Here is a 57671-nt window from a genome sequence, read left to right as displayed (position 1 = left end):
GCATAAGCCAGTTTCTCCAGTCAGACAGGTAAGCTTTCAGTCCATGGAACAGTCTCTTCATATATCCACCTCACTAAATCCATAATCAACCATATATATCAATTTTTGATATATTGAAATGTGATATATTTCCATATATATAGTTTAGCACCCCAATCCTTAAATTCATTAAATACGTAGGTAAAATAGAATCTTCAAGAAAATTATGAAAAGATAGTTCTAAATGAAAATCAGTTCTAAAAATTCTTAAAAAAGTTTTATTAATTAGACATGGTGTTTTTATGCTTGATAAATATCCTGAAGAAAATTACTGGGAAATCATAGATAGACAGAAGGGCATACTCAATAAAAAAGAACAGTTGAAACTTAAAAAGTCAAAAATAACAGTAATAGGGTGTGGAGGCCTAGGCGGCTCTGTGATTGAGATGCTGGCAAGAATGGGGGCTGGAAAACTCCGGATCATTGACAAGGATGTTTTTGATCTTTCAAACATCAACCGCCAGCTCATGAGCAGCATGGAAAGCATAGGCAAACCAAAAGCTGAAGTAACTCAAAAAACCATCAACTCAATAAACCCCTTCGTTGAAGTGGAAGCCTTCAACCAGGAACTCAACCAGGAAAACGTTCAAAGTATAGTTGAAGGCAGTGACATCGTTGTTGATGCTCTTGACAACCTAATGGCCAGAATATTAACCACCAGAAAAGCTGTAGAACTTGGAATACCCTTTGTACACGGTGCAATCCACGGTACCATGGGCCAGGTAACAACCTTCACCCCAGAAGGTCAATCCTATGAGGATACGTTTAAACTACCATCTGCAGGTAGGGAACTGACCGAAGATGTGGTAGCATCTGTTGGAAAGATCAACAAGGATGTTCCACCAGTAATAGGTCCCGTTCCTAATATTGTAGGTTGTTTACAGGCCTTTGAAGCAGTTAAAAATATTACTGGTAAAGGTAACATCATAACTGCACCCAACGTGCTAATATTCGACCTAATGAAGAAAGAACCGTTCACAATGGTTGAATTTTAATTATGAATCCTTCAATAAAATTTTAAGATATTAAAAACTATTTACTTTCTTTTTTTAATATTTAAGGTTATTAAATAATTTATTATTTAAAAATAGTGGCAGATAAAATTTAAATTCTTTTTAAATCTTCTAAAAAACTCCCTCCAGGCTTTTCAAAAGGTTTATATATCAGTAAAAGGAAACTTATTTCCGGTATACTGATCATGGAGGTATTAATCTATGCAAGATAAGATAGGACAGGTTATTGAAAACATAGAAAGGTGCGGCACAAAGTTTGTAAGGCTGCAGTTTGTGGATATCCACGGAACCCCCAAGAACATGGCGGTCCCCCTGGCAAAACCAGAGGATATTGAAGATATATTAAAAGACGGACTGTTATTTGACGGTTCATCAGTCGAAGGATTCGTTGACATCAACGAAAGTGATCTGGTAATAAAACCAGACCCAGACACATTCTCAACCCTCCCATGGAGGCCAGAAGAGAAGGGAGTTTGCAGGTTCATATGTGACATACACTGGCCTGACATGACCCCATTCGAGGGAGACCCAAGGTACATACTCAAAAAAGCCCTTGCAAAGGCAGAAAAAATGGGATACGAGTACAACGTCGGTCCAGAGCCAGAGTTCTTCATAATAGGTGAAGACGCAGAGGGAAACATCGTTCCAGGAGATGAAGGTGTTTACTTCGATGTGGAACCAGTTGACCAGGGAACAGACATCAGAAGGGAACTCGTACTTGGACTTGAAGAATTACACTTCGATGTGGAAGTAAGCCACCACGAAGTTGGATTCGGCCAGCATGAGATCGATTTTAAATTTGATAAAGCACTCAAAACAGCAGATGCTGTTATAACATTCAAACAGGCAATAAAAGCAATAGCTGACAACATGGGCTGCATGGCAACCTTCATGCCTAAACCATTCTTCGGTGTAAACGGTAGCGGAATGCACGTCAACCAGAGCCTATTCAAAAACGGAGAAAACATTTTCTACGACCCTGACGGCGAGAACGGACTCTCCCAGGAAGCAATGTACTTCACAGGTGGATTATTAAACCACTCCAAGGCACTTGCAGCAATCGTTGCACCAACAGTCAACTCCTACAAGAGGCTTGTACCAGGATACGAAGCACCATGCTACATAGCATACGGACTTAGAAACAGATCCACACTTGTCAGGATCCCTGCAAGCAGAGGAAAAGGTACAAGGCTTGAATTCAGATGCCCAGACCCATCATGTAACCCATACCTGGCATTTGCAGCAATATTAGAAGCTGGAATGGACGGTCTAAAGAACAAGATGGATCCAGGTGATGCAACTGAGATCAACGCATTCGGACTCGACGAAGCAGGCCGTGAAAAACTCGGAATAGACACATTACCATCCAGTCTCTGGGAAGCTTACCACGCACTTCAGGAAGACGAAGTTGTTAAGGCATCCCTGGGTGAACACACCTACAACCAGTTCATGGCACTCAAACGTGCAGAATGGGACGACTACAGGGTTCAGGTATTCCAGTACGAACACGAGAGGTATTTGGAGATTTAATACTCCAAAAACCCTTTCTTTTTTTATCGAAGTTGCGTATTACCTATTTATTAAAAATTAACAGTTTATTAAAAAAGTATTTAAAATAATCAGTAGATACTTAAAGGCATAATCAAAGAAAACTGAAGATCCGACCTCGATCAATCAAATAAATGAAATGGTGAAGAAATGCCACAAGAGACAGACCGTAAGATGATGGAAATCCTGAGAATTCTGGCAGACAGGGAAGAAGTTCTAGGTGCCAAGACCATAGCTGAAGAACTCAAAAAAAAGGGATACAACCTTGGAGAACGTGCAGTAAGATACCACATGAGGATACTGGACGAAAAAGGGTTCACAGAGCGTATTGGATATGCTGGAAGACAAATAACAGAAACTGGATTGAAAGAACTTGAAAAAGGTCTTATCTACGATCAGGTTGATTTCGTCTTCTCCAAGTTCGAGGACATGATCTACCAGACAACCCTTGACCCCCTGAAGGGGAAAGGCAGTGTCGTGGTTAACACATCAAGCTTCACTTACACAGACGATGTGATGAACATCCTGAAAGAGGTATTTGGAAAGGGAATTGCTGTAAGTCCCTATATAAACACGTCTTTTATTGAAGCTGAAAATAAGATGAAGGTTGAAACTGTCTGCGGAACTACCATAGATGGAATGCTCCTCCGGAGTGGAATACCAGTAATTCCCCAGTATGGAGGAGTTGTCGAAGTTGAGGGTAACGTGCCAACAAGGTTCACAGAACTCATATCCTACAAGAAAACCTCCATGACCCCCCTTGAAGCATTCACCGACGAGGATATGACATCAGTACTTCAAGTCATACGTGAAGGAAACGGACTCATCCCTGCAAACTTCAGAACCATCCCATCAAGCGCACGTACAAAAGCCTTGAAACTATTTGAAGATCTGGAAAAAATAGGAGTATCAGGACTTTTGAAGATGGGTAAAAGTGGAGAATCAGTTTTAGGAGTTCCGGTTGAGGAGGACATGGTGGGAATAGCAGTTATAGGTGGAATATCACCACTCTGCGCTGCAAAAGAAGCAGGTTTTGAGGTCAACATAAAACTTGCAGAAAACACCGTCAAATTAGAGGACATGAGCAGTATAATCAAACCTAAGCCTTTACTCCAAACAACAGGACCCGAACCCCATGAAAAGGTCAAATTTTTACTATCAAAGGCATGGAACCTCATATACAAGGTTGATCTTGACCTTGAAACCCTCAAGGGCAACGTCATTACAAATATCTCCTACGTGAAGAACGATGACCTTGAGGATGCACTGGCTGCCTTCGACAGTGTAATGGGCTCAAGGCCAGATTACTCAACAAGCAGGTTCTTCAAGATAATAAAAGGTCAAGAACCAGGTAAAACAGGTATTGCAACTGTCTGCAGCCTTACCATAGATGGTATACTCACCAAGAACGGTATATCCACATCACCCCAGTACGGAGGAATATTAGAAACAGAGGGTAAAAGTCCCAGGTTCATAGAACTTACAGCATACAGCGGATCATCCCTGGATCCCCATGAGATATACATTTCAAAGAATATGACCTCAGTTGGAGAATCCTTGAAGGGCAGGGGAAGAATACTTGCAAGTTTAAGGGAGATACCTTACATATCACGTCCACAGGCCGTTGAAATTCTGGAGGATATTAAGGAGGCAGGTTTCTCCATACTCGAAATTGGAAAACCAAGCGAACTCATATACAACGCCAAGGTTGAACGGTACCATGCCGGAATCGTTGCTCCAGGTGGTTTGAATCCAATTGCAATAATAAGGGAACGTGGTATACACGTGGAACCTAAGGCAGTTGAAACCCTCATGAAACTGCAGGATATGGAGGAGTTTTAATCCAAAATCGGATGTTCTATGGTTAATCTTTATTTAAGAATTTTTTTTTACTGGTAAATACGTCCTATGAATTTTATTTTATAATAATTTATTTTATAATAAATTTTAGATAGCATAAGCATAAATAGGATAATTCTTATAGTTATAGGCCAACTAACAACTGATCCTATAATCAATCTAATTACTGATAAGAAGGTGAAGATCATGAAAAAGGAAGAAAAATGTGCTAGTTGCGAAGAAATATGCCAATACATAGAAGATGAAGTTAAACCCGGTGATACTGTGCGATTATCACTTGGACGTTGTTACATTCCAGGAAAGGTAGTTACAAACAACGATGGAGTACTGCAGATTAACGTGGACAGCAGCGTTATAAAAGGATTGACCTGTATCGACGTGAAAGGATTGAAAGAATTCATAGTGGAACTTGAACATGAGTGTAAAGATGGTGTGTGTACAATTGAAGCCACAGACGACTGAATTCTTTCAAAATAAAGAAAATTAAGAACTTTTTTTATAATTAAACTTTTTATAATCCATGAATTATTATTAAATTATTTTTTTTACCATAAATTTTAAAAACAATCGTTGAATCCAATTTTTACTGAAGTTTCTAAGGAATATTTTGTGACACATGACCACCAACACCTAATTTTCTTATTAAAAAGTTGTCCAATGTTATTTCCATTGGAAAATTTTAGACAAACACAAAACGATACGTTTATATAAACACTTCGCATATTAATTAATAACAATTTGAAATATTAGTTAATATCAATTTGAAAAGGTGATTCAATGTCAGTGATCATAGACGAAGCAAAATGTGGAAAGATAGAAAACTGCCCTGGTGAAGGACTATGTATAAAACTCTGTGAAAAGGGAGCCTTAGAAGAAGGAGACGGCCAAGTAATCATAATCGATGAAAAATGTGATGACTGCGAGATTTGCATTCAAAACTGTCCAAATCAAGCTATATCCAAAAAATAGGTCGGATAACAATGGTTTCCGTAGAAAGGGAAGGGAAGGAAAATCGGTCCCTAACCCACAGAAATGAAAAATGTGTTGGGTGCGGGATATGCACAGACATCTGCCCAACAGAATCCCTGAAACTTGGTCCAGTTCTCCCCATAGCAAGGGGCCTTTTAAAAATGGATTACATCAACATCAACAAGGACACTTGTGTTTTGTGTGGACTCTGTGCATCTGCATGCCCATTCGATGCTTTAGAATTCAGCATAGAGGGCGAAAATGCGAAAAAATTGGATGCTTACCCTAAATGGAGTCATGAAGCAAGTATTGATGATGAAACCTGTGTATACTGTGGTAGCTGTGAAAAAGCCTGTCCAAGAAATGCCATATACTTGGAGAGGACACTTCCAAATGTAGAAGAACTTGTTCGTGGTGAAACAGAGATAGACAAGGATAAATGTATCTACTGCGGAATGTGTGAGGAGATCTGTCCTGCAGAAGCAATAAGCATTGACAGAAATGATATAAATTCCAGCAGCAAAGCCATTGCAAATGACATAACCGTTGACAAATCCAAATGTATCTACTGCGGAATATGCAAGAGGATATGTCCAGAAGAGGCCATAAAAGTGGTCTGCACAACCTGTATGGATCAGATGGAAATTGGAAAGCCAGAGATCACAGGGGATATCATATTAAATGAAGATCAGTGCATAAACTGCGGTTGGTGTGAGGAAATCTGTCCAGTAGATGCTGCAGAGGTTACAAAACCATTTGAAGGTGAAATAGAGATGGTTTCAACCGATGAAGTAACTTGTAAAGGTGATTCCTGCCATGCATGTATGGATGTTTGTCCATGCAACGCAATAAGCCTCGTTGACAACAAATCCGTTGTGAACCAGAATATGTGCACCCTGTGCGGGGCCTGTGCAAGGGCATGCCCACAACACATCATATCCATCAAACGCAGTGATATGAAACTTGACAATATACGATCCAAGTCCTGGAAGAAGGCCCTTGGAAGTCTAATTGAATAGATAGATAATTCACGTTCAACAAAAATCCTCCATTTTTGTTGTTTTTTTTATTTTTTCTTTTTTTAGTAGTTTGAAAAAACCTTTTAGTGTTTGAAAAAACAATTCTAATAATAATTCCGCCAGAAAAACTCAAGAATTTCTTTTAATTTAATTGAAAAATCATCCACTGAAAGATCGAAGCATAGTGGTTTTACTGATTTTCATAAAATCATGAGGGTTGCAGGATAAAAAAAGATCCAATGAACAAGCCATAAAAAAAAGAAGAAGGGTTTTATTCTTTTATTACCATTACCTCTGTGGATTTTATAACGGCATTTAATTCGTCACCCTCTTTAATATCTAGGTCTTCAACTGCTTCTTTGGAAATTATTGCAGTTATAACCTCGGGGGATTCTATTTTTATTTTTACAGAGGCAGTTATCTCTCCCTTCTCAACACTCACAACCATTCCCTTAAGACTGTTCCTTGCACTCATTTTCATTTTATCACCTAGGATATATTTTGTAAATGAAATTTCATATATTTTGTTGTGTTAGTATCTACATCACGGATGCTTGAACATATCGCTAATTACAAGTACATGGAAGAATTCATAATTAACTGTAAAACCCTGCAGGGGAGTAAAATCGATAGGATTAAATATGCATTTAGATATAACCAATCCTGCATGAATTGTATACTTAGTTAAAAGGAGGTTAGGGATGGACAAAAAAATCATAGCTATAATAGCACTAATAATTGTTGTTGTAGCAGGAATAGGAATCTATAGTTATTCCATAAGCAATAGTCCGGACACTTCTAAGCTTAGAATTTCAACCACAACCAGTTTAGAAGACACGGGGCTTTTAAAGGAATTAGAAGCTGCATATGAGAAAAAGTATCCTGGTGTGGATGTGCAAGTCGTGTCTGGTGGTACAGGTATAGCTCTACAGTACGGTGAAAGGGGAGATGTAGATTTAATGCTTGTCCACGACAAAGCAAGGGAAACAAAGTTTATTAACGATGGTTTCGGTACAAACCGTACTCAATTTGCTTACAACTACTTCTGGATAGTTGGCCCAGCAGATGACCCTGCAGGTATTAAAGGACTAAATGCAACAGAGGCATTCAAAAAAATAGCTCAAGAGGGACAGACAAACTCTCAAGTTAAATTCGTGTCCCGTGGAGATGCTTCAGGTACAAATGCAAGGGAATTGAAAATCTGGAAGTCTGCAGGAATAGACATCAACAACACCACAAATGGAAGCTCCTGGTACATAGAAAGTGGTAAAGGTATGGGAGACACGTTGGTAATTGCTAACGAGAAAAACGCCTACACAATAAGTGATTCAGGAACATTCCTTGCGTACTCTAAAAACGGTAAGATAACACTCGTACCCCTTGTGACAACAGGAAAGGATCTCCTAAACATCTACACAGCAATACCCATAAACCCAGATAAACACCCTAAAACAAACATAGAAGCAGCAAACAACTTTGTTAACTTCCTGGTTTCACCGGAAGGACAGACAATAATCGGTAACTACGGTAAGGACAAATATGGTCAGGCACTATTTACCCCAGTACCAACAAACACACTGCCTGCATTAATTGCCCCACTAATAATTTCAACCCCTGCTTAAGCAGGGGCTTTTTTTATTTTTAATGATTGGTCCAAAACCCTTAAGCCCTCAGATATGCAAAACTACTTCAATTAAAAATTTTATTATAGATATAGGTAATATCCATTTTTTTGGTGATCATGTGGCCAGTGAAATTATAGGGGCAATGGAACAGGCGATTTACTTAATAGTTACGCTTAATCCAGAATTGATTGAAATAACAATAAGAAGCCTTTACATTTCACTTTCAGCAACATTAATAGCCTCATTAATATGCATTCCCATTGGTGGGGCGATTTATTATTATGAATTTTATGGTAAGCGCACATTGATCAACATCATCCAAACTCTTTACAGCGTGCCCACAGTTATAATTGGGCTTTTCCTATTTCTGTTGATTTCTCAGGAAGGCCCCCTTGGAAATTTACACCTTCTTTTTACTCCTGAAGGTATGATAATAGGCCAGACGTTGTTAATACTACCCCTCATCATAGGATTTACAATTACGGCCCTTGTTGGTGTTAGTAATCAAATTAAAGAGCTTGCAATATCTTTAGGTGCAAATGCGTCTCAAACAATAATTACCATCATAAAAGAAGCACGATATGCAATTATGGGTGCTGTTATTCTTGGATTTGGACGGGCCATATCAGAGGTAGGAGTGGCTATCCTTATTGGTGGTAATATAAGGGGTTTTACGAGGGTTTTTACCACAACAATATCTCTTGAAACATCTAAAGGAAATATAGAGCTTTCCATAGCTCTTGGATTCATATTGCTCTCCATTGCCCTTATCATTAATTTAATGTTGAACTATCTCCAGGGTAGGGAGTAAATATCAGGTTTGTTAACAGGGTGGAAAAATGCACATGGTGGAACTAGAAAATATACACAAAAATTACGAAGATCTCCATGTTCTCAAGGATATAAACATAAAATTTAAAAAAGGCGCCAGCACAGCACTCGTAGGACCAACTGGATCTGGAAAAACTGTTCTGCTCAGATTAATCGACCTGCTGGAAAAACCATCATCCGGAACAGTGTACTTTGAAGGGATCAACGCGAATGCATCCCCTAATTTGCGTTTAAAAATAAGAAGACAGATAGGAATGGTTTTTCAAAAGCCACTTGCCTTTAAGGCGAGTGTCTATGATAACGTGGCTTTCGGTTTAAAGATCCGGGGAGATAAAAAGAATATTGAAACCAGGGTGAAGGAAACCCTCGAAACCATCGGGCTCAGGGGTTACGAGGATAGAAATGCACTTAAATTATCCGGTGGCGAAACTCAAAGACTTGCACTTGCAAGAGCAATGATTACGGATCCTAAGCTGCTTTTACTTGATGAACCCACTGCAAACCTTGACCCCATATCCACGAAGAAGATGGAAGAGTTGATCCTGAAGATCAACGATGAGTTTGAAACCACAGTTATAATGACCACCCATGACCTTTCCCAGGGCCAGAAACTTGCAGATAAAATGGTTATACTGAACGATGGTCAAATTTTACAGTCTGGAACACCCGATGAGGTATTTAGAAAGCCAAAAAACAAATTTGTAGCAGACTTCGTTGGAATTGAAAATGTCATGGGTGGCGAAGCCGAAGAAAGCAGAGATGGATTGGTCAGCATAAAAACAGATACAATAACCCTATTCACGTTAACTGAAAAAAGGGGCCATGTGAACATCAGCATAAGGCCCGATGAAATCACTGTATCCAAAGAAAAAGTGAAGATCAGCGCAAGAAACGTTATCCAGGGAGAAGTTCAGGAGATAATTGACACGGGATCATTGATAAGGCTTGTAATAAATGCTGGCGAATTATTCACCGTGTTTATAACTCATGAATCCCTTACAGACCTTGGAATTACAGTAGGATCGTCTGTTTGGATGTACTTTAAAGTGTCTGCAGTGCATGTGTTCTAAGATTTAATATCTAATTTTTCTGGGAATATTCTGTCAAGGATGTAATGGCTTACCATCCCTGCAACAAATCCCACTGCCATATTTGCCAGTAGTGAACCCAAAACCGTGATAATTAGGGGTAAAACAGATCTTTGAGGTTTGAGGTCTTTGGCAAATTTTAACAATCCAACACTCACCATGATCATCATGGCCCCAATTATTGCCCCTGGAAATCCTTTAAAAAGCACAACTATTGATCCTGCAAAGAAAAGCCCTAAAATGATGTAAATAATTCCTTCCATGATATTTGCCCCACCAGTTCTTGCTCCAAAGTAATATTGGCCTGCAAGACCTCCTGCACCATGACACAGGGGCATGCCTCCAAAAAAAGGTAGGGTTACGTTCATAAAACCAATGCTCAGACTAATCTTCTTCTCTGAAACTGTTTTTTCAGGGAAGTACTCCTTTATAAGAATGGCAGTTGCTATCACTGCATTTGTAGCTGTCAACGGTATTTGAGCAAAACCAACAGCAACAAGAGAACCCCAAATTTGATCAACTGAAAAACTAACTGGATGGGGGAGGGTTAAATGAGGACCTCCAATGTAAAGGAGTGTGCCCTGGAAGAACATCATGACAATCCCCATTATAAGTAAGATAATGGCTGCTGGGGCGTATTTGTTGTTTCGGAAAGCTAAAATTATGATCATACTTACGATGGCCAGTATCCATCCATCTTGAATGAACTTAAGGGCTTCGATTGCCAATAACAGTGCCAGTGAAGCCTGAATACCCTGAACTACTGATTTCGGAGTTATCCTGGCAAACCACGTCATTAAACCCGTTGCTCCGATGAACAGCCAGACAATTCCCATTGCAATTCCTGAGGCGTATATCAAAGAGGGCTCCCATCTGGATGCTATTGCAAAAACTGCCAGGGCTTTCATGGGTTCAATAGGCATTGGGAGTTTAAAATAAAGGCCTGTTACAATGGTTGCGATACCCATCATAACCAGAAATCCTGTGGGATCCAGGCCACAAACCACGATGTAACCTATAGCTAAGGGAAGAAGAGTTCCGTAATCTCCTGTGGCTCCTGCAAGTTCCTGCAAATTGAACCTGTAATCTCCAAATTTCATAGAACCGAACCTCAAGATCTATCGAAGTTAGTAATATTTTATTTGTAACGAGCTAAAACATTGGATGGACTTGAATTTTTATTCGTATCACTATATCTTTAAAGGAATACAAGCAGTTCTATTGTCTATATCCACAATCTTCACCTTGATACCGTAGGCCCTTTCCATGTTCTCTTCTGTTATCACCTCATCTGGAGTGCCCATGTCAATGAAATTCTTTCCCTTCATTATCGCCACCTTGTTGGCGGATATGAAGGCATGATCAGGGAAGTGGGAGGACATCACAACGGAAAAGCCCTTCTTAGCCAATCTTTCTATTATGTTGAGTGTTCTTATCTGGTTACCAAAGTCAAGGTGGGAGGTGGGTTCATCCAGAAGAAGAACATCCGGTTCCTGGGTCAGAACCCTTGCAATGAAGACAAGCTGCTGCTCACCGCCACTGATCTCTGTGTAGGGTTTGTCCCTCATGTGAAAGATGTTCAGGGACTTCATGGAATCCTCAGCTATCTTCACATCCTTCTCAGTTGGTGAGGAGAAGATGTCAAGGTGGGGTGCCCTTCCCATGAGAACCACATCCAGAACAGTGAAGGGAAATGTGGAGTTGTGCATCTGGGGTATGTAACCTACGTTTCTGGCTATCTCAGAGTGATCCATTGAGTAAATGTTACGTCCATTCAGAAGTACAGAGCCTGAGTTCAGCTTCATGAGTCCATTCAAACACTTGAGCATGGTTGTTTTACCAGTTCCATTGGCACCTAAAATACAGAAAACATCCCCCTTCTTCAGGGAGAAGTTGATGTCCTCGAATATGTTTTCCCTTCCATTGTAGGAGAAGGTCCCATCCACCATTTCAAGTAAATCGCTCATGACCAAACCTCCCTGCTCTTAATAAGAAGGTAAATGAAGAAGGGTGCACCTATGAGGGCTGTTAAGATTCCCAGGGGAATTTCAACCAGGGCCACTGTTCTGGCCACATCATCTATGAGAAGGAGGAAGAAAGCTCCAAGAACTATGCTTGCAGGTAGAAGTACCTTGTGATCAGGACCCACTATCATCCTGGTTATGTGGGGTATCACAAGTCCGATCCATCCAATGATTCCACATATGCTGATTGACGATGCTGTCACCACGGTACAGCAGACAATTATAAGTCCCTGCATTCTTTTTATATTTATTCCCAGGGTTTGGGCCTCTTCCTCACCCATTGAAATAACGTTCATCCTCCACCTTACCATTAAAAGGATTGCAGTTCCTATCAATATTGGAACACCCATTATGATGAGATCCTGATTGTTAACAGCTGCAAGGCTTCCCATGAGCCAGAAAACTATGGTCTGCAGCTGTCCATAGGGATCCGCAACGTACTTGATTAGGGACAGGAGTGCAGAAAACATTGAAGCTATTGCGATACCGCAGAGCACCAGCGTCAGCATGGAGGTGCCCTTAAATGCCCTTGCAATGAAGTAGGTTAATCCAACAGCCACAAGGCCCCAGAAGAAGGCGAACATCTGTGTCATGAACACACTGGCTGAAAATAGTATTGCAAGGGCAGCACCGAAGCCTGCACCTGCTGAAACACCTAACTTATCCGGGGAAACCAGGGGGTTCTGGAAGAGTCCCTGAAAACATGCACCTGCAATGGACAGGGCTGCTCCTATCATCATGGCAGCCACTATCCTTGGAAACCTTATCTGGAAGATGATGGTGTCCACTGCAGGGGGCAGTGTGAAGCTTACAAGGCCCAGCTTGGAAGCCACTGCCAGTACAACCTCACTCAGAGACAGGGGATATCTTCCAAAAAGAAATGAGAGGAAGAACAGGATGATCAGGGCAACTACCATTAGAAATACTGCAGATACCTCATGTGATGCTACCCTTTCCCTGATTTTCTCTTTGAACAATCTCTCACCCATTTTAAGCCTGATTCAATCCAGAGGAGCTCAGTACACTGGACACCTGTCCATCGGTCAGGTTGTAGTGGTAGAATTCTGAGTAGAACTCCTTTGTAAGACTGTTCATGTCCAGGTCCTTGAACTTGTCAGGGTAGAGTACCTTGGCTGTCCATGGTATGCCTATGATTGTGTTGGCTCCTGGTGGTCCTTCAAACCAGTTGAATGGAGACTGTGGTGCCAGGTAAACCTGCTTGTTCTTAACTGCGGTTATGTTCTGCCACTGGGCGTTTGAATATACACCATTGTAGAAATCAGAACTGCTTGTGATGATAATGTCGGGGTTCCACTGAAGTATGAGTTCCATTGAAACTCCCATTCCACCCTTGGACACAGGGGCCTGTACAACGTTGGTTCCACCGCAGATACTTATGAGCTGGGTCTGGGGTGAACCTGGGGCGTAGGTTTTAAGACCTGTGGAGTCCTTTGCGTAGTACACCTTTTTCTTCTCATTCTCAGGTATGGTGGACACCGTGGTGTTAACCTGGTTCAGGACGTTTTTGTAGAAGGCTGTGAGATTGTCGGCTTTACCTGTTTCTCCAGTAACCTTACCAACGAAACTGATGGCTGAGACTATGTCAGTGAGGTTGTTGTCACCCTCAACATCCAGAACTGGAACTTCACCGAATTTCTCCTGTATCTCGTTGACATCATCCACAGTGCCTCCATGACCCACCAGTACTATGTCCGGGTTTGAGGAGAGTATGGATTCGTAGTTGGCATTCTTCTTACCCCCTCCGAGAACTGGAAGGCTGCTGTACTCCTGGGACATGTAAGTGTTCTGGGATTCGGATCTCTGGGAGTCCCAGCCAACCATCTTCTCAGGGGCCAGCATGTAGAGCAGGACTGTGGATGTGGCACTGAGGGAGTAGACCTTGCTGACCGATGCAGGCATGTCAACACTCCTTCCCAACATGTCAGTGAACTGGCCTCCTGAATTGGACCCCTGTCCAGTGTAAGCCGTGGCCACTACAACCACACCGATAACAGCTAAAACTGCAATTACTATTAATACGATTACCTTGGGATTTTTGATAGATTTCATGGATTTTACAACCTGTAACTTTGGTTAAAAAGATGAAGGTTCTTTTTATGAACTAGATCTTCTTCTATATATTATAAGCTAAATTTTATTATGCGATATGAGTTAATAAACGTGTTGAAATGGGCGAATCTGTGGATGCTAACTCAGTTTCATAATATCTCACCACCTTTATGATGCTTTGTGTATTGTTTCCTTTGTTTATTGCTTCAAATTCATTTTTGAAAAGGTCATGTTTTGATCTGACCAGATTTAGGTTTAGTCAATATGTATTAATAAACATATCGAAGGGATATTTTAGGAATTTTAAGTTTAAGGGAAAATTACCAGGATTTGAAACCTTATTACGGATTTTAAATGGTTAAATTGCATTAATATTAAAAATAATCTAAAATAGGATATTAAATCTTCTTATAATATTTTTAATTGAATTATATCCAAAAAAAACATTTTTTTAAGTTCCAATTTTATCATAAAATCATCCCATGAACGTGCATTTTAACCTGTAACACCTATTTTTAAAAACCTTCAAAAACAACTTAAAAATCATTTATAACATATTTTAAATATTTAATATTCATTATAAACCATTTATAACTTTTAATTTTAATTATAAATACTAATATTAGGATTTAAAACTGAAAATCCGTTTTTTTTCATTGAAAAGGTATTAAATTATTATAACAAAGTATAAATATTAATAAGAAATAAACCAGCACTGTCGAATACAATGTGATCACACTTCGATGCAATAGAAAGAGGTGAAAAAAATATGGGAAAAATTAAAAAATCGAATATGGTGATTCCTATTGTTTTTATATGCCTAATTATGGCTACAATAGGATCCGCAAGTGCATACTCTTCAATATCTACGAATAAGAACGTCAATTTAGTTGTGGCAAATGATCTTGGAGTCAGATTTAACATTAATGGAGATAACACTTACAACTTCTTCAGTACAAACCAAAATCCAGGGCAAGGCTTAAATGCATTACACATAGCCCCCAATACTGGAACTTCAGCAGGAACTGTAACACAAACTAATGATAATTCTGGTACCTTTTTTATGAGTGATACTGGTGGTAGAGGTTGGGACGACGATGGAATACTCATGATAGCAGTGAACGGAACTATGGATTCCTTAGCCAATCTATCGATCACAATAAATGCTTCCGGATATGTGTGGACTCCGGTTCCCACAGGTTCATACCCCTCATACAGCAACACTACTTACTTATCAACATTGAATGAAACATTTGACGCATCTGACTTTAACGGTACCAGCGGTTATATTTCAGTGTGGAAACCATGCCCATACACTGATTATGCTCTCTATGAAGGCCAAAGTGTAAGCCAAGATAATCAAAGTGGCAACACATTCCATATAATTTTCGTTGACTGTAAAGCAGGAATCATCGGAACAAATACATTGTCCTCCTCCACATGGAGTGGACAGCCAAACGTTAACAATGGTATGCTTAATGTCACCTATTCAGTCAGCGGTCTTCCACAAAATTCGCTACTCTCTTTCAATGATTATGCATTCTGCAACAGTTCCAATCAGGGACAGGGCATAAGATGGACCAACTCAGTGAACGTACTCGGAACCAACTCATCAGCTACCTCTGGATGGAATGTTGCAAGTTGGTTCTAAAATAGATTATAGCACAATAATATTAAAAATTGGAGGGATAAACAACCCCTTCAAACTATTTTTAAAGGAATATCTCCTAAAAAAGGAAGGATATGCTCTAAACTTTAAAATTAAGTTATTATGAAATTTATTCAATATTCTGATCCCATAACTCATGCCTCCATGATCGATACGTATAAATATAAATCTCGATTATTAATAATCGTGGATCTTTATTACTTTATTCATTTTTTTTGATCCATAAAAAATAAAAGATTGCAAAAGGAGGTAAAAATGAGAAGATATAACAAAATATCCATGCTCACGATTTTCACCGTAATACTCTGCATCTCAGTATTGGGAACCGTAAGTGCAACAGACACTGCAAACAGTAACACTGGACCTACCGTTACTGCTAATTTAACCAGTGGAACCTACAACGTCACACAAACCGTGGCTTTAACCATGAATGACAGCAGCGCAACAACCTACTACACAAAAGACAGCACAGATCCCAGAAACAGCAGCACACGAATCACTTACACAACACCCCTCACCATAAACACAACCACCACACTACGATACGCAGCAGAAGACCCAGCAGGTAACTGGAGCCCACTATACATTCAAAATTATATAATTGGGAATGGAACAATTGCGAATAGTACTAACAACTATAATCAATTGAATTACACGGGATCACAGACCAACACCACTTACTGGACATACACAGTTGGAAGCAGTAACACAGATAGTGTAGTTACTGTTAGCTCAAATGGAACAATATACGTTGGAACATGGAATGGTAATAGCCATGACGGTGCTTTATATGCATTTAGTCCTAATGGAACATTATTATGGAAATACACCACCTACGGAGGAATAAAAGGAGCTCCAACCATTGGATCAGATGAAACCATATACGTAGGTAGCTATTGGGGTGTTGTATATGCAATAAACCCTGACGGAACATTAAAATGGAAATATAACGCAACAGAATCTGTTATACATTACATCACAAATCCCATAGTTATAGGACCAGATGGAACAATATATGTCTCTATCAGTAATCTAGTTCCAGGATTCTATGCATTCAACCCCGACGGAACAGTGAAATGGACAAAAAAAGCCTCAGGCGGTATCACAATAGATTCCAATGGAATAATACACTGTGGAGGTTCTGCATTTAACCAAGATGGAACAAGTAGCCCAGAAACCTCAACCTCAGAAACAGTAGGATCAGACGGAACAATATACACCATAAGTGGAGTAACAATAACTGCAACAAACCCCAATGGAACAACAAAATGGACATACACAGTTGACAATAGCACACAATGGTCCGGTATAAGTTGCTTTAACATAGCATCAGATGGAACAATATATTTCGGAGTATACAATCAGCCATGGGCATTATATGCCTTAAACTCAAACGGAACACTCAAATGGAGCTACGACAACTTTTATGGTTCTATATATAGTTGCCTTATTGGTTCAGATGGAACAATATACATATCAATTCTGAATGGACCTGAAGTATATGGGGTGGACACTCCACAGTACTCTGATTTATATGCATTAAAACCCAACGGAACAGTGAAATGGACATACCATACAGGAGGATCACTCAGCTTAACTATTACATCAGATGGGACAATATACACTGGAGGTCGTGCAACTGGGGTATTTTACGTAATTAAAGATGTGCCTATTGCGAGTTTCACATCGAATGTTACTACAGGTGATTCACCGTTAAGTGTGCAGTTTAATGATACTAGTAGCAATCCTACAAGTTGGAGTTGGGATTTTGGAGATGGAACAAGTAGCAATTCACAAACCCCCACTCACATCTACACAAAAACAGGAACCTATAAAGTTACTCTAACTGTAACCAATTGCTACGGTAACGATACAAAGATAAGTTACGTCACAGTTACAGACAACACACCACCAACAGTCAATGTTAGTCTTCAGGGTGGTAGCTACTACAGTCCCAAAAGTGTTACATTAAAAGGAAGTGAAACAGTCACAATCTATTACACACTAACAGGAGTTAATCCCACCACTAACAGCACAAAATACAATGGAACTATCAACTTAACAACATCCAAAACCCTGAAGTTCTTTGCAGTGGATGCAACAGGCAATATATCACAGATCTACACGCAACGTTACAACATCTACAAACTAGTGAGCTACAAATACAAAGTCAGTGCCAAGTGGAAAAAAGTCTGGGCCAAAGTCAAATGGAAAAAAGTCCGAGGCAAATGGAGATACCACTGGGTAAAAGTCTGGAAATACAAAACCATAACTAAAACAGGCACCAAATGGATAATAACCTAGAATGAACCAAAACCCCTCCTTTACTATTTTTTATATTTGATCCGTTTTTAAAGCTAAAATCTGATTATAACTACTTTCTAAAAGAGTGATCAAAAAAGGAAAAAACAGATGTTTTACAAAATTTTCCTTGAAATAGGAACATAATAATAAAATTTCATCAATCTACATATACCCCATACTCCTTTTTAATTCAAAACTCATTTTGAGAGATCCAATCACTTCCGATAGGTTTATAATATCATCTCGCATATCTACCTATGGATCACGTTAATACATTATTTTATTTATGGATCCAAAAAAACGAACGAAAAAAAAAGGAGGTGAAAAAGGCAAATGAAAATCAAAATAACAATGTTATTAATGGTCATGTTCCTTGCAATCATACTTAGTGGGGCAGCCTCAGCGGCATACACAGGCACGACTCCAACCAATTACACAATTTTCTCAAACGAAAGCCTCAATGGAAATGAAATTGCAACTGACAGTGCGGGAAACATCTACGTCACAGGATCAACTTCAAACGCAGATTACAACATAACCCACGGAACTTGCACAACAAACAACAGCACAACAAACACCCTATCCAGCGGTGATGCCTATATAGCCAAATACAGCTCAAATGGAACACTCATATTCGCCACAGTAATCGGAGGAACCGGTAGTGATACAGGAAATGGAATTGCAGTTGACAAAAATGGGAACATCTACATAACCGGACAAACCAAAAGTACAGATCTCCCAGTGACAAGCAACGCATACCAAAAAACCCTCAACGGAGGATCAGATGCATACATAATCGAACTCAGCGCAGACGGAACCCAACTACTCTACTGCACATACCTAGGAGGAAATTCCACCGAAAAAGTAGGGGCCAGAGTAGAATACGGCACAAAAATCAAAGTTGACAGCAGCGGAAACATTTACCTAACCGGACAAACCAACAGTGCAGACTTCCCAACAACAACAGGAGCTTACAAAACACAAATAGGAAGTAATAATGGATATTATTATGGAGATGCTTTCCTGACAAAATTCAACTCCAACTGGACTATGATCTACAGCACCCTCTTAGGAGGAAACACAACAGATGACATTCCATATGGATTTGTAATTGACAACCAAAGTAACGTATGGATAACAGGAAAAACTACAAGCTCTGATTTTCCATTGACAAGTAATGCATACCAAACAACCTTAACTTATACTGATGCTTTTTTAAGTGAAATCAGCGCAGATGGGAGCCAGTTAGTTTACTCCACATACTTTGGAGGAAGTCTTACCGATTATGGATATGCAATCACAACCGACAGCCAAGGAAACATTTACATAACTGGGCAAACCACAAGTGCAAACCTTGCCACAACAGGAACGTACCAATCAACCAAAAAAGGTTCCGGTGATGCGTACATCGCTAAATTTAGCTCTGATGGAAGCTTAGTTTGGTGCACCCTCTTTGGAGGAACTGGTCTTGAAGATGCACGTGCAATCACAATTGACTCTCAAGGAAATATTTACATCACAGGACGAACCTCCGCCGCTATCCCATCAACGTTTAATGCAATTCAAACAAGTTATATGGGAGGTACATGGGACGCATTTATAGCTAAATTAAATGCAAACGGAACTGCGTTACTCTATGCTTCTCTTCTTGGAACTAAAAGTACGGACTGCGGAAATGGAGTTTCAGTTGATAACTTAGGTAATGTATACGTGGTAGGAACTGGTGGTTTTGCATTGACTAAAATCGCAACAGCACCAGATGTAACAGTTGATCCAGTTGGAGGACTGTTCAACACCACACAAACAGTAACATTAACAGCAATCAATACAACCAACAGCACAGACACCATCTACTACACAACAGACGGCACTGACCCAACCAACAGTATCACAAGAACACAATACAATGGACCAATAACCATCAACACCACAACAACATTACTCTACGCAGCCGCGGATAGTTTAGGTAACTGGAGTCCGGTTTACAACGAAACCTACACCATTGACACAAAAGCACCTACTGTAAGTGCAAACCCAGTTGGAGGACTGTTCAACAGCACACAAACAGTAACCCTCACAGCTGACGATAACACAGCAACAACCTACTACACAACCGACGGCACAGACCCAAAAACAAGCAGTACAAGAACCGTCTACAATGGTCCGATAGCCATTAACGGTACAACCACGTTATTGTTTGCGGCTGTGGATACGGCTGGTAACTGGAGTCCAGTCTACAACGAGACCTATCAGATCAAGTCCGATGTCTATGTGAACATTACACCATCAAATTCCAACCCACAGGTGGGTGACGCCGTAACCTACAAATTCAAATTAGGTAACAACGGACCAGGAATAGCCAAGAACGTAACATTCACATACACAATACCAGAAGGACTCGAATACGAGGGATCAACTGTAGATCAGGGAACCGTGACCTACAACGCAACAACCAGAACACTAACCTGGAACCTAGGCGACGTAGCAGTCGGAGACCCCAACCTATGGCTACAACTCAAAATACTACAAGCAGGCAACTACAACATACAACCAACAGTAACCGTTGCAGGCACAACCTTAGAAAGCAACATCAACTCTCTACAGGTAAACGCAGCCTCACCAACAACCACAGACCCAGAAACAGTAAACGCAGCAACAACCACACAAACAATACCAATGAAAACCACAGGAATGCCAATAGCAGGATTAATATCAGCACTACTCCTCATAGGAAGCGGACTAACCATAAACAGGAAAAAATAAATAATTTGGCCCATTTTTCTTATTTTTTACTTTTTTTAATGACTGATTTTTAATTTATTAATCACTAAAATGATCATATTCGATATTTTTTCTTAAAAAAAGTTGATCATCTTTTAAATTCTAAGCAGGAGTATTATTAAATTTTCTATCAATTAGGGGAAAAGTTGTACAACTTGATATATTTTTGTATAAATGATGAAGAAGTTTGAATTTAAATATGTAAACATCTACATATCAATTAAAAAAAATAATCGGAGGTGACAATGTGAAAAAATATATATTTCTGACAATCAGCTTCTTAATGATTCTTGGTTTATGTGGGAGCGCAGCTGCTGCTGAAACAGGTTCAAATTATATGAACTTAACTGTGGCCAATGATAATGGAGCCAGATTCAGTGACCTCAACGACAGTTATACTTTCTTTAATAGAAGCGCTGATGGAGTTAATGCTTTAAAAATAACTGATAATTCCAGCGCCGCTACTGGAAAGGTGGTAAATACTACTTCACAGTCTGGAACTTTTTATATTACAAGTATTGGAGGTAAAGGTTACGAAGACGATGTTATTTTGATGCTGGCTGTTAACGGTACTGTGCCTGCTAATTTTCAGCTTCATGTAACCGCGAGTGGATATCAGTGGACACCGAAATCAGGAGCTCCATCTGTTGGAGATCTGAGTTACAATTCCACAACACTCGATGAAACGTTCTACGCCTCAGATTTTATCTACGGCCCCCAGATTTACAAGCCATGCAACCTCGTGAATTATCCGATTTATGAGTATCAGAACATGACTAACTCGTCCAACACATTCATGATCCTGTTCATAGACCTCTATGCTGGAATTCTGAACAACGCAGCACTGAACGACATGGGAATGGTAAAAATACAGTATTCATTCCAAAATCTCCCAGTGAATAGTTTGGCAGCTTTCAATGCATTTTCCTATAGGAAAGCAAACGCTGCAGTTCAATGGACCAACAAGGTTAACGTTCTGGGAGGAACAGAAATAGGGACTTCAGGTTACAATGTGCTTGGAGCAGCACCAACTGCAGCTTTCTCTGCAAACACAACGTCTGGCTCCGCACCATTAAATGTGCAGTTCACAGACAGTTCCATAGGAACTCCAACCTCGTGGCTTTGGGACTTCGGAGACGGCGTAACAAGCACAGAACAGAACCCCACACACACCTACACCAAACCAGGAAACTACACAGTAACACTCACAACAAGCAACGCAGCAGGTAGCAGCACACAGACCACCAAAATCACAGTTCTAAAATCTGATGTCTATGTGAATATAATACCTTCAAATTCCAACCCACAGATCGGGGATACCGTAACCTACAAATTCAAACTAGGTAACAACGGACCAGGAATAGCCAAGAACGTAACATTCACATACACAATACCAGAAGGACTCGAATACGAAGGTGCAATTGTGGACCAGGGAACCGTAACCTACAACACAACAACCAGAACACTAACCTGGAACCTAGGCGACGTAGCAGTCGGAGACCCTAACCTATGGCTACAACTCAAAGTACTACAAGCAGGCAACTACAACATACAACCAACAGTCACAGTAGGAGGCACAACCCTAGAAAGCAACATCAACTCTCTACAGGTAAACGCAGCCTCACCAAGCACAGAAACAGTGAACGCAGCAACAACAACCAAAACAGTACCAATGAAAACCACAGGAATGCCAATAACAGCCCTAATATCAGCACTACTCATGATAGGTAGTGGAATAGCCATAAGCAGAAAAAAATAAATAATTTTACCCCTTTTTATCTTTTTTTGAGGCGTTGAATATTGAATTCTAATTTTCTGAAATTAAATCTTATAAACTCTTAAATTTCAAGTTTCAGAAAATGGGGGGCTTGATTGGATTTATTAAAATTAATTTTTAATTCATACCCTTAATCATACTTTATCGATAGGTATTTATTTGCACCTAATGATAATAAGAAATATACAGACAGTTATGTGCATGAGTTATCCAACTATAATTCAAACTCTAAGGGCATGTAATTGTTTCACTAATCAGGGGTAAAATTGTGAAATCAATACGAATTATCAGTTTAATAGGATTATTATTTGTTTTAATTATCCCATTTATAGGAGCAACATCCGCTACCAACGATACCAACAACACAACTGTAGATCAAGCAGTTTATAATGTTAATGGAAATTTGTTTGTTGATTTTAATCAAACCACAGCTAACGTTGGCGATACTGTTAGTATAAGCGTAACTGCTGTTAATAATGGATTTTTTGATTGGTCTCCAGTAAAAGTATATGCTCCACTAGCGGATGGATTACAATTCATGTCTTTTGTTGTACCTTATAAAACTTTACAAGGATACGATCCCACCACTGGAATATGGGATTTGAATACATTGAATCATGACGAAAGGGGCTATCAAAAATCGCTCATCATAAATGCAAAGGTACTGCCTGAAGCAGCTGGTAAGGAACTGGTTGCCACAGCAAAATTTGATACACTCGTAGTGGAAGGTTCCAATGTTCACATGGAGGATGAAACGCCCTCTGCAAAATCATCAATTCTAAAAGTATCTCCTCTTGCAAATGCCACAGGCAGTGGCAGCGGCAATGGTACGTGCAGTGGTTCTGGTAATTGTACGTGCATTTATAACCCGATTACAGTAAACACCAACATTAAAAGTGGAACCTACAAAACACCACAAACAGTAATCCTCACAACCAACAATACCACGGCCACAATCTACTACACAACTGACGGTAGTACTCCAACAACCAACAGCACGAAGTACACAGGAGCAATCAGCTTAATCACATCCAAAACCCTGAAATTCTTCGCAGTGGACACTGAGGGTAACACATCACCGATATACACACAGCAATACAACATCTACAAACTGGTGAGCTACAAATACAACGTCCAGGCCAAATGGAAAAAAGTCTGGACCAAGGTTAAATGGAAAAAAGTCCACGGAAAATGGAGATACCACTGGAAAAAAGTCTGGAAATACAAAACAATAACCAAAACAGGCACAAAATGGGTAAAAACCTAAAAAAACCCATTTGTTTATTTTTTTTCTTTTTTAAGTTCAATAACTCATTTTTAGTTAATTCTACAGAAGTCGTATTCAGAATTTTATCCTTCAGTGATCGAATACCTTTTGAAGTAAGTGATGTGCAACGATTTTAAACTCCAACTGCAAACGATCTTAACTTAGTTTATATTAACCTCAAAATTGGATTCTTACAATCGGATATATTTATATAATTGATTAACCGATTTGAATTTAGATATGTAAATCTTAACATATCATATAAAAATAATCGGAGGTGAAAAAGTGAAAAAACACGCAATACCAATAGCAGTTCTGCTTGTTGTGGCATTAGCCCTTTGTGGAAGTGCATCTGCAACTGACCTGAGCAACACAACCAACATTACACAGAACAACCACGTCTACATCAACGTTTCAAATGATAATGGAGTTAAGTACAACGTGGACTATGATTACTATTTAAACAACGCAACATACAGCCCGGGCGGTAGCAATGGTACTTACTACATCAAGGCTGAAGGTGGAGGACTTAACCAGCTTCACATCTGTTACAGTAACGATACAAGCGCTATGTATGGTCAAGTAATGGTGAACAACACCACCAGTGGTTCTTACTCTGGTGTGTTCTACATAACCACCACTGGTGGTCGTGGGCTCAACGATGATATCATACTTCTGTTATCAGTGAAGGGACCTATATCTGATAATTTTAATTTGACCATATTCTCAAGTGGGTACACTTGGACAATTCCTGTCTTTGGTCAGACTCAGCCACCACTGCCAACAAACCCTCAGTACGTTGTAGGGGCTGTGAATGAGACTTTCACAAAGTCTGACTTCCGTTACGGTCCTCAGACACAGAGGCCTGCTCCTTCAGGATGGCAGCCACTTTACTCTGGCCAGGATACCAGTGATCCTTCAACTGCTGAGTACTTGATGTTCATAGATCTCTACGTTGGAAACTTAAAGGCAGGTCTTGCACAAGCTCCAATAGATAACGGTGCTGTTAAGGTTGAATACACAATCAACAACCTGTACACAAATGCTTCATTCAACGCTTACGCATGGACTGGTGCATCATTCCAGGGTACTGGAATTAACTGGTGTAGCCCAATCATAAACAATATGAATCCATGTGTGGTTACAATTAACTACAAACCTGTGACTCCTGTTGCTGATTTCTCTGCAGACACTACATCTGGTTCCTCACCTTTAACCGTGAAGTTCACAGATACGAGTAGCAATTACCCAACCTCATGGCTCTGGGACTTCGGAGACGGCGTAACAAGCACAGAACAGAACCCAACACACACCTACACCAAACCAGGAAACTACACAGTAACACTCACAGCAAGCAACCTTGCAGGTAACAACACTGTGACAAAAACAAGTTACATCACAGTTCTAAAATCTGATGTCTATGTGAATATAATACCTTCAAATTCCAACCCACAGATCGGGGATACCGTAACCTACAAATTCAAACTAGGTAACAACGGACCAGGAATAGCCAAGAACGTAACATTCACATACACAATACCAGAAGGACTCGAATACGAAGGTGCAATTGTGGACCAGGGAACCGTAACCTACAACACAACAACCAGAACACTAACCTGGAACCTAGGCGACGTAGCAGTCGGAGACCCTAACCTATGGCTACAACTCAAAGTACTACAAGCAGGCAACTACAACATACAACCAACAGTCACAGTAGGAGGCACAACCCTAGAAAGCAACATCAACTCTCTACAGGTAAACGCAGCCTCACCAAGCACAGAAACAGTGAACGCAGCAACAACAACCAAAACAGTACCAATGAAAACCACAGGAATGCCAATAGCAGGACTAGTATCAGCACTGCTCATGATAGGAAGCGGATTAGCAATATCCAGAAAAAAATAAACCCTTTTTTCTTTTTTTATTTCTTTTGAATGTCTGATTTTGGATTTATTTCGATTTATTAAACTAATTCAAATGAAGAGCCATATTTTATGGAATGGCAGTGAATACCAAGCTTAAGGTAACTCTTTTTGAAGTTTTTCATTGTTTTAGGATTATTTTTAAAACTTGCATCATGTTAATTTGATCACATGGTAATTCCCTGGTGAAATTTTTATCTATTCATTAGGGTTTGAATGATTTGGATTCTGAGTATTATCTCTAAATTCTTATCAAAAGATTAGATATTTTTCTATTATTTATTTAGGAAGGATGTTAGAATCTTAAGGTTTATATGAATGGTTAGCATATTTGAATTTAGATATGTAATTCTAAACATATCATATAAAAATAATCGGAGGTGAAAAAGTGAAAAAACATGCAGTATCATTAGCAATTCTCTGTTTTATGGTATTGGCCCTGTGTGGAAGTGCATCTGCAGATAGTGTAAGCGGAACTACGATTTCCACTCAGTCGGGCATGAACACAACGGATCTTCCATCCAACAGGCACATATTCATCAACGTGTCCAACGATGGAGGGGTGAAGTACAACAATGACAGTGCTTATTACGTTGGCCCTAACGGTACCTACTACATCAAAGCAGATGGAGGTGGATTGAACGAGCTTCACATCGCTTACACCAACAGTACAGATTATAACAGCACCACAGGCAAGTATTTAAACTATGGTGAGGTAACTGTTGTTAATTCCACGAGTTTGTCCTCATCAGGTGTGTTCTACCTCACCAACACTGGGGGTCGTGGATTCACCGATGACATCATACTTCTGTTATCAGTGAAGGGGCCTATATCTGATAATTTCTCCGTGACCATCATTTCGAATGGTTACACATGGACACTTCCAGCGGTTGCTGGGGCATATCAGCCACCAACACCAACGGACTATCACTACATCACAGGTGTGAATGAGACTTTCACAAAGTCTGACTTCCAGTACGGACCACATGTCTACAAGCCAGGTCCAGGAACATCATGGACTTTACCTTTATACTACGGTCAGGACACCAGTGATAACTCCACTGCTGAGTACCTGATGTTCATAGATCTCTACGTTGGAAACATTAAGTCAACTAGTGTGCCAGGTTTAATAGACAACGGTGCTGTGAAAGTGCAATACGTATTCAATAACCTGAACACAACAGCATCCTTTAACATGTATGGATGGACACTTGCATCAAATCAGGGTGAGGGAATCAGCTGGACAAACAAAGTTGTATTGGGAGATACGCAATCCAGTGGTTACACAGTTAACTATAAACCAGTGACTCCTGTTGCAGACTTCTCTGCAGACAATACATCTGGTTCCTCACCTTTAACTGTGAAGTTCACAGATAACAGTAGTAACTACCCAACCTCATGGCTCTGGGACTTCGGAGACGGCGTAACAAGCACAGAACAGAACCCAACACACACCTACACCAAACCAGGAAACTACACAGTAACACTCACAACAAGCAACCTTGCAGGTAACAGCACTTTGACAAAAACAAGTTACATCACAGTTCCAAAATCTGATGTCTATGTGAACATAATACCATCAAATTCCAACCCACAGATCGGGGACACCGTAACCTACAAATTCAAACTAGGTAACAACGGACCAGGAATAGCCAAAAACGTGGTATACACATACACAATACCAGAAGGACTTGAATATGATGGTGCAATTGTGGACCAGGGAACCGTGACCTACAACGCAACAACCAGAACACTAACCTGGAACCTAGGCGACGTAGCAGTCGGAGACCCTAACCTATGGCTACAACTCAAAGTACTAACCGCAGGAAACTACAACATACAACCAACAGTCACAGTCGGAGGCACAACCTTAGAAAGCAACATCAACTCTCTACAGGTAAACGCAGCCTCACCAACAACCACAGACCCAGAAACAGTAAACGCAGCAACAACCACAAAAACAGTACCAATGAAAACCACAGGAATGCCAATAACAGCCCTAATATCAGCACTACTCCTCATAGGAAGCGGAATAGCCATAAACAGAAAAAAATAAACCCATTTTTTATTTTTTTTATTTTTAAAATGAATTTAAAAACTAGTTTTGAACTTGTTGTTAACATGATATAACATTTTAAAAGCTCTAAATTTGAATAAAAGTTCTTGAATACTATTAAATTTTTATGTACGACATGATCCGGGAAAAGATCGTGCAACAGCCAAACTTATCCACAAGAAAAATAAAGTCCCAGCTTTTCTTATTTTTAAAAAAGATAATTCATTGAAATAGGATGAAATTCAACTTAAAACTGCTTATTTTCAAGTATTTAGTGAATATTCTTGTTTATATGCTTGTTTTGAATTTCAGGAATGCGTGAGATGGGGAGTATCTTTTTCAAGCCCCTGTAATTTGATCTAAAGGTTTATTTATAACGAGACATAATCCTTAACATGTCGGATTACTAATTATATGGAGGCGGATAAAATTTGAAAAACTATGTAATATCACTAGCACTCGTATGTGCCATGGTATTCACTCTTTGCGGAAGTGTATCTGCAGATGTTATTTCATCCAACGCCGATGTGAATTTAACAGTGGCGAATGATGCAGGTGCAAGATTTAACGATAACGGGAATGTTACAGGTGAAAACAACACCTACAACTTCTTCAATTCCTCGGCTCAAAGTGCAACCCAGGGTCAGAACGCTCTGCACGTAACCACGAGCAACACTAGTGATTATGGGAGTGTGAACTTCACAACTGCCCAGTCCGGTACCATCTACCTGAGCGATACCGGAGGAAGGGGCTGGGATGATAATGGAATACTCATGATCGCAGTTAATGGAACGATTCCAGATAACTTCAAGATCCACATAACTGCAAGTGGTTATCAGTGGACTCCATTATCATACATAGATCATCCCACCCCAGACAACCTTACCTACGTCCCAGTGACTGTTAACGAGACTTTCACAAAGGATGATTTCCTCTACGGTCCTCAAACATGGAGACCATGTCCTGCTTATAATTATTCCATTTATGAAGGTCAGGATGTGTCAAATTCATCCAACACATTCCACATAATGTTTGTGGACCTTTGGGCAGGACTATTTGGGAGCGGCACAAGGAATTTGTATCCAGACACGACTTTCATAGACAATGGAATGATAAAGATCCAGTACGCGATTGAAAATCTCGAGGATGGATCCATGCTGGCCTTCGGTGCCTACGCCTACTGTAAAGACTCAAAACAGGGTACTGGAGTTCGATGGGTTAACCGTGTTGGAAGCACTGGAGCATCAGGTTACTACATCAACGGTGTTACTGAACCTGCAGTTGCAGACTTCTCTTCAGACAAAACCAAGGGTACTGTGCCTTTAACAGTTCAGTTCTCTGATAAATCAACTGGAACCGGCCCATTCACATACCTTTGGGACTTCGGAGACGGCAGCACATCAACTGAACAGAATCCAAGCCACACCTACACAACCATAGGCAGCTACACAGTAACACTAACAACAACCAACAGTCTGAGCAGTTCAGTGAAAACCCTGAACATCACAACCAGTGACAAGGATATTCAGGCACCAACACCTTCAGCAGACCTGCCAGAGGGAACCTACAACACCAGTAAGCTCGTCAACTTGATTGCTCTGGATGATCAGGATTCTGATCCTAAGATATACTACACGTTAAATGGAGACGATCCTACAACGAGCAGTACCCTCTACAATGGACCGATAAGTCTTGATAATGAAGGAAACACCATCCTGAAGTTCATAGCTGTGGATGCTTCTGGAAACATCTCGGACCTTATCACACTGCTTTACACCATCGATAAAACAGCACCGACAGTAACAAGCAGTCCAAGTGGAAGTAGCTACAACAGCACCCAGAAGGTTGTGTTAACAACTTCAGATGCAAGCACAACTAAGACTTACTACACAACAGATGGAAGTGATCCAAGAACCAGCAGCACGAGAAGTCTTTACAACGGTGCAATCACCATCAGTAACACAACAACACTCCAATACGCAGCAATCGATGCAGCAAGTAATTGGAGCCCTGTTTACAACGAAACCTACAACATGGTGGACACTGAAGCACCTGTAGCTTCAGCAGATGTGAAGGGTGGATCCTACACTACAGATCAAGTTGTTAAGTTAAGTGCAACTGACAACATGGATCCTAGTCCCAAGATCTACTACACCCTTGATGGAACCAACCCAACAACCAACAGTACACTCTACGACTGGCCAATAAGTATCAACCTTGTTGGAACCACTGTTCTGAAGTTCATTGCAGTGGATGCTGCAGGATACGTCTCAAACGTGATCACAGAGGTCTACGCACTGGACAAACCAGCAGCAGCCGGTACTTGGAACAGTACCATACTTGACAGTAACAGTATGTACAATTCAATTGCAGTTGATGCATCTGGTAATCCACATATAGTTTACTATCAGAAGGCTGAGTCAGATACTGCATATCCCGAGCTTAAATATGCATACAAGGACAGTACAGGATGGCATATAGAGACCATTGAATCAACTAAATCAGGTTCTGGTTTCTACGTATCATTGGTACTTGATTCTCAGGGCAACCCACATATAGCCTACAGTGAAAGTACACCTGACATAATGAAGTACGCATACAGGGACAGTACAGGATGGCACATCTTCAATCTGGTCAGCAACATAGATGTTTCCTACATCAACCTGGTTCTCTACAAGGATCAGCCAATGATCAGTTACTACGAGAACACGGAAGAAAAGGTTAAGTTCATGTACCTCAACGATAGTGGTTGGGTTCAGGAAACTGTGACACCAACAGCACAGTATGGTCACTGGAACTCACTTGCAATTGATTCCAATGGTAATGCATTCATCAGTTTCTACAGTTTAGGTACCACCAATCTTAAGTGCGCCACAAGGGTAGCACCAGGATTGTGGCAGATGAACAAGGTGGATGATTCAGGCGACGCTGGAATGTGGAACTCCATAGCAGTTGATGCTGAAGGTAAGCCACACATCAGTTACATCGTCAATGCAGGTAACTACCTCAACGCTGGTGACCTAAGGTACGCTTCATGGAACGGTACACAGTGGATCATTGAAACAGTAACTACACTGAAGGCTTCAGCCTGTAAACTACTGTTGGATACATCAGGAAATCCAAGGATCATCTACACCGACTTCACAAGTGGAAACCTGAAGTACGCCTACAAGGAAGGTGCAACCTGGATCACCAATTTCATAGACACAGTTGACGGTGCTGGAAACTGGTTATCCATTGCAATGGATCCATCAGGAAACCTCAGTGTAAGTTACATGTCTGCAAACTCACGTTTGAAGTACGCAAACCTGGTACCATTCATAACAAGTGCAAGTCCAACTGGAGGAAGTTACAACACGATACAGAATGTAACCCTCACATCCAACGATGGAACAACGATCTACTACACAACAGACGGCAGTGATCCAAGAACCAGCAGCACGAAAACAGTTTACTCAGCACCTTTAACCATTAAAAGCACAACCACGCTTAAATTTGCGGCTGAGGACTCTGCAACTAACTGGGGTTCTGTTCACACAGAGATATACTCCATAACAGATATCACAGCACCAGCAGCAAGTGCAAGTCTTCCAAGCGGACTTCACAACACCAACTCAGTGACCTTAAATGCGGCCGATGACCTGGACTCAAGTCCAACCATCTACTACAGTACAGACAACGGCACAACATGGAACCATCAGACAGGCAGCGTAACACTGACCCTTAACCAGGGAACCACGATTGTGATGTTCTACGCAGTGGATGCAACAGGCAACACTTCTCCTGTTTACAACGAGACCTACACAGTAGATAGTATAGCACCAACTGTGACAGCCAATGTGGGTGGAGGAAATTATTACAGCCCTCAGAATGTGGTTTTAACTGCAGATGGAGCTGCAGATATTTACTACACCCTTAACGGTGCTGATCCAACCACAAGCAGTGCGAAGTACAGTGGTCCATTAACCATAAGCTCATCAACCACTTTGAAGTACATCGGTGTTGATGCATATGGAAATGTTTCACCTGTAAAATCAGCGAAGTACCAGGTATACAAATCAGTTGCGTACAGTTACACAGTCCGTGTTCCTTACCAAAAACTCAGGTACTGGGGAAAGTACAAGGTGGCCTACAAAGCCAAAGTCAGACACTACACCAAGGTCAAATACAAGTACAGGGGTAAATGGAGAACCAAATACAAGGTAAAATACACCTACGTGACCAAGTACAAATGGAAGAGGGGCTGGATTTACTACTGGAAGTACATAAACCAGACAAGATGGGCCAACAAATGGGTACTAACATAAACACGGGAGAACCCTCCCATTTTCTCTTTTTATTTTTTTTTAAGAATGGAAATACAGGTTTAGGATTCAATGAATTAAATTAATTAGGTTGAAAAATGAAGCTCAAAAAATTTAGCATCGCCCTATTAGGGCTAATATTACTCTTATCACTCATTGGCAGTGCGTCTGCTGCCGGCCTAACTGCGGAGCTCGATCCAAGAACAGCACAGGTGGGAGATACAGTCACATTGACAGTGACTGCAAATAATGACGGATTGTATGACTGGTATCCAGTTATTATAAGAGTTACACATTCCAGTGGATTGGAGTTTCAATCGTTCATAGTCCCAGATAAAACACTGCAAAACTACGATGAATCAACTGGAATATGGAATGTGAATCGGATGAGGCACGAGGAAAGGGGTTTGTTGAAAACCCTCGTCATAACCTACAAGGTAATGCCTTCAGCAGCAGGTAAAACTCTGACTGCATCAGCAAGGTTCAAAACCCTTCAAATAGAAGCCACAGGTGATGATATAACAAATAACTACCCTGCTGCAAGGACAGATAGTCTCACTGTTTCCAGTTCTAATGGTAATACAGGACATGGAAATGGTACCGGAAATGGTACCGGGACAGGAAACGGAAGTGGTACTGGAAATGGAAATGGTACGGGTAGTGGAAATGGAAATGGAAATGGGAACGGGAACAGCCTCATCGATGCCTCTGGAAATTCTAAACTTGCCAGTGCAATAGGTAACATGACCAGTTCCAATAAAAACAGTCCCCTGAAGAATTTACAAGGTGGTGGAGGTGGAGGAAGTGGAAAAGCCTACGAAGTTACCACCACTCCCCAAAAGACAAACCCTGACTACCTTTACATCCTGGTAGCACTGCTGCTGATTGGCCTGATCCTTGCAGGTTACTTCTACGGAGTCAGAAGAGAATGAAGAGTATTTATCCTCTTTTTACATTATTTATAGATTCAACAGTTAAAATCAAGAGAAAAAACTATATTCAGTTAATATAATCTAAAAAATATATAGAAAAAGGTGTTTAATCATGAGTACCATTTACGCTACGTTCAGCAGCAGTATGCATGCAATTTCCCAGAGCCTCCTGATGCCAGTGATGATCGTTCTTACAATCTTCTTCATCTACGCTCTCATCAACCTGGGCATTTTGTTGGGGGAGTACTACAAAAGAAGAAAGACCAACTTCGATCTTAAGGATTTCATCAACCAGATCCTGTCCCTCAAGCATGGAAATGACCACCAGGAAATAATCAGAATAGTTGAAGCAAGTGAAATTCCGAAGGGCCATAAAAACGTGCTTATGACCCTTGTGAACAGTTCCGGTGTGAGTTCTGAATTCAGGGAGTCACTCGTCATGAAGATGGTTGAGGACGAAACCATAAAAGCCGCTAAAAAACTTGAAAGAACAGATATCATTGCAAAGATCTCCCCTGCAGTGGGACTTATGGGAACACTGATACCCCTGGGTCCAGGACTCACAGCCCTGGGAAGTGGGGATATTGAGAACCTTGCACAGCATCTTCTGATTGCATTTGATGCAGCTGTGCTGGGTATGGCTGCAGCAGCAATCGCATTCAGTGTGTCCAAGATCAGGAGACGGTGGTACGAGGAAGATATTTCAAACCTTGAGAGTATGGCAGATGCAATTATGGAGATCTTGTGATGTTGAAGCAGAGGCGTTTTAAACAGAAGCGGGGTTTGCTTTCCAGTGACGAAGAGATAGATCCAATGATCTACGCCGTCAACATGGTGGACTGCATGCTTGTTCTGGCAGTTGGATTCCTAATATTCACCATAATGTTCATGAGCACAAGCACGGTGTCTCCACAGGAGAAGGCCGCAATGCAGGAAGCAGTTGATCTCAACATGGGACAGGAAGTGAACAGCACTGTTCAGAATTCTTCAAGTGGTGAAAGCGGACTGTCATCTGTGGGAACCGTTTACAAGGACCCAGCAACTGGTAAGCTGATAATGATAAAGAACAGTTGACATTGAAAAAAAAGTTATAAAATCAAAGGAGCAATCGAATGACGATTTACATCTGCGTTGATGATACAGACAACCTGAATTCAAGGGGTACAGGAAGACTTGCAAGGGCAATTGCAGGAACCATCTCAAAGAAGTATCCTGTGATTGGGGTTACAAGGCACCAGCTCTACGTGCATCCTGACATACCCTTCACATCCCACAACAGCTGTGGAGTTATCCATGTGGACAGTGATGATATGGAGATCATGGATGAGCTCTTCGAGATAGGTAAGAAGGAGATCTACGATGACTTCATCGAGGGCAGTGATCCAGGTATTTCAGTGGCCCATGATAGCCAGATCCTGCCGTCACTTGTTGCCTATAGTAAGGACGCTAAAAACACCGTTCTAAACCAGGAAAAGGCAAGAACCCTTGCAAAAAACCTTAACATTCGCCTTGAAGGTCTTGGTGGAACAGAGGATGGAGTCATAGGATCTATGGCAGGACTTGGACTGGCCTTTGCAGGTAACGATGGCAGATTCCTGATGAAAGGAAATATAAGAGATTACCTAGGTCCTCAATCAGTAGAAACCCTTCTCAATGCAGGTATTGATGCTGTTTACACCGTTGACGGTAGGCTGGTGACAGAGGGTATTGTGATGAACCCCGAGGGCAAGTCTGTGAAACCATGTCCAGTCAACGGTAAATGCATTCTCTTCGTTGATACAAGCGATGGGATGCTTCAGGCAGTTAAAAGGGACTGATTCATAACTAGAATCAAAAAATCAGTAAAATTTAGTTTATTACTTGATCGATTGAAAAATAGATAATATCTATCTTCTTCTATTTTTTTAAAAATAATTATTTAAAAATGTTTAAAATTATTTAAAAATGATTTTAAAGTTTTTTTTATGTTAAAATGTCAACATTGAGTTAATTTTTAGAATTAATTTAAAACGAGTTTTTAAAAATAAAAAAAAGTAGAGATTTGAAGCCGCGCGCTTGCTTCAATCCCATTTTATCTATGCTTATTTGGATGCGTTGATCTCTTTGACCTTCTCAAGGATCCTCTCAAGGATCTCTCTGTCGGTGAGCAGGTCAGTGTCCACGACTTTTCTCATCCTGATTGGAACTCCTTCCATCCTATATGCAGTACCCTCTGCCTGCATACCCACGATTGCAGGTGGGATGATGACATCTGACATCTCGGTGGTTGGTGTTCTGTGTGGTTCGATTGCCACGATAGGAATCTCAGCCATTCTCTCAAGTGCCTTCTGTGGGAAGTTTCCACCAGGGTCTGATGCTATTACAAGCATTCCATCTGTTTCCTTGCTCTGAAGAAGGTCGTTTGAACCTGATTCACCAGGGTTGTACCTTGGAGTTCCTGTTGCAAAGTCAACACAGTATGGATATCCAACCTCCCAAGTACATACCTGGTTGAATCCTGTAACGTTGTAGTGGCCCCTCATTGGTATAAGGTTGAACTTGGCGTTTCTGTTGAGGTCGGTTGTAAGACATATGGCTGTGTCTATGTTTCTGTGTTTTCCACGGCTGTGGGTGATACCCATTCCAAAGAAGAGTATACCGAACTGTGCATTTTTGAGTACTTCCACTGTTTCGTATATGAGTTCCTTTGGTACCCCTGCAACTTCATCGTATAGGATGTCGTTACCAAGGAGCACTGTTCTTATTGCGTCCAGGAGTTCGTAGTCGTGGTCAAAGTCAAGCTGCAGGTGAATGTCTGCGAGTTTTGATGAATCTGTTTTCCTTGGGTCCACAACTATGAGTGTCCTGTCTGGTCTTCCTCTCTCCCTGAAGAAACCCCTTGCAAAGACGTTTCTTGAAAGGTGTCTTGGGTGTGCGTGCATTGGGTTGCATCCCCAGTAGACAACTACGTCTGCACGGTTTTTAACCTCACCAAAGGTACATATTGGGTATCCAACGTCCTGAAGTCCCAGAACAGATGGTCCGTGGCATACAGAAGCTGTGTTATCTATACATGCTTTAGCTTCTTCAGCGAGTTTCACTCCAACTGCCTGTGCGTCACAGTCAGTACAGCTCCATCCGTACATCAACGGCCTTTTTGAGTCTGCGAGTATATGTGCAGCTTTGTCTATGGCTTCATCCATGGTGACTTCCACGAATTCTCCGTTCTTTCTCACGAGTGGTTTGGTGAATCTTTCAGCACCTTCAGTGTGAACGAATTTACTGTGCCCTATTATACAGGCGTTCATTGTGCCCACAATCTCGTTGTTCTCAACTTTACAGATTATATCGTCACATAGAGTTCCGCAAAATGGGCAAACAACATTTTTTACAAGTTCCAAAGTTATCCCTCCAATAACTCCTAATTTAGTAAGGTGCTATGTGGCTGTTTCCTGCAACTGCAACGTATACAATTCCGCTTGCTCCTTTGGTTGCAAGATCGCCCTTAAATTTGTAGAAAGCACCTTCAATAACTTCTCCATTTACTTCTATATCTTTTTCAACTCCAAGGTACTGGAATCCTGGTAAGAATTCATCGACGATTCCTTTAATAATTATTGTACCGCCTTTCATTTCTCCACCAGCTCTTGCAACAACGTTACCCTCAATTATGAGAACTCCGCCGTTCATGTGGACTCCTGGCTCTATTGAAGTGTTTCCTTTGATTACGATCTTACCGCCTAGCATGTACTCTGCGATTTCGCTGCCCACATTTCCATAGACAGTTAGGATACCACCGGTCATACCTCTCCAGTCACCACGGTATGCTGAGCCAACGTAGTCGTTTGCATCACCCATTATGGTTAACTCACCGCCAGACATGTTCTGTCCCGCCCATGAACCAACGTTTCCTTCCACAGTGATTTTTCCACCTTTCATTTCCACACCAACGTACATGTTGGCGTTTCCTTTGACGAGTATTTCACCGGCACTCATTCCCTGACCTATCCTCTTGGTGTTGTAAACATCACCATCGATTATGATCTTGATCTCTGAGGGATTTTCTGCGGATTCTCCTTCAACATCGAAGAACTCCTGGAGTCTTACCTGACTGTTACCATTCCATATTCCCATGTTTTTGATTTCATCTATAGTTTTACCCGCTAGAACATCGGGGATTATGTTGTTTATTTCAAGAGGTACCTGTGGCTGTTCCTTAGGTGTTAGAATTATTTCACTCATTGGATCACCCCGTTTATTGGACATGATTTAGGAAGATACTCTTCCTGGACAGGGTAGTTTGCAAAGTTGACTGAGTAGTATTTTTTGAACATCTTCTCAACTTCGGATTCTACCTCTTTCTCTAACTCACCATCGTAAAGGGAGTTGATCCAGTAGGTTCTTCCGTGTGTACCTTCACTGACAACAACACCGTCTTTAACTATAACGTTACCATCTTTAAGGACGTATGCAGCGTTCTGAAGTGCGTCTTCAAGTGCCACGTAATCTGCAGACTGGTCCTGGGTTTCTGGGTTGAAGTCGTATATTGCTATATCTGCATCTGCACCCACTCCAAGGTGTCCCTTGGTGTCGCTTAAACCGAGAACTGTGGCAGGTGTGCTTCTTGTTACCTGTGCTATTTCATAGAAGCTGTACTCCCTGTCGATTGTGGCTATACTGGTTTTCTTCTGAGCCCATTTGTGAACATGGTTCTCTATCATGTCTTCTCTGTACTGGTTGCTCATTAACCATGCCATGACCCGTGGGTACCTTGTGAATGGTCCACCGTTTGGACTGTCTGTTGTTAGACATATTTTTTCAGGGTTATTCACAAGCAGGAAGAGTTCAAGGCCTATTGCCCACTGTGATGCTGGAACTGGTGCCCTTGGTGAGTAAAGGAACGGAATAATACCAGATCCTGTTTCAAGTTCCACGTCACAGTTAGCCCATTTAAGTCCATTTAGAAGGTGCATATCATATTCTGCAGGACCGTCAGCTGTCATGGTTGTTGTTTCATCCAGTGTAACCTGTCCAACGTCTATTACTATATGATCGTTCTTGTTAACATAATCAGCTATTCTTGGCGCTTCTGATACGAAGTCCCTCCAGTTAGTACCTCCGTAACTGTGGAACTGAACGTGGGTTGCATAAAGCACTGCATCCCTCTTTCCATGTTTTGGGTTTGCTTTTATTCCTTTTGGTAAATCAAAGGATTTTATGGTTGTTTCATAGTTTCCTGGGTGTCCAAGATCGTTACAGTGGAGGTGTATTGCATGTGGAAGTCCCAGCTTCTCGTTGACCTCAGCCAGGCCCTTTATGATTTCTGCCCCTGTGATGTCGAAGTATGGTGCTGGATCGTTTATTCCATGAACGTTTCCACCCCAACCCCAAGCTTCTGTGCCTGCAGGGTTAACTATTTTTATTGTGTAACCTTTGGTTGCCTTTAAAACCCATGATACGTATGCTGCACATTTATCAATGTCACCCTCCTTCAGGTAATTCATAACGAACCAGTTGTTACCGAAGAGCGGGTATGCTGCATGGTCAAGGAATGGTGTGTCATGAAATTCCTCGTGGGTGTGTCTTGCAAGGAGTGGAGGCATTGCTGCTTCCATTGCAGTTGTGTAACCCATCTGAGCGTATCTGTAACCTGTCATGAATGTTGAAGGGACTGAAAATCCACTTCCTGCTCTTTTAAGGTTTGTTTTACCTTCAACGTCTTTTTTACTGTCTTCTGGACGGAACATCCTTCCAACGTTGACCTTTGGACCTGCTATGTGGGTGTGTGGGTCCACACCTCCAGGCATTACTACTTTTCCAGATGCATCTATGACGTCTGCATCTTCACTTACGCTGTCCACTATTTTACCATCTTTTATACAGATGTCCATCTTCTCTCCATCGATGTTGTTTAGTGGATCATAAACAATTCCATTTTTTATTATACGTTCCAACGAAAATCCTCCTAAAACCGTTAGTAATTTGAAATTTTCCCGTATACTTTCATGAGAGTAGGCATGTCAAGAACTGGCTCTTCTGTAGGTGTTAGCTCAACGGGGATGTTTTTGAAACTAGGTGTTGCTGTAGAATCTGTGTTAGGCCTTACAACTCTGTTTGCCCATGGACCCATTGGGACGTAAACCATTCCCTCTGGAAGTTCTTCGTTTGTATTCACTGCTTTGACAACAACGTCTCCATATTCAGAAACTATTTTTACATTGTCTCCAGCTTTAATACCCAGTTTTTCCATCATATCATGGTTAATGTGACATATGGCTGCTGCGTTTATGAACATTGGGAGATCCTTACCAGACTCTATTGCCTGTCCCTGCCATACTGTTCTGCCTGTGTTTAATATAACCCTCATTTGGCTTCCTCCAGCTCTTCAAGTTTTATGGCGTTTACAGGACATGTTTCAATACATGTACCACATTTTCCACATAGATCTACATGTTTGAGGTTTACCCTTCCATCCTCTACTATCATTATCATGTCTGCATCATCTGTAGGTCCCTTTCCTCCAGCGACCTCAGGACTGTTTAACGCATTGACAGGACATGAGATAACACAGTTCCCACATCCATGGCAAAGGTCTCGATATACTACTAGTCCAATTGGCATTAAATTACCTCCAATTAAATTTTTGGCTTTTCTAATTACAATTTGAAGCCTTTAGTTCATATTATATTTTTAAATATTTGGGAGTGTTTCTACCTATTAAAGATTGTGCATGTAGAAACTTCAGCTACGAACTGTCACTGATTAAAAAAAATAATTTTTTTTCTTCAGTTTTTAACTGATTCGAAAGCTTTTTCCCAGGATTTTGATCTTATTGGTGTGCTGTTGATCTTGGTTCTTGTGACATCTATTGCACTCACTGGGCAGGATCTTTCACATGCACCGCAGTATATGCAGTATTTCTCATCCATGTAGAGTTTTGCCTCTTTATCACCAGATTCTGCAGGCTGTGGGAATGACAGTGCGTTACATGGACATACCATAACACAGGTTTCACATCCCTGGCATGTTTCATCATCATGTTCGAGTTTACCCTCGAATGGTTTGGTAACGCTTGCAGCATCCACTGGACAGATGTCCTCACACCATCCACATTTCACACATGCTTCATCATCTATGAATGAGTCTCCTTTGACTTCAGCATCCTCAGGTTTGATGTCGTACTCACCGTAGGAACATATTCTGCAGGCTGCTTTTATTGCGTTAACTGGGCATGCCTTTTTACACACAAGACAGTAAACACATTTATCCTTGTCAACGTTGATGTCTGAAGCTATTGTTGGGTCATCAGAAGTAGGTAACTTGTAATCCAATGTTATGGCATCTGCAGGACACATCTCTTCACAAACACCACAGTTTATACATGTTTCCTTATCTATTTCAATCTCACCAGTTACAAGCTTGGATCTGTCTGGCAGTTCCCTTGCAATGGTTATTGCTTCCTGTGGACATGCTGTTTCACATGCCTTACAGTAAATACAGGTATCTTCATCAATATCTGCTGATTTTATCAATTGAGGATATTCATCCATGGTTTTTATGGATTTTCCATCTATCTCAAGGTCCAGTGCATCGAATGGGCAGATGCAACTGCACATACCACAGAGCACACATTTGTGTTCATCAATGTCTATCCTACTGGATTCCTGTTCTGTTCTGACCATGGCTCCTGTTGGGTTTACCTCTATAGCACTTACTGGACATATTTTTTCACACAGGCCGCATGAAGCACATAGTTCATTTTTGAAAAGCAATTTTCTGGCTTCTTCACCTGTTCTTTCTACAGAAATATCTCTACCTTCCACCATTTCTGCTGTCTCCATAATCGTCTACCTCCTTAATCTTAATTGATTTAGTGGGGCACATTTCTCCACAAATAAGACATCCACAGCACCATTCAGGGTTTATGTCTGCCTTCAGATCATCCAACACAATGGCATTCATCATACATGAATCAACACAGAGGCCACATCCAATGCATGAATCCCTCACTGAACATTCATATTGATTATTTGAACATATTTTAACTAAAGTTCTTGTTTTATCCTTATCCTTAACAAGAGCATATGTCATCGTAAGAAAATCTCTTGGACATAGGGTGGTAATTGCCTCTGCAACTCCTATTGAATTCCAGGATATGTTCCTACCATTCAGGTAGTGTGAAACCGTTGATCTGTCCATTTCAAGTTCTTTTGCGATTTCTCGCTGGTTACATCCCTTCTTTCTTAACTCGACTGCTGCTAAATATTTCAAACCAGATATTATATGTTTCGGCATATGGACACCATGTGTGTTAGTTACACTTAGTGATCATAGGGATATATACATTTTCTCAAAAAATCAAATAGCAAGATTTATATAGTGCTGTGTAGATTCAACACATAATGCCCTTTTGGGAGTAGAAAGTTTAACTGTTTAAAAGGATATAAAATAGATATTAAGGATTTAAATTGAATTAAAAGTAATTTTAGATTTAAAATTACGAAAAAACAGATTAAGATCCAGATATTTAAGAGTTGAAGTGAAATTAAAAGGGAGTAACTCTTAAGAAAAATCCCAAATCAAAATGAAAAAAAATCCCCTTTAGGCCATGATTAGGGTGTAAATTGAATCATGGGGCACCATCATCATAGGCAATGTGTGGTTAGTACACATCATCAATCATGTACTGGACAGCACTCGAGAGGATTGAATTATCAAAAAGGGTTGGATCAGAAAGAATTTTTGAGGATCTCTCAGAAAGTGCAGTTATTTTTATCCAAACAGCTCGGAGATGGCTACCCATATAGATCCATACCTAAAAGTTCAATATATCCCTATTTATCTTTATTCATTTAAATGGTCTTGAATTTGATGAATAGTGTTTCAACTGTATTTTAATGGGAGAACTCACTTAAATATGGAGTTTATGGATCAGGATGAAACCACAATACATATATATTTTTTAAATAGGATTCTCTAGTGTAGGGTTCACACCAGTTACAGTTGGTGGGATCCCTTTAAGTACAAACTTATAAAAAAAATTCAATGGTAATTCTAATAGGATCATTTTAAAATTGATTTGAGGTGCAATAATGCGGATCGTAGGAGTGGCTGGAACTAAAAATACTGGAAAAACAACCCTTGTCACCAGTATCGTTGCTGAACTTGGAGAAAGGGGCTTTCACGTTGGCACCGTGAAACACGCCCATGGAGGACTGGATGTTGAAGGCAGGGACACATGGCAGCACAAGAAAGCAGGGGCTGAACTTGTGGTTGGGGCTGGAAATGAAACTCTTTTCAACGTCAGTGGGAGCATGGAACTTGAAGAGATACTGAACATCATGAAGTACATAAAAAACCTTGACTTTGTGGTTTTAGAAGGTTTTAAACATTCACCCTATGCTAAAATAGCAACATCCGATTATGCAGCCAATGAACATGATTCAAGAACCATGATAAAAACTGTTGACGTGAGGAAACTGGATGAACAGGATATCAAATCCCTGGTTGATCTCATAGAGGAGAGAAGCTTTGGAATCATACAAAAGCTTGACTGTAGGAAGTGTGGCTTTGAAAGCTGCCAAGAGTTCAGAAACGCCAAGATCAGTGGATCTGCATGTGCCGATGTTCAGTGTGTTACTGATTCCTCGGATGTGATCCTTAAAGTTGACGGTTCCTTCATACCAATGAACCCCTTCGTGAAGAATCTGGTTAAAAAGGTAACCCTTGGAATGGTTGAATCGCTTAGAACAGAAGAATTTGGAGCTGAAGACTTCAAAAAAATTGAACTGATGATAAAAAATGAAGACAACCGATAGATACCAGAGACCCATAATATCCCTCAGGATATCCATAACTAACCGATGCAACGTCCGCTGCTTTTACTGTCACCACGATGGCATAGTGGCTGAAAGTTATGAAATGTCTCCAGATGAAATATTCAGGATAGCCAAGATTGCAAAGGACATTGGAGTGGAAAAAATAAGACTTTCTGGCGGCGAACCCCTGGTAAGAAAGGATATAGTGGAGATAGTCTCGAAGATAGCTTCACTGGACTTTAAAGACATTTCCATCACTACCAACGGAACCCTCCTTGGAAGGTACGCAGCTGAACTTGTTGATGCGGGACTTAAAAGGGTCAACGTTAGCTTCGACACACTGAACCCCAAAACCTACCGTTTCATAACCAAAAGGGATTACATGGAAAATGCCAGGGAGGGTATAAAGAAAGCTGTGGAAGCAGGTCTTGACCCTGTTAAGGTGAACATGGTGGTTATGAAGGGTGTCAACGACCATGAGATATGGGACATGTTCCAGTTCTGCAGGGAGAATGGAGTTATACTCCAACTCATCGAGCTTCTCAAAACTGAGAACTGTGAAGAAGGAGAGTTTTTAGAGGATTATCACTACGATATGAACCCCCTTGAAGAGGAGCTCAGTAAAATATCCCATAGGGTTAAAAAGAGACGTTTCATGCAGGACAGGAAGAAGTACTTCATAGAAGATGGTGAGATCGAAGTTGTCAGGCCAATGGACAATACAGAGTTCTGTAAAAATTGCACAAGGCTTAGAATAACTCCGGAGGGTAAGATTAAACCTTGTTTACTTAGAAACGACAACCTCGTGGATCTTATAGAACCCATTCGAAGCGGTAGTTCTGATGAGGAACTTAAAAACCTCTTCTTAAATGCAATAAATAAAAGGGAACCATACTACACTGAGACATGTGCCACAAAATCCAGTTAAATCCTTTAAAATTTTTTTTTGTTGTCTCAGAACTGGATTGAAACCCCTGTAAAATCAGTTCTTAATCTGCCTTAACAAATAAATTTCTATTTAAACTTTTTTTTAATTGAAATCTCTCTTTTAATGATTCAATTGGCGTGATGCACTTAAATCGTGCACTTTTTTGTGGTCTTAAAAAATTATATTCAATCCAAAAAAATATTCAATCCGAAAAACAGATACAAACTAAAGGAAGGGGGAATGGCATGTCTGATAAAAATATTAAAAGCACACTACCAAAGAATTATGAAAACATACAGGAAAGGTTTGAGGAGTATGGTGAAGCTTTGAATGGTCTTGGCATTGCAGTGAAGCAAAGCGGCCCCCTGGATGAAAAAACTTCACAGCTTGTGCAGCTTGCAGCATCTGCAGCCATAAGATCCGAAGGTGCTGTTCACAGCCATGCAAAAAGGGCCCTTAAAGCAGGTTCAAGTCCTGAAGAGGTTTATCAGTCTTTACTGCTCCTTACAAGTACCATTGGATTTCCAAACGTTGCAGCTGCAGTTTCCTGGGTGGATGACCTTCTGGAAGACTTTTTATAAACTAATAGCTGTCTGCACTAGTTGAAGTACTGAAACTTCACGATTAAAATAGAATCCTTTGGGGGTGGGTGTATATGTTGAACCTCCCACCCCTTACAAATCCAACTATTGTAAGCCCTGATTCTTCTGCTGCCATTAAACCTGAAGCTGTTGGTGCTGCTTTTGATGTTAGTATTGGTATTCCCATTCTCGCAACCTTCATGACCATATCCGAGGGCATTCTTCCACTTGATACTATGAAGCTCCGTGAAAAGTCAACACCCTTAAGCAATCCTGAACCAACCACCTTATCAATTGCAACGTGTCGACTTACATCTTCTATTGTTATGAAATCTTCTTCTGTTACAAGTGCCGCTATGTGCGTACCGCCTGTTTCCTTCCAAACCCTGGACTCTTCTTTCAATTTTTTAAAGGCGCCTAGGATCTGATCCTTGGATATGGCGTAATCTGAAACCACTTCATCCACGAATTCTATTTTGCCTCTCCATCCTCCAAAGCAATCAGAACTCATGACCATCTCCCTCCTAATATCAAAGTCTTGAAGGTCAATTTCAATGTTTATTGTGTTTTGGTCTACGTCAATTTTTTTTAGGTTGTCAATGGAATCGATGAGTCCCTGCCCTGCCAAATACCCCACTGCGAATTCCCTTAAAAAATTGGGACTCACAGAAAATCTTCCAAAGGCAAGTCCATTAACGTTGATTTCAATTTCTTCGTCGTTAACTATTTTCTCGTCCCGTTCGAAGGTTTCTTTACCAACCCTTATGGCTTTGATATTCCTAAACATCTCAGACATGATCCACACCACATTTTACATTAAATATCCTATTAAGCTCGCATTAACAGTACATACCTTCCTGATTTTGAGGGGATTGAACCTACTCAAGAACAGTGTGCCTCTCCTTGAGGTCCCTTTCTGTTTTTCCCATTTTATCCATGAGCTGGGCTATGAGTCCGTCAAGGAATATGAGACTTGAAACCTCAAACAGAGTTCCAAGGGGTGAAAGTGGAAGGTGTTTTCCTTTAATCTGCCTTTTTACATAATTCTTTTCTATATCCATTTTTGTCCTACCCTGGATGTGTATTATAAGATCTGACATTTTTCCGAGGGTTGATTCATCGTAAGATGTTACTGCAACGATCTTTGCCCCTCTTTTTTGGGCTATCTTTGCTGTGCTTATTATGTAACTGGTTTCTCCAGAACCTGAGATTGCAAGGAGGCAGTCTTCCGGGCTTATGGCAGGTGTTATCGTTTCTCCAACAACGTAGACACTTATGCCAAGGTGCATTAGGCGCATTGCAAATGCCCGGGCAACCAGGCCGGATCTTCCTTGTCCAAGGAGGAAAACATTTTTTGAGGAGGTTAATAGTTCCATCAATTCCATTATAGTTTTTTCATCAAGTTCTGATGAAACAACCTGTACATTATCAATTATTTCGTCTATTGCATCGTTTAAAATCATGAGTTCACCGAATAAGGACTTTTCAAAATTATTTATGCTTTCACTGTTATATTTATATTGTTTATACCCTGAAGTTTATATTCCTGATGAACGTACCACTTAACAGGAATTTATTATGCATTTCTTGAACACATCAACTGAGTTGATGGCTTAAAAAAACAGATGATGCATTTGATTCAAAAAAAGAGGATTGGAAATGGATTACCTTCCGAAGCTGAACCTTTTCATAAATGGTCATGAATTCAACTACAAGTTCTTTGAAACCCTTGAATGTGTTTCAAAAACATGGTCCCAGCGTGAAGCTGCAAAAAGGTTGGGGATCTCCCATGCAGTCCTGAACCGCAGGATAAAGAATGCTGAGGACAAGCTGGGCAAAAGCATCGTTGAAACAACTGGTGCAGGTTCAGGTCTGTCAGATTATGGACTTGAAATACTTCGCAGGTATCAGGAGTACATGCAAAGGCTGCAGGAACGTGAAATACCAGTTATATGCGGAGGACACATTTCTTCAGGACTCCTGGAAGTTCTTTCATCTGAATATGGCCTTGAAAGCCATGTTTACAGGACACAGGATGAAGTTGCCATTCATCTTGCCCAGAAGGATATGGTGGATATCTTAACCTTCGACGACCCTGTTCAGGCGTTCATGAGGGATCTGGACTTCACACCAGTTGCCTATGACCACCTGGTCCTTGTATCTGGTGGAAGGGATGTTCCTAAAAGCATTGATGACATCAATGGAATGAACTTCGTTGAGGTACCTGGTTCTTCCCAGCGTCTGGCATGGAACACCCTTGATGATAATGGAGTGGATTACGAAATCGTTGAACTGGTTAAATCCCCCTACGAAGCCCTGAAAAGGGTTCAGAAAAATGAAGATCTTCATACATTCTTGAACAGCAGTTTTGCAGATGGTTCCAACGTTCTTGAGAAAGAGACAAAACATATAATAAGCCTTGTAAACCTTAACCCTGAAAACACTATCCTTAACGATTTTGTAGCGTTCATTCTTAATGAAGGTCAACAGATAATTCGTGAAGAGGGCTTTGAACCAATTTAAAGCTTTAATATTTTTCTAATTCTTTATAATCCATTGATATAACATATTTACAGATATGGTGAGATATTAGGGGTATAATAAATACGCATTAAAAAATTGGTTTTAAATTCCTTAAAAAAATAAATTTTTTAAATTTCCTGTTCATTCTACCAGAACTTCGTAAGGGTATACACTATTAAAAACTTGTTTACTAGGTCCTGGTTGGTTAGTTTTAAATATTTCAAAGATAAAAATATAGAGGGTGATGGATTGAGCAATAAAAGAGATTTACTAGCGGTTGGACACACAGCACTGGACTACATAATACAGGTTGGAGAGTTCCCACAACCAAACTCATCAACAGCAATAAACAGGATGCGCACATTCCATGGAGGCGCTGCAGCAAATGTAGCAGTTGTTGCATCCACACTGGGACTTAGATCTTCCCTCGTATCTGCAGTTGGGAATGAATTTCCTGGATCCGATTACGAGAAGAAGCTCAAGGACCTTGAGATAGACACAAACAACATGATACTCATTGAAGAAGAGAAAAGCCCCACTGCATTTGTGATGACGGATTCATCCAACAACCAGATAAGCTACTTCTACTGGGGTGCAGCAGCACACTTCCAGCACTCAGAAGTTCCCCACAACACCATCGAACAGGTTGAAGCTGTTCATCTGGCAACAGGTGACCCCGGTTTCAACAGAAGATGTGGAGAGGCAGCCCATGAGGCAGGGAAGTTGATATCCTTCGATCCAGGACAGGACCTTCACATGTACTCCAAGGAGGATCTGAAGGAGGTTTTGAAGATCACAACCATACTCTTCGGGAACCACTACGAGATAGAAAGGATAATGAAAACTACTGAAATGGACATGAATGATTTAAGAGATTTCGGTCCGGACATAGTGGTTAAAACCTGTGGAAAAAGTGGTAGTACCATCTACACAGATGAAGAAGTGATGGTGGATTCAGTTCCAAGGGAAGCTGTTGACCCAACAGGCGCAGGGGATTCCTACAGGGCAGGTTTCATGAAGGCTTACTTGAAGGGTGAGGACCTGGAAACATGCGGTAAATTCGCATCAGCAGTTGCATCTTTTATTGTTGAAGCTGAAGGATGTCAGACCAACGTTCCTGACCGTGAAATGGTGCTGGAACGTATGCATGAGAGATGGGGTTAAACCCGTGCCATGGATGAAAAGAAATAATATAAATATTTTTAAATTTTTAAAATTAAAAAGGATCTCTAGGGTTATTTTTGTATAAACAATGCCATAGATCGTATATTTTATAATAAAATAGGATGCATTACGATCATTTAGAAGATCAATGCTTATCCTTGTGATTGCCATTATTTAGAGATGGACTAATCTTATTTTACATCACCCTTTGTTGGATGATCGTACGTGGATACAATATCGGATATCCATAGCTGGAAAATCAAATAGAAAGTCTATTAAAACATAAGTATAGTAAACTTATAGTACCATTCAAGTAAACTTGATTTTGTTCCTTATGTTTTGAAAAGAGATACCTATTTCTATCCGTAACATAAAATCCAGATCAAGATTTGAATATCACTGTTTTGATATATTGAAGCATTCAAGCTTGATATTTCAGACTGAAGTAACAAACTAAGTTAAAAAAATGAACATGGTGATTCTATGACACAAATGGACGATGCAAAAAAGGGCATTATAACAGAACAAATGAAAGCTGTTGCAAAGCTGGAAAACGTTGATGAAGAGTTTATCAGAAAATCTGTTGCAGCAGGAACAATCGCGATCCCAAACAACGTCAACAGGGATGTTAAACCTGTGGGTATTGGAGCAGGTTTAAGAACCAAGGTCAACGCAACCATTGGAACATCCACAGATGTAAACGATGTGGACATGGAAGTTGAAAAGGCAAAGATCGCAATGGAAAACAAAGCGGACACCCTCATGGAGCTCAGTATTGGAGGAGATCTGGACGCAATACGAAGGACCATCCTCGATGTTACAGACCTTCCAATGGGAAGTGTGCCAGTGTACCAGGCAGCAACTGAGGCCATAAACAAAGATGGTTCTGCAATTTACATGGATGAGGATGCCATGTTCAAGGCCATTGAAAAACAGGCAAAAGATGGTGTGGACTTCATGGCAATTCACTGTTCTGTGAACAAGGAAACCCTGAGAAGACTCAAAAGACAGGGTCGTGAAGGCGGACTTGTGAGCAGGGGTGGAGCATTCATATCAGCATGGATGGTTCACAACGAAGTTGAAAACCCACTCTACAAGAACTACGACAAGGTCATTGAAATAGCCCAGGAATACGACTTCTGTATAAGCCTTGCAAACGGTATGAGGGCAGGTGCAATAGCAGATTCAACAGACAGAGCCCAGATACAGGAGTTAATCATACTCGGTGAGCTCATTGACAGGGCAAGGGAAGCAGGAGTTCAGACCATAGTTGAAGGCCCAGGTCACATTCCACTCAAGGAGATACCAACCAACGTAATGGTCCAGAAGAAGCTCTGCCGTGGAGCACCTTTCTACATGCTCGGACCAATCGTAACAGACATAGCACCAGCATACGACCATATCGTTTCATCAATAGGGGCAGCACAGTCTGCAGCAGCTGGAGCAGACTTCATATGTTACGTTACCCCTGCAGAGCACCTGGCACTTCCGGGACCTCAGGATGTTAAGGATGGAGTCATAGCAACCAGGATCGGAGCATACGTGGGTGACATGGCCAAAGGCATTCACAACGGTGAATTAGACCTTAAAATGGCTAACGCACGTAAAAAGCTCAACTGGGAAGCTCAGTACGCAGCAGCAATCTGCCCTGCAGATGCTAGGAAGATAAGAGAGGCAAAACCTCCAGAAGACCCTGACACCTGCACCATGTGTGGAAACTACTGCTCAATAAAAATAGTGAATGAATGGTTGGATGATGCAAGTCAGGATGTATTCGACTGATCATCACCCTAAATTCTTTTTTTTATTCTCTTAAAAATTTTAAGGGTTTGATTTAAAAATCACTACCCCACATCTAAATAAGTTCTCAAATCGATTTTTATTTAAAGTTTGGGGGAATATTCCTCGAATTATACATAGAATTACAGATAGTACTCTTTCATTCTTAAACCTTCATCCCACAATGCCCTGTTCATCTTGTTAACTGCATCCACAATTTTGTTAAATTTAATAGCAACAAGAAGGGCTTTTATTAATTTAGGATGTAATGATAGGGAAAGCTCAGAAAATAGAACTGCATATTCTCCATCTAATTCCATCAGTGCCAACTTCACGTCCTCACTGTTTTTTTTCACCACAATAATTTCATAGTTTCCTATTATATCATCGCCTTCAACGACATTTCTTTCAATTTCAAATTTAATGATATCTCCTTCTTTCACTGCAGGAGTTATTGTTTCTTGCATTTCTAAAATCTGTTCCATAAACACTTTTTCTTCATCATTCCTATTTTTAAATGCTTCCAGATCTATAGAGGTCATATGGTTTCACCATTGGTTTTTTTTCTATGAATTAATAAAAAGTATTAGTATTTACTTATTTATAATTTTATAGACGCCATTTAATTTGTATATTTAATTCACTAATCGCAGTTATCATTATGATTCAGGAACTGAAAAATTAGGTTAAAAAAGTAGTTTAGCCTTTTAAATTCTGTTTCACGTTCCAAAATTTGATAACACATACTTCTTAAATGTACAGATCAATATTATCACGGCAGTCCAGGATCTATGAAAAGTTTTTAAAAGATTTAAATCATATGATCTCCTAAATTATATAATCTGACTATGAATACAAGCTGATTGTAAAATTTAGATGAACCATAACCAATTGAATCTGTATGAAACATCTCAAATTTTATTATTTTTATTATTAACAATTTTTAAGGAATTCTTTAGAGATTCCAGACTCGAATAAACTAAGGTGATACTATTGAAACACTGGATCGAAAGGATCGCAGAAGAGTTAAATGAAAGGGATGTCAAGGAGCATGTTATTGCAAGCGGGACATCCATATCAGGATCTATACATATAGGAAATTCATGTGACGTTTTTATAGCAAATGCTGTGGGTAACGCTCTCAGAAAGCTTGGTGCATCTGCAAAGACCATCTGGATCGCAGACGACCACGACCCGCTGAGGAAGGTGCCATATCCACTTCCAGAATCCTACGAGAAGTACCTTGGAATGCCCTACTCCAAAATACCATGTCCAGAGGGCTGCTGTTCCAACTTCGTTGAGCACTTCGAGAAACCATTCCTCGAGGCAATGAAGGAGTTTAAAATAGATATGGAGGTTAAATCCGGGGAACAGATGTACAAGGATGGAGTATATGATGATTACATACGCACATCCCTTGAGAAGGCCCCTGAGATAAGGGAAATATTCAACAAGTTCCGTGAACATCCCCTTGGTGACGACTGGCTTCCCTACAACCCCATCTGTGAGGAGTGCGGACGCGTGAACACCACCTACGCCTACGATTACGATGGTGATATGGTTTCCTACAGATGCCAGTGCGGACACGACGGCACCATGGACATCAAAACTGGCGAGGGAAAACTGACCTGGCGTGTTGAATGGGCTGCAAGGTGGAAGATCTTCGGTACAACCTGCGAACCATTCGGAAAGGACCACGCAGCAAGTGGAGGATCCTACGATGTGAGTACTATCATATCAGAGGAGATATTCAACTACCCCGCACCCTACCCTGTTCCCTACGAATGGATAACCCTCAAGGGAGAGGCAATGTCCAAATCCCACGGTGTCTTCTTCACACCGGGCCAGTGGCTTGAGATAGGTGCGCCTGAAACCCTGAATTACTACCTCTTCAGGAGCAAACCTATGAAATCAAAGGACTTCAACCCTGAAATGCCGTTTCTGGATTTTATAGAACAGTACGACCGTGTTGAACGTATATTCTACGGTGAAGAAGAGGCAACCTCTGAGAAGGAGGGTAAAAAATCAAGGAAGATTTACGAGGCCTCCCAGATAGAACTCCAAGACAAAATGCCCTTCCAGCCATCCTACAGGTTCATGACCGTGGCCTACCAGATAGCAGGCAACGACCCTGAGAAAATATTCGGTATACTCAAGAGGAACTCCCAGCTGCCAGAAGAGATGGAGAACCTTGAATTCAGCCAGCTCGATGCTGCTGATATTGAAAGGCTCCAGAAAAGGATTTTACATGTTAAAAACTGGCTTAACACCTACGCACCGGGATTCGTGAAGTTCCAGGTTATGGAGAAACTTCCAAGGGTTGAAATCAGCGATGTTCAGAAGGAATTTCTCTCAAAGCTTGCAGATGTCCTTGAAACCCACGATTACAGCGCAGAGGAGTTCCAGGATCAGATGTACCTCATCCTCAACGAGCTGGAGATGAAACCTCAAAAGGCCTTCCAGGCCATTTACAAGGTTCTGACTGGCAGGAAACAGGGCCCAAGGGCTGCATCCTTTGTTCTCTCCGTTGATAAGGACATGGTAATCAAGAGGTTCAGATTGGAGGATTGAAAGCTCCATTCCACCATATTTTCTTTATATTTTATTGATTTTTAGAATTTTGCCCTAAAAAAAGTTTTAAAGGTACATTGAATTATAATTATCAGTTTTCATTGTTGAATTATTTTTATTTTTTAGGATCACATTTTTTGTATTAAGATCATTTTATTAAGAAGTTAAAGATTGAAAGGTTATAGTAACTCACAATAAGATTGGAAAATGCAAAAAAGTATTTGGGCGATACCATGAAGGTTAAAATCACTGAAAGGGATGTTTTAAACCCCCTTGCTGAAACTGAGATCGAAACTGTAGCCTTGAACCCTATTCAAGATTCTTTAGGGAGAATATCTCTCTTAGATAACACCAAACCCGGTGCAGATATCATACTCAGCACCATTCAAGAGAATCTGGAAAGCTACGATTTTGTAAACGCAGAGAAGCCTGCAGGTGCAAGTGCAAGTCCAGAAGAGATAGATAGTGCTGCCGATGCAGATCTGTGCATTCTTGCCCTGGGAGACTGTGGTTCCTGCACTACATGGGTAATTCTGGACGCTTTGAAGCTTGAAAAACGTGGAGTTCCCACCATCTGCATATGTTCAGACGAATTCAGCACTTACGCAGGGGAACTGGCTCGTTCTCATGGTGCAGCAGACCTCAGGATCCTTGAGATTGAGCACCCCATTGCAGGGCAGTCGGATACCCTGATTCAGAAGAGAACCCTGGACATCCTTCCAGAATTAAAGAAAATTATAGGAGGCAAGTGAGTTCCATGGATGAGAAGAAGGTCAAGATCAACGACTGTGGATGTTCCATAGACGAAATTCTATCTGGAAAGTCCTGTGGAGAGATTCAAGATAATAAAAAGGATGATAGACTCTGCAGTGCCCATGAGACTGATTTTGAGGTTTTCGTTGACCCGGATGTTGAGAAAGTGAGCCATGATTTCTACCTGCGGAAACTCACAGATGGACTTCCTGTGATCCCACCAACACGTGAAAGGGTAAACAGATTCCTGAAGTACACTGATATGGAGCCTGATGAGGTTGTTGCAGTTCTACCACCCCTTCCGGGCAGGGCAACCATTGAAAAGATTGCTGTGAACGCTGTTATGGCAGGCTGTATCCCCCAGTTCATGGGTGTTGTTCAGCATGCCGTGAGTGCGGTTTCAAGGGAGAGGTTCAACCTTGCAGGGGTCAACGCCACAACCCACCCCGTTTCCATCTGCACAATCCTTAATGGTCCTGTGTCCATTGAACTGTCCGTTAACAGTGGCGCGGGCTGCCTGGGACCAGGAAACATTGCCAATGCAACCATTGGAAGGGCCCTGAGGCTGTGCCTCATGAACATTGCAGGTGCTGTGCCCGGTGTTGGGGATCATGCAACCATGGGTTCACCTGCCAAGTACAGTTACTGCTTTAGAGAGGCAGAAAGTGATAGTCCGTGGGATCCACTGCACGTTGAGTATGGATTCAAGGATGACATGAGCACGGTGACCGTTATGGCTGTTGAAGCCCCTCAAAACGTTAACGATCATAGGAGCAAGAGTGCTGAAGATCTTCTGGACACCATCGCGCATACGGCTGCAACTGCAGGCTGCAACAACAGCCACGTGCCAGGGGAGCTTCTAGTTGTCATGAGCCCCGAGCATGCCCGGACGGTTTCAAAGGACGGGTGGAACAAGGATGATGTTAAAAATTACATCCACGAAAATACAGCAGTACCTGTTGACCTTGCAGATCGTGGAGGCAGGAAGCTGGATCCTCAGTGGGTGGTTGGAGATGATGTGAGACTGACACCTTCACCAACCCAGGTTGTTGTGGTTGTTGCAGGGGGTGCTGGAAGGCACACCATGATAGCCCACAGCTTCGGAACATCATCCCACTCTGTAACACTGCCCCTGACTTTTAAAAACGGAACCCCCATTGTATCCGTTGAAGATTTAAGAAAGGGTTGAGTAAAGCTTAGAAAATTAGTAAAAGTGCTTTAAAATTTAATTTTTTGATTTTAAATAATTTTAAATTTATTATTTTTAATTTTTAACGGACAAATATGATTTATAAGACCTTCTAAATCCGATTTTATTTTGGATACCCTAAAAATTGGGTCTCATAAATTTTTCCTTAAATTTTTGATCATCTTAAAAAAATAAAAAATAGTGGATTTTAGGTTAACACGTATTTGGTTCCTGTTTTTGTCACGTACTTGTAAGTCCATCCATACTTCCACTTGTAAGCTAACTTACGTGTTACTGAACACTTCAACTTACCATGAGATCTGTACCAGTGTTTGTACATCTTGTAGTAGTAAGCTTTGTACCATCCCTTGTAGCGGACCTTAACAGTGCTACGATACTTCGTTGCCTTGTAAATCTTGTAGTTCTCCGTTACAACAGGGGCAACATTCCCTGCAAAATCAACACCAACGTACTTCAAAGTCTTAGAAGTTCCAAGAACAAGAGAACCATTGTACAATATACCTCTGGTTGTTGGATCCGTACCATCCAGTGTGTAGTAAACAACTGCCCACTCGTTAGCATAAAAAACCACTCTAAGCGGAGAAACATAGGATCCACTCCTAGGAACAGCAGTCACAACAGGAGCCACAGTATCAATGGTATAAACCTGAGTGTAAACTTGACTGGTGTTGTTTGCATCATCCACAGCCATATACTTAAGTGTAGTTGTGTTAGCGATTGTAATTGGACCCGTGTACAGTGTACTGCTGGTTGTAGGAACTGAACCATTGGTTGTGTAGTAAATTTTGGTGCCGTTAGCATTTGCATTCAGAACAATGGTCTGATTATGGTTGTACCATCCACCAGGAACGTTGACTCCAACATTAACAGATTTAGTGTCCAGAACAGTGATGTAATCTGTCTTGGTTACCTTGTTGTTACCGTTTACATTGGACGCTGTCAAATTGACTGTGTATTTTCCTGCCTTTGTGTATGTGTGTCGTGGGTTTTGTTCTGTGCTGGTGTTCCCATCACCGAAGTCCCAGTTCCAACTGGTTGGTGCGCCGTTGGATGCATCGTTGAACTGCACACTCAAAGGTGCCGTTCCATTGGTTACATTACTTGTGAAGTTGACAGACGGCACATCAGCCGCTGCAACAGCCCCACTGAAAATGACCACGATAGCACATAAAAGTGCTAAAAAAATCATATTCTTCTGCATTTAAATCTCCCTTTCAATTTTTAGTAATCCCTTTCAAATTTAAGATTAGATCCCAATGGAATCATGAACATTAATTACACGAAATGATTATTTAAACCTATCGATGTAATCTACCCAACTTCGTTGATTTTGAATTAAAAATAAGCCAATAACCTTCTTACAATCAATGATAACCCGAATGAAGTATTCCAAAAGAACTATCAACTTAAATCTTTGATTTTTATTATGAAAAAGTAAAATTTAGGTTAACACATACCTTACATGATTTAATTACCACTGGTACACCGTTTATCTAGAGGTATAACGTTTTTTTTATGATATTTAAAGATATTTATCCATTGTTTCTAATTTTTAATTGATTTATATTATTCACAAATCATTTTAAGCCCAGTTTTATTTTTAATTCCTTAAAAAATGAATATTATAAAAATAACTAATTATAATAAGAATCCTGTGGAAATATAATTTCAAGAGGTGTTTTTATGAAAAAGATGGGCCTGGGAATTTTGGGATTGATCATCCTTGTTGTCATGGCATCTGGATGCATTGGCACAGGATCAGGAAAAGTTGTGAATCAGACCAGAGATGTTTCTGGTTTCAGCCAGATAAGCACAAATGGAGACATCAACCTATTCATAAAGCAGGGAACCAATGAATCCCTGGTTATAGAAGCTGAAAACAATGTCATACCTAACATAAAGACACCGTGTCCAACGGCAGACTGACCATAGATCAGGGACTTGGACAGACCACTGTGATGCCAACAAAACCCGTGAACGTTTACGTAACAGTTAAAGATCTGAACAGTGTGGATTCATCAGGTTCAGGATATGTGGAATCTGATAAACTCAACGTGAACAGTTTAAGTCTAAGTATAAGTGGTTCAGGTAACGACACCATAAACGGACTGACTGCAAACACATTTAAAGTGGTTATATCAGGTTCTGGAAGTGTTACAGCAGCAGGCAAAGCTAACAGTCAGGATGTGACCATCTCAGGGTCAGGGGAGTACAATGGATCCAACCTTACAAGCAACACAGCTTCTGTTAACATCAATGGATCAGGAAAAGCAATTGTTTACGCCCTGCAGCAGCTGAGTATTATTATCAGCGGTTCAGGTGAGGTTAACTACCTTGGAAATCCTAAGCTGACCCAGCAGATATCTGGAAGTGGTAAAGTGACAAGCATATAAAACATTAATTCTTTTTCTTTTTTGATGATTCATTCATTAGTAAATTCATCAGTGAAATTCGTGGCAATCCACTTTAAATACGGATTAAAGAAGGAAATAAAAATATATTGAATTATTAGGTTTGATTATGGGATAAAAAACTAAAAAAAGAATAAAAAAAGGAGAAATAGGGTTTATTTTTTTCTTGGTGCTAGTGTTCCTCCAAGTACCGCAAGGATTGCTAATATTAATCCTGCTACTGGCATACCAGTATGTTGCATTGGAACTGTTTTTGTTGTTGATGCAGCGTTCACTGTGTTGTCGTTACTATTGTTTTGTTCCTGTACATTTACCGTGAATGATTTTAATGGGTCTGTGTTTCTGTTGTATGTGTCTGAGGTTATTGTTGGTATGATGGTGTAACTTCCACTTCCCAATGCCCTGACCGTGAGGTAAAGATAAGGGTCTCCAACAGCCACGTTGCTGAGCATCCAAGTTACAGTCCTGTTTGCTGGGTTGTAAGTCCATGTTCCGTTATCAACACTTGCACTTACAAATTCCAAACCAGCTGGTACCTGGAAAGACATCGTTACATTAGTTGCATTGTTTGGTCCGCTGTTACTGAGTTTGTAGGTTAAAACGAATGTTTCACCTGCAGTTGGATTACTCTTTGAACTTGTAACGTTCAGGTACAAGTAGGATGCTGGATTCACTGTTAAAAGTTGTGTAACTGTTTGATTATCTGCAATTGCTGTTAAGTTACCGGTTCCTGTCTGGTTTGCTGTGAACAATGCTGTTGCAATACCATTAACCGTTGTGGCTATTACAGGATTGAAACTTCCCAATGCACTAGTAAGGTTTACATGTGTTCCGTCTGGGATGTGGCCTGTACTAG

At 40.7% G+C, this 57671-nt stretch carries 52 protein-coding genes (2 of these 52 running past the window's edge); 32 read left to right on the top strand and 20 right to left on the bottom strand.

Annotated elements, in window-relative coordinates; translation table 11 throughout:
* On the bottom strand, positions 1-61 hold the 5' portion of the coding sequence (locus tag MCBB_RS00780) for a hypothetical protein (RefSeq protein WP_071905822.1). Its footprint begins 167 nt before the window's first position; only the first 61 of its 228 coding nucleotides appear in the window; the start codon lies at positions 59-61; its stop codon lies beyond the left edge, outside the window.
* A gap of 220 nt (positions 62-281) precedes the next feature.
* Between MCBB_RS00780 and MCBB_RS00775 the strand changes: the two genes are divergently transcribed.
* The 6 genes from MCBB_RS00775 to fwdF (MCBB_RS00750) all read left to right on the top strand — a co-directional run bounded on the left by MCBB_RS00775 (position 282) and on the right by fwdF (MCBB_RS00750) (position 6448).
* Positions 282-1034: a HesA/MoeB/ThiF family protein gene (locus tag MCBB_RS00775; protein ID WP_071905821.1), complete on the top strand. Its 753-nt coding sequence runs from the start codon at positions 282-284 to the stop codon at positions 1032-1034.
* Between the two features lie 219 nt (positions 1035-1253).
* Positions 1254-2582 carry a type I glutamate--ammonia ligase gene (gene glnA, locus MCBB_RS00770; RefSeq protein ID WP_071905820.1) on the top strand — a complete coding sequence of 443 codons (1329 nt, stop codon included), beginning with the start codon at positions 1254-1256 and terminating at the stop codon, positions 2580-2582.
* Between the two features lie 168 nt (positions 2583-2750).
* The gene (locus MCBB_RS00765; protein WP_071905819.1) at positions 2751-4442 is read left to right on the top strand and encodes a DUF128 domain-containing protein; all 1692 of its coding nucleotides are present in this window, start codon (positions 2751-2753) and stop codon (positions 4440-4442) included.
* Positions 4443-4646: 204 nt separating this feature from the next.
* Complete coding sequence (locus MCBB_RS00760; protein ID WP_071905818.1) at positions 4647-4922, top strand: DUF2097 domain-containing protein; 276 nt, start codon at positions 4647-4649, stop codon at positions 4920-4922.
* A 315-nt stretch (positions 4923-5237) separates the two neighbouring features.
* Positions 5238-5429 (top strand): 4Fe-4S binding protein, encoded by a 192-nt coding sequence (locus MCBB_RS00755; protein WP_071905817.1) that lies wholly within the window; start codon positions 5238-5240, stop codon positions 5427-5429.
* Positions 5430-5440: 11 nt separating this feature from the next.
* Positions 5441-6448: a tungsten-dependent formylmethanofuran dehydrogenase subunit FwdF gene (fwdF, locus tag MCBB_RS00750; protein ID WP_071905816.1), complete on the top strand. Its 1008-nt coding sequence runs from the start codon at positions 5441-5443 to the stop codon at positions 6446-6448.
* Positions 6449-6719: 271 nt separating this feature from the next.
* Here the strand turns inward: fwdF (MCBB_RS00750) and MCBB_RS00745 are convergent, their stop codons facing one another.
* Positions 6720-6929 (bottom strand): TOBE domain-containing protein, encoded by a 210-nt coding sequence (locus tag MCBB_RS00745; RefSeq protein ID WP_071905815.1) that lies wholly within the window; start codon positions 6927-6929, stop codon positions 6720-6722.
* Positions 6930-7149: 220 nt separating this feature from the next.
* Between MCBB_RS00745 and MCBB_RS00740 the strand changes: the two genes are divergently transcribed.
* The 3 genes from MCBB_RS00740 (at position 7150) to MCBB_RS00730 (ending at position 9974) form a co-directional block, all read left to right on the top strand.
* Positions 7150-8070, top strand: a complete 921-nt coding sequence (locus MCBB_RS00740; protein ID WP_071905814.1) for a substrate-binding domain-containing protein — start codon at positions 7150-7152, stop codon at positions 8068-8070.
* A 121-nt stretch (positions 8071-8191) separates the two neighbouring features.
* Complete coding sequence (locus MCBB_RS00735) at positions 8192-8884, top strand: ABC transporter permease (protein ID WP_231916378.1); 693 nt, start codon at positions 8192-8194, stop codon at positions 8882-8884.
* Between the two features lie 28 nt (positions 8885-8912).
* A complete protein-coding gene (locus MCBB_RS00730; RefSeq protein WP_071905813.1) occupies positions 8913-9974 on the top strand; it encodes an ABC transporter ATP-binding protein in 1062 nt (353 codons plus the stop codon).
* Here MCBB_RS00730 and MCBB_RS00725 read toward each other — a convergent pair.
* The 5 genes from MCBB_RS00725 to MCBB_RS11925 all read right to left on the bottom strand — a co-directional run bounded on the left by MCBB_RS00725 (position 9971) and on the right by MCBB_RS11925 (position 15310).
* A complete protein-coding gene (locus MCBB_RS00725; RefSeq protein WP_071905812.1) occupies positions 9971-11092 on the bottom strand; it encodes a putative sulfate/molybdate transporter in 1122 nt (373 codons plus the stop codon). The genes MCBB_RS00730 and MCBB_RS00725 overlap by 4 nt on opposite strands.
* A gap of 90 nt (positions 11093-11182) precedes the next feature.
* Complete coding sequence (locus MCBB_RS00720; RefSeq protein ID WP_171899057.1) at positions 11183-11965, bottom strand: ABC transporter ATP-binding protein; 783 nt, start codon at positions 11963-11965, stop codon at positions 11183-11185.
* Positions 11956-13005, bottom strand: coding sequence for a FecCD family ABC transporter permease (locus MCBB_RS00715; protein WP_071905810.1), 1050 nt, complete (start codon positions 13003-13005; stop codon positions 11956-11958). Before MCBB_RS00715 ends, MCBB_RS00720 begins: the two co-directional genes overlap by 10 nt.
* Before the next feature lies 1 nt (position 13006).
* Positions 13007-14086 carry an ABC transporter substrate-binding protein gene (locus MCBB_RS00710; RefSeq protein ID WP_071905809.1) on the bottom strand — a complete coding sequence of 360 codons (1080 nt, stop codon included), beginning with the start codon at positions 14084-14086 and terminating at the stop codon, positions 13007-13009.
* Between the two features lie 939 nt (positions 14087-15025).
* Entirely contained in the window at positions 15026-15310 is a 285-nt protein-coding gene (locus tag MCBB_RS11925; RefSeq protein ID WP_171899056.1) for a hypothetical protein, read from the bottom strand.
* A 16-nt stretch (positions 15311-15326) separates the two neighbouring features.
* Between MCBB_RS11925 and MCBB_RS11920 the strand changes: the two genes are divergently transcribed.
* From MCBB_RS11920 to MCBB_RS00650, 12 genes are all read left to right on the top strand, one after another.
* Entirely contained in the window at positions 15327-15737 is a 411-nt protein-coding gene (locus MCBB_RS11920; protein ID WP_171899055.1) for a hypothetical protein, read from the top strand.
* Between the two features lie 273 nt (positions 15738-16010).
* Positions 16011-18059, top strand: a complete 2049-nt coding sequence (locus MCBB_RS00700) for a chitobiase/beta-hexosaminidase C-terminal domain-containing protein (protein ID WP_071905807.1) — start codon at positions 16011-16013, stop codon at positions 18057-18059.
* A 333-nt stretch (positions 18060-18392) separates the two neighbouring features.
* A complete protein-coding gene (locus tag MCBB_RS00695; RefSeq protein ID WP_071905806.1) occupies positions 18393-20822 on the top strand; it encodes an SBBP repeat-containing protein in 2430 nt (809 codons plus the stop codon).
* Between the two features lie 265 nt (positions 20823-21087).
* Positions 21088-22599: a PKD domain-containing protein gene (locus MCBB_RS12330; RefSeq protein ID WP_071905805.1), complete on the top strand. Its 1512-nt coding sequence runs from the start codon at positions 21088-21090 to the stop codon at positions 22597-22599.
* Between the two features lie 286 nt (positions 22600-22885).
* Positions 22886-23884: a chitobiase/beta-hexosaminidase C-terminal domain-containing protein gene (locus tag MCBB_RS00685; protein ID WP_171899054.1), complete on the top strand. Its 999-nt coding sequence runs from the start codon at positions 22886-22888 to the stop codon at positions 23882-23884.
* Between the two features lie 285 nt (positions 23885-24169).
* A complete protein-coding gene (locus MCBB_RS12325) occupies positions 24170-25789 on the top strand; it encodes a PKD domain-containing protein (protein ID WP_071905803.1) in 1620 nt (539 codons plus the stop codon).
* Positions 25790-26194: 405 nt separating this feature from the next.
* Positions 26195-27862, top strand: a complete 1668-nt coding sequence (locus MCBB_RS12320) for a PKD domain-containing protein (RefSeq protein WP_071905802.1) — start codon at positions 26195-26197, stop codon at positions 27860-27862.
* Between the two features lie 431 nt (positions 27863-28293).
* Complete coding sequence (locus MCBB_RS00670; protein WP_071905801.1) at positions 28294-32169, top strand: chitobiase/beta-hexosaminidase C-terminal domain-containing protein; 3876 nt, start codon at positions 28294-28296, stop codon at positions 32167-32169.
* Positions 32170-32264: 95 nt separating this feature from the next.
* Positions 32265-33098, top strand: a complete 834-nt coding sequence (locus tag MCBB_RS00665; RefSeq protein WP_071905800.1) for a DUF11 domain-containing protein — start codon at positions 32265-32267, stop codon at positions 33096-33098.
* A gap of 112 nt (positions 33099-33210) precedes the next feature.
* Complete coding sequence (locus MCBB_RS00660; protein ID WP_231916377.1) at positions 33211-33846, top strand: MotA/TolQ/ExbB proton channel family protein; 636 nt, start codon at positions 33211-33213, stop codon at positions 33844-33846.
* The gene (locus tag MCBB_RS00655) at positions 33846-34172 is read left to right on the top strand and encodes a DUF2149 domain-containing protein (protein WP_071905798.1); all 327 of its coding nucleotides are present in this window, start codon (positions 33846-33848) and stop codon (positions 34170-34172) included. The genes MCBB_RS00660 and MCBB_RS00655 overlap by 1 nt, the downstream gene beginning before the upstream one ends.
* Positions 34173-34210: 38 nt before the next feature.
* Positions 34211-34915, top strand: coding sequence for an ABC transporter substrate-binding protein (locus MCBB_RS00650; protein WP_071905797.1), 705 nt, complete (start codon positions 34211-34213; stop codon positions 34913-34915).
* Positions 34916-35179: 264 nt separating this feature from the next.
* Here the strand turns inward: MCBB_RS00650 and MCBB_RS00645 are convergent, their stop codons facing one another.
* The 8 genes from MCBB_RS00645 to MCBB_RS12015 form a co-directional block, all read right to left on the bottom strand.
* Positions 35180-36478, bottom strand: coding sequence for a formylmethanofuran dehydrogenase subunit B (locus MCBB_RS00645; protein WP_071905796.1), 1299 nt, complete (start codon positions 36476-36478; stop codon positions 35180-35182).
* A gap of 25 nt (positions 36479-36503) precedes the next feature.
* Complete coding sequence (gene fwdC, locus MCBB_RS00640) at positions 36504-37319, bottom strand: tungsten-dependent formylmethanofuran dehydrogenase subunit FwdC (protein ID WP_071905795.1); 816 nt, start codon at positions 37317-37319, stop codon at positions 36504-36506.
* Entirely contained in the window at positions 37316-39031 is a 1716-nt protein-coding gene (gene fwdA, locus MCBB_RS00635; RefSeq protein WP_071905794.1) for a tungsten-dependent formylmethanofuran dehydrogenase subunit FwdA, read from the bottom strand. The genes fwdC and fwdA overlap by 4 nt, the downstream gene beginning before the upstream one ends.
* A 20-nt stretch (positions 39032-39051) precedes the next feature.
* Positions 39052-39444 (bottom strand): tungsten-dependent formylmethanofuran dehydrogenase subunit FwdD, encoded by a 393-nt coding sequence (gene fwdD, locus MCBB_RS00630; protein WP_071905793.1) that lies wholly within the window; start codon positions 39442-39444, stop codon positions 39052-39054.
* On the bottom strand, positions 39441-39698 hold the full coding sequence (locus tag MCBB_RS00625; protein WP_071905792.1) for a 4Fe-4S binding protein: 258 nt from the start codon (positions 39696-39698) through the stop codon (positions 39441-39443). The genes fwdD and MCBB_RS00625 overlap by 4 nt, the downstream gene beginning before the upstream one ends.
* Before the next feature lie 164 nt (positions 39699-39862).
* Entirely contained in the window at positions 39863-40918 is a 1056-nt protein-coding gene (gene fwdF / locus MCBB_RS00620) for a tungsten-dependent formylmethanofuran dehydrogenase subunit FwdF (protein WP_071905791.1), read from the bottom strand.
* On the bottom strand, positions 40890-41372 hold the full coding sequence (locus tag MCBB_RS00615) for a 4Fe-4S dicluster domain-containing protein (RefSeq protein WP_071905790.1): 483 nt from the start codon (positions 41370-41372) through the stop codon (positions 40890-40892). The genes fwdF (MCBB_RS00620) and MCBB_RS00615 overlap by 29 nt, the downstream gene beginning before the upstream one ends.
* Positions 41373-41739: 367 nt before the next feature.
* On the bottom strand, positions 41740-41880 hold the full coding sequence (locus MCBB_RS12015) for a hypothetical protein (RefSeq protein WP_171899053.1): 141 nt from the start codon (positions 41878-41880) through the stop codon (positions 41740-41742).
* A gap of 289 nt (positions 41881-42169) precedes the next feature.
* Here MCBB_RS12015 and mobB point away from each other — a divergent pair, with 289 nt between their 5' ends.
* The 3 genes from mobB to MCBB_RS00600 all read left to right on the top strand — a co-directional run bounded on the left by mobB (position 42170) and on the right by MCBB_RS00600 (position 44404).
* The gene (gene mobB, locus MCBB_RS00610) at positions 42170-42895 is read left to right on the top strand and encodes a molybdopterin-guanine dinucleotide biosynthesis protein B (RefSeq protein WP_071905789.1); all 726 of its coding nucleotides are present in this window, start codon (positions 42170-42172) and stop codon (positions 42893-42895) included.
* On the top strand, positions 42879-43823 hold the full coding sequence (gene moaA / locus MCBB_RS00605) for a GTP 3',8-cyclase MoaA (protein WP_071905788.1): 945 nt from the start codon (positions 42879-42881) through the stop codon (positions 43821-43823). Before mobB ends, moaA begins: the two co-directional genes overlap by 17 nt.
* A 245-nt stretch (positions 43824-44068) precedes the next feature.
* On the top strand, positions 44069-44404 hold the full coding sequence (locus MCBB_RS00600) for a carboxymuconolactone decarboxylase family protein (protein WP_071905787.1): 336 nt from the start codon (positions 44069-44071) through the stop codon (positions 44402-44404).
* A 43-nt stretch (positions 44405-44447) separates the two neighbouring features.
* Here MCBB_RS00600 and fdhD read toward each other — a convergent pair whose 3' ends face one another.
* Together fdhD and hxlB are read right to left on the bottom strand one after the other, a co-directional pair.
* Positions 44448-45200 (bottom strand): formate dehydrogenase accessory sulfurtransferase FdhD, encoded by a 753-nt coding sequence (gene fdhD / locus MCBB_RS00595; RefSeq protein WP_071905786.1) that lies wholly within the window; start codon positions 45198-45200, stop codon positions 44448-44450.
* An 82-nt stretch (positions 45201-45282) separates the two neighbouring features.
* Positions 45283-45867 carry a 6-phospho-3-hexuloisomerase gene (hxlB, locus tag MCBB_RS00590; RefSeq protein WP_071905785.1) on the bottom strand — a complete coding sequence of 195 codons (585 nt, stop codon included), beginning with the start codon at positions 45865-45867 and terminating at the stop codon, positions 45283-45285.
* Between the two features lie 196 nt (positions 45868-46063).
* Between hxlB and MCBB_RS00585 the strand changes: the two genes are divergently transcribed.
* The 3 genes from MCBB_RS00585 to thiC all read left to right on the top strand — a co-directional run bounded on the left by MCBB_RS00585 (position 46064) and on the right by thiC (position 49873).
* Positions 46064-46927: a LysR family transcriptional regulator gene (locus MCBB_RS00585; protein ID WP_071905784.1), complete on the top strand. Its 864-nt coding sequence runs from the start codon at positions 46064-46066 to the stop codon at positions 46925-46927.
* Between the two features lie 249 nt (positions 46928-47176).
* Positions 47177-48091 (top strand): carbohydrate kinase family protein, encoded by a 915-nt coding sequence (locus tag MCBB_RS00580; protein WP_071905783.1) that lies wholly within the window; start codon positions 47177-47179, stop codon positions 48089-48091.
* A gap of 483 nt (positions 48092-48574) precedes the next feature.
* A complete protein-coding gene (thiC, locus tag MCBB_RS00575) occupies positions 48575-49873 on the top strand; it encodes a phosphomethylpyrimidine synthase (protein WP_071905782.1) in 1299 nt (432 codons plus the stop codon).
* Positions 49874-50013: 140 nt separating this feature from the next.
* Here the strand turns inward: thiC and MCBB_RS00570 are convergent, their stop codons facing one another.
* Positions 50014-50412, bottom strand: a complete 399-nt coding sequence (locus tag MCBB_RS00570) for a hypothetical protein (RefSeq protein ID WP_071905781.1) — start codon at positions 50410-50412, stop codon at positions 50014-50016.
* A 451-nt stretch (positions 50413-50863) separates the two neighbouring features.
* On the opposite strand from MCBB_RS00570, the gene lysS reads away from it, so the two are divergent.
* From lysS to MCBB_RS00555, 3 genes are all read left to right on the top strand, one after another.
* Complete coding sequence (gene lysS / locus MCBB_RS00565; protein ID WP_071905780.1) at positions 50864-52441, top strand: lysine--tRNA ligase; 1578 nt, start codon at positions 50864-50866, stop codon at positions 52439-52441.
* 233 nt (positions 52442-52674) lie between these two features.
* The gene (locus tag MCBB_RS00560; protein ID WP_071905779.1) at positions 52675-53193 is read left to right on the top strand and encodes a UGSC family (seleno)protein; all 519 of its coding nucleotides are present in this window, start codon (positions 52675-52677) and stop codon (positions 53191-53193) included.
* A 5-nt stretch (positions 53194-53198) separates the two neighbouring features.
* Positions 53199-54383: a hypothetical protein gene (locus MCBB_RS00555; protein ID WP_071907939.1), complete on the top strand. Its 1185-nt coding sequence runs from the start codon at positions 53199-53201 to the stop codon at positions 54381-54383.
* Between the two features lie 208 nt (positions 54384-54591).
* On the opposite strand, the gene MCBB_RS00550 is transcribed toward MCBB_RS00555, so the two are convergent.
* Complete coding sequence (locus MCBB_RS00550) at positions 54592-55605, bottom strand: chitobiase/beta-hexosaminidase C-terminal domain-containing protein (RefSeq protein ID WP_071905778.1); 1014 nt, start codon at positions 55603-55605, stop codon at positions 54592-54594.
* Between the two features lie 482 nt (positions 55606-56087).
* Between MCBB_RS00550 and MCBB_RS00545 the strand changes: the two genes are divergently transcribed.
* On the top strand, positions 56088-56330 hold the full coding sequence (locus tag MCBB_RS00545) for a head GIN domain-containing protein (protein ID WP_071905777.1): 243 nt from the start codon (positions 56088-56090) through the stop codon (positions 56328-56330).
* Positions 56312-56797 carry a GIN domain-containing protein gene (locus MCBB_RS00540; RefSeq protein WP_071905776.1) on the top strand — a complete coding sequence of 162 codons (486 nt, stop codon included), beginning with the start codon at positions 56312-56314 and terminating at the stop codon, positions 56795-56797. The genes MCBB_RS00545 and MCBB_RS00540 overlap by 19 nt, the downstream gene beginning before the upstream one ends.
* Before the next feature lie 173 nt (positions 56798-56970).
* Here the strand turns inward: MCBB_RS00540 and MCBB_RS00535 are convergent, their stop codons facing one another.
* On the bottom strand, positions 56971-57671 hold the final stretch of the coding sequence (locus MCBB_RS00535) for a DUF11 domain-containing protein (protein ID WP_071905775.1). It continues 874 nt past the right edge of the window; the window shows 701 of its 1575 coding nt (coding positions 875-1575); its start codon lies beyond the right edge, outside the window; the stop codon is at positions 56971-56973.

This window comes from Methanobacterium congolense (assembly GCF_900095295.1).
GTDB classification, from domain to species: domain Archaea; phylum Methanobacteriota; class Methanobacteria; order Methanobacteriales; family Methanobacteriaceae; genus Methanobacterium_C; species Methanobacterium_C congolense.
Note: the sequence above shows the minus strand (reverse complement) of the source record. Positions and strands in the feature narration are given on the sequence as shown.

Excerpts from the sequence above, each read along its gene's own strand:
- MCBB_RS00655 (WP_071905798.1), top strand. The coding sequence starts at position 33,846 with ATGTTGAAGCAGAGGCGTTTTAAACAGAAGCGGGGTTTGCTTTCCAGT.
- fwdF (WP_071905791.1), bottom strand. The coding sequence starts at position 40,918 with ATGGAGACAGCAGAAATGGTGGAAGGTAGAGATATTTCTGTAGAAAGA.
- MCBB_RS00665 (WP_071905800.1), top strand. The coding sequence starts at position 32,265 with ATGAAGCTCAAAAAATTTAGCATCGCCCTATTAGGGCTAATATTACTC.
- fdhD (WP_071905786.1), bottom strand. The coding sequence starts at position 45,200 with ATGTCTGAGATGTTTAGGAATATCAAAGCCATAAGGGTTGGTAAAGAA.
- MCBB_RS00555 (WP_071907939.1), top strand. The coding sequence starts at position 53,199 with ATGGATGAGAAGAAGGTCAAGATCAACGACTGTGGATGTTCCATAGAC.
- MCBB_RS00700 (WP_071905807.1), top strand. The coding sequence starts at position 16,011 with ATGAGAAGATATAACAAAATATCCATGCTCACGATTTTCACCGTAATA.
- MCBB_RS00725 (WP_071905812.1), bottom strand. The coding sequence starts at position 11,092 with ATGAAATTTGGAGATTACAGGTTCAATTTGCAGGAACTTGCAGGAGCC.
- MCBB_RS00560 (WP_071905779.1), top strand. The coding sequence starts at position 52,675 with ATGAAGGTTAAAATCACTGAAAGGGATGTTTTAAACCCCCTTGCTGAA.
- hxlB (WP_071905785.1), bottom strand. The coding sequence starts at position 45,867 with ATGATTTTAAACGATGCAATAGACGAAATAATTGATAATGTACAGGTT.
- MCBB_RS00615 (WP_071905790.1), bottom strand. The coding sequence starts at position 41,372 with ATGCCGAAACATATAATATCTGGTTTGAAATATTTAGCAGCAGTCGAG.
- MCBB_RS00760 (WP_071905818.1), top strand. The coding sequence starts at position 4,647 with ATGAAAAAGGAAGAAAAATGTGCTAGTTGCGAAGAAATATGCCAATAC.
- MCBB_RS00650 (WP_071905797.1), top strand. The coding sequence starts at position 34,211 with ATGACGATTTACATCTGCGTTGATGATACAGACAACCTGAATTCAAGG.
- MCBB_RS00585 (WP_071905784.1), top strand. The coding sequence starts at position 46,064 with ATGGATTACCTTCCGAAGCTGAACCTTTTCATAAATGGTCATGAATTC.
- mobB (WP_071905789.1), top strand. The coding sequence starts at position 42,170 with ATGCGGATCGTAGGAGTGGCTGGAACTAAAAATACTGGAAAAACAACC.
- MCBB_RS00625 (WP_071905792.1), bottom strand. The coding sequence starts at position 39,698 with ATGCCAATTGGACTAGTAGTATATCGAGACCTTTGCCATGGATGTGGG.
- MCBB_RS00695 (WP_071905806.1), top strand. The coding sequence starts at position 18,393 with ATGAAAATCAAAATAACAATGTTATTAATGGTCATGTTCCTTGCAATC.
- MCBB_RS00710 (WP_071905809.1), bottom strand. The coding sequence starts at position 14,086 with ATGAAATCTATCAAAAATCCCAAGGTAATCGTATTAATAGTAATTGCA.
- MCBB_RS00715 (WP_071905810.1), bottom strand. The coding sequence starts at position 13,005 with ATGGGTGAGAGATTGTTCAAAGAGAAAATCAGGGAAAGGGTAGCATCA.
- MCBB_RS00755 (WP_071905817.1), top strand. The coding sequence starts at position 5,238 with ATGTCAGTGATCATAGACGAAGCAAAATGTGGAAAGATAGAAAACTGC.
- glnA (WP_071905820.1), top strand. The coding sequence starts at position 1,254 with ATGCAAGATAAGATAGGACAGGTTATTGAAAACATAGAAAGGTGCGGC.
- fwdD (WP_071905793.1), bottom strand. The coding sequence starts at position 39,444 with ATGAGGGTTATATTAAACACAGGCAGAACAGTATGGCAGGGACAGGCA.
- thiC (WP_071905782.1), top strand. The coding sequence starts at position 48,575 with ATGACACAAATGGACGATGCAAAAAAGGGCATTATAACAGAACAAATG.
- MCBB_RS00765 (WP_071905819.1), top strand. The coding sequence starts at position 2,751 with ATGCCACAAGAGACAGACCGTAAGATGATGGAAATCCTGAGAATTCTG.
- MCBB_RS00730 (WP_071905813.1), top strand. The coding sequence starts at position 8,913 with ATGCACATGGTGGAACTAGAAAATATACACAAAAATTACGAAGATCTC.
- MCBB_RS00600 (WP_071905787.1), top strand. The coding sequence starts at position 44,069 with ATGTCTGATAAAAATATTAAAAGCACACTACCAAAGAATTATGAAAAC.
- MCBB_RS12015 (WP_171899053.1), bottom strand. The coding sequence starts at position 41,880 with ATGGGTAGCCATCTCCGAGCTGTTTGGATAAAAATAACTGCACTTTCT.
- MCBB_RS00550 (WP_071905778.1), bottom strand. The coding sequence starts at position 55,605 with ATGCAGAAGAATATGATTTTTTTAGCACTTTTATGTGCTATCGTGGTC.
- MCBB_RS00545 (WP_071905777.1), top strand. The coding sequence starts at position 56,088 with ATGAAAAAGATGGGCCTGGGAATTTTGGGATTGATCATCCTTGTTGTC.
- MCBB_RS00775 (WP_071905821.1), top strand. The coding sequence starts at position 282 with ATGCTTGATAAATATCCTGAAGAAAATTACTGGGAAATCATAGATAGA.
- moaA (WP_071905788.1), top strand. The coding sequence starts at position 42,879 with ATGAAGACAACCGATAGATACCAGAGACCCATAATATCCCTCAGGATA.
- MCBB_RS00740 (WP_071905814.1), top strand. The coding sequence starts at position 7,150 with ATGGACAAAAAAATCATAGCTATAATAGCACTAATAATTGTTGTTGTA.
- MCBB_RS00570 (WP_071905781.1), bottom strand. The coding sequence starts at position 50,412 with ATGACCTCTATAGATCTGGAAGCATTTAAAAATAGGAATGATGAAGAA.
- MCBB_RS00745 (WP_071905815.1), bottom strand. The coding sequence starts at position 6,929 with ATGAAAATGAGTGCAAGGAACAGTCTTAAGGGAATGGTTGTGAGTGTT.
- fwdC (WP_071905795.1), bottom strand. The coding sequence starts at position 37,319 with ATGAGTGAAATAATTCTAACACCTAAGGAACAGCCACAGGTACCTCTT.
- MCBB_RS00660 (WP_231916377.1), top strand. The coding sequence starts at position 33,211 with ATGAGTACCATTTACGCTACGTTCAGCAGCAGTATGCATGCAATTTCC.
- fwdF (WP_071905816.1), top strand. The coding sequence starts at position 5,441 with ATGGTTTCCGTAGAAAGGGAAGGGAAGGAAAATCGGTCCCTAACCCAC.